The organism is Streptomyces sp. ISL-43 (assembly GCF_018614195.1).
Taxonomy (GTDB): domain Bacteria; phylum Actinomycetota; class Actinomycetes; order Streptomycetales; family Streptomycetaceae; genus Streptomyces.
The window spans coordinates 1-51,753 of sequence record NZ_JAGGOT010000054.1; the positions used below are offsets into that span (position 1 = coordinate 1).

Sequence of the window (51,753 nt, forward strand, 5' to 3'; positions counted from 1 at the left end):
GGGTGGGGTGTCGGCCGGGACTGCATGATTTTTGGCGCCCCGGGTCATGCTTCGACGGGTGCGGGCCTGTCCGCGCCACAAATCACGTTTTACGTCCCGGCCGACACCCCACCCCACCCCCGTCCCCGGCACGGGTTCCCGTCCGCACCCGTTCTCGGTACAGGTTCCCGTCCGCACCCCGTTCTCGGTACGGGTTCCCGTCCGCACCCGCTTCTCGGTTCGGTTCCGGCGTTAGTAGGACTTGGGGAGGCCCAGGGTTTGGTGGGAGATGAAGTTGAGGATCATCTCGCGGCTGACCGGGGCGATGCGGGCCACGCGGGAGGCCGTGATGAGGGCGGCCAGGCCGTATTCGCGGGTGAGGCCGTTGCCGCCCAGGGTGTGGACGGACTGGTCCACCGCGCGGACGCAGGCCTCTGCGGCGGCGTACTTGGCCATGTTCGCGGCTTCGCCGGCGCCCATGTCGTCGCCGGCGTCGTAGAGGTGGGCGGCCTTCTGCATCATCAGGCGGGCCAGTTCCAGCTCGATGTGGGCGGCCGCGAGCGGGTGGGCGATGGCCTGGTGGGCGCCGATGGGGTTCTTCCAGACCTGGCGGGTCTTGGCGTAGTCGACGGCCTTGGCGAGTGCGTAGCGGCCCATGCCGATGGCGAAGGCCGCGGTCATGATCCGTTCCGGGTTGAGGCCCGCGAAGAGTTGGAGGAGGCCCGCGTCCTCGTCTCCGACCAGGGCGGAGGAAGGGAGTCGTACGTCGTCCAGGGTGAGCTCGAACTGCTTTTCCGCCGCTTGGAGTTCCATGTCGATCACGGTGTGGGCGAAGCCCGGGGTGTCGCGGGGGACGATGAACAGGCAGGGCTTGAGGCTGCCGGTCCGGGCGTCTTCCGTGCGGCCGACGATGAGGGTGGCGTCCGCGATGTCGACGCCGGAGATGAAGACCTTGCGGCCGGTCAGGATCCAGTCGTCGCCGTCGCGGCGGGCGGTGGTGGTGATGCGGTGGGAGTTGGAGCCGGCGTCGGGCTCGGTGATGCCGAAGGCCATGGTGCGGGTGCCGTCGGCGAGGCCGGGGAGCCAGGCCTGCTTCTGGGCGTCGGTGCCGAAGCGGGAGATGACCGTGCCGCAGATGGCGGGTGAGACGACCATCATGAGGAGGGGGCAGCCCGCGGCGCCGAGTTCTTCGAGGACGATGGAGAGTTCGGCGATGCCGCCGCCTCCGCCACCGTACTCCTCGGGGAGGTTGACCCCGAGGTAGCCGAGCTTGGCGGCGTCCGCCCACAGTTCGTCGGGGTGGCCGCCCTCGCGGGCGAGGCGCGCGAGGTATTCGCGGCCGTACTTCTGGCCGAGGGCGGCGACCGCCTTGCGCAGGGCCGTGTGTTCTTCCGTTTCGATGGAGCTCATGCTTCCTCCTGGACTACGGCGAGCAGGGCGCCGAATTCGACCTGCTGGCCGGTGACGGCGTGGAGCGCGGTGAGCGTGCCGGAGGCGGGCGCGAGGATGCGGTGTTCCATCTTCATGGCCTCCAGCCAGAGCAGGGGCTGGCCGGCGGTGACGGGGGTGCCGGGGGCGAGGCCCTCGGCGACGCGGACGACGGTGCCGGGCATGGGGGCGAGCAGGGAGCCTGGTTCGGTGCGGTCCTGGGGGTCCGCGAACCGGGGTACCGGGGTCAGGGTGTGGGCGCCCCCGCCGTACGTGGAGTCCACATGGACGTCGGGGGTGTTCGAATTTTGTTTCACGTGGAACGTCCGTCGGACGCCCTCGATTTCCAGGGTGACCAGCTCCGGTGTGGCCGACAGGACCCGGATACCGGGGTGGTCCACCAGCTCCGGGGAGCCGCTGCGGGCCGGGCGGTAGCGGACCTCGTATGCGGTTCCGGCTGCCGTGTAGTGGCGGGTCTGCGGCTGGGAGCGGAGGTTGCGCCAGCCCCCGATCCGGGCGGCGAGCGGGGCGTGGGGGGCGGGGGCCGTCTCGGCGAGGGCCGCGGCGACGGCGGCGGCGAGGGCGGCCGGCCCGGCGTCCGGGGCGGCTTCGGTGAGGGCCGGCAGGTGGCGGTCGTAGAAGCCGGTGTCGAGGTGCCCGGCCTCGAACTCCGGGTGCCGCAGGGACCGTACGAGGAGCTCGCGGTTGGTGGCCAGTCCGTGGATCCGGGCTCCGGCGAGGGCGTGGGCGAGGGCGCGGACGGCCTCGGCACGCGTCGGGGCGTGCGCGACGACCTTGGCGAGCATGGGGTCGTAGTGGATGGAGACGGTGTCGCCGTCGGTGAAGCCGGTGTCCACGCGGACCTCGCCGGGGACGGCGAGGGTCTGCAGGATCCCGGTCTGCGGGCGCCAGTCCTTCGCCGGGTCCTCGGCGTAGAGGCGGGCCTCGACAGCGTGCCCGGAGGGCTGCGGAGGGTTCAGCGGCAGGGGCGCGCCCTCGGCGATCCGCAGCTGAAGTGCGACGAGGTCGAGCCCGAAGACGGCTTCGGTGACCGGGTGTTCCACCTGGAGGCGGGTGTTCATCTCCAGGAAGTACGGGCGGCCGTCGGCGGTGACGAGGAACTCGACGGTGCCCGCGCCCTGGTACGAGACCGCCCGCGCGGCGGCGACGGCCGCCTCGTGCAGGCTCGCGCGCAGCGTCTCGGGCAGGCCGGGCGCGGGGGCCTCCTCGATGACCTTCTGGTGGCGCCGCTGGAGGGAGCAGTCGCGGGTGCCGAGCGCCCAGACGGTGCCGTGGGCGTCGGCGAGGACCTGTACCTCGACGTGGCGGCCCCGCTCGACGTAGGGCTCCGCGAAGACCTCGTCGTCGCCGAAGGCGGAGCGGGCCTCGGCGCGGGCCGCCTCCAGCTCCTCCTTGAGCGCGTGGAGGTCCCGTACGACCCGCATCCCGCGGCCTCCGCCGCCCGCCGCCGCCTTGAGGAGCAGGGGGAGGTCGGCGGCTGCGGCCGTGTGCGGATCGACGGGCTCCAGGAGCGGGACCCCGGCGGCGCGCATCAGCTCCTTGGCCCGGGTCTTGGACGCCATGGCCTCGATGGCCCGGGGCGGCGGCCCGATCCAGGTGAGTCCGGCGGCCTGGACCTCGCGGGCGAAGGCGGCGTTCTCGGAGAGGAAGCCGTAGCCGGGGTGGACGGCGTCGGCGCCCGCCGCGAGGGCGGCCCTGATGACCAGGTCGCCGCGCAGGTAGGTGTCCGCGGGGGCTGCCCCGGGCAGCCGTACGGCGGCGTCGGCCGTGCGCACGTGCAGGGCGTCGGCGTCGGGGTCGGAGTGGACGGCGACGGTGGCCAGGCCCAGGGCGCGGGCGGTGCGGAAGACGCGGACGGCGATCTCGCCGCGGTTGGCGACCAGTACGGAGCGGAGGGTCTTCTGTGTCATCTGGGGGCTCACATCCGGAAGACGCCGAAGCCGCCACGGGCGCCCTCGACGGGGGCGTTGTGGACGGCCGACAGGCACAGGCCGAGGACGGTTCGGGTGTCGCGCGGGTCGATGACCCCGTCGTCGTACAGCCGCCCGGAGAGGAACATCGGCAGGGATTCGGACTCGATCTGCGCCTCGACGAAGGCGCGCATGCCGGCGTCCGCCTCCTCGTCGTAAGGCTGCCCCTTCGCGGCCGCCGACTGGCGGGAGACGATGGAGAGCACGCCGGCGAGCTGGGCGGGGCCCATGACGGCGGACTTGGCGCTGGGCCAGGCGAAGAGGAAGCGGGGCTCGAAGGCGCGGCCGCACATGCCGTAGTGGCCGGCGCCGTAGCTGGCTCCGATGAGGACGGAGAGGTGGGGGACGCGGGAGTTGGAGACCGCGTTGATCATCATCGAGCCGTGTTTGATGATGCCGCCCTGCTCGTACTCCTTGCCGACCATGTAGCCGGTGGTGTTGTGGAGGAAGAGGAGCGGGATGTCGCGCTGGTTGGCGAGCTGGATGAACTGGGCGGCCTTCTGCGACTCCGCGCTGAACAGCACCCCTTGGGCGTTGGCGAGGATGCCGACCGGATAGCCGTGCAGGGTGGCCCAGCCGGTGACCAGGCTGGTGCCGTAGAGGGGCTTGAACTCGTCGAAGTCAGAGGCGTCGACGATCCGGGCGATGACCTCGCGGGGGTCGAAGGGGGTCTTGAGGTCGGCGGGGACGATGCCGAGGAGTTCCTCGGGGTCGTGGAGGGGTTCCTCGGCCTTCGGCGGGTCTGCCTGTGGCTTGCGGTGGTTGAGCCGTGCGACGACGCGGCGGGCCTGGCGGATGGCGTCGTGCTCGTCGAGGGCGTAGTAGTCGGCGAGGCCGGAGGTCCGGGCGTGCATGTCGGCTCCGCCGAGGGACTCGTCGTCGCTCTCCTCGCCGGTGGCCATCTTGACCAGCGGCGGACCGCCGAGGAACACCTTCGAGCGGTCCTTGATCATGATGGTGTGGTCGGACATGCCGGGGATGTACGCGCCGCCGGCGGTGGAATTGCCGAAGACGACGGCGATGGTCGGGATGCCGTCCGCCGAGAGCCGGGTGATGTCGCGGAAGATCGCGCCGCCCGGGATGAAGATCTCCTTCTGCGAGGGGAGGTCGGCGCCGCCGGACTCGACGAGGCTGATGCAGGGGATTCGGTTCTGGCGGGCGATCTCGTTGGCCCGCAGGGCCTTCTTGAGGGTCCAGGGATTGCTGGCGCCGCCCCGGACGGTGGGGTCGTTGGCGGTCACCAGGCATTCGACGCCCTCGACCGTGCCGATACCGGTGACCATCGAGGCGCCGACCGGGTAGTCGCTGCCCCAGGCGGCGAGCGGGGACAGCTCCAGGAACGGGGTGTCGGGGTCGAGGAGCAGCTCGACGCGTTCGCGGGCCAGGAGCTTGCCGCGGCCGCGGTGGCGGGCGGTGTACTTCTCACCACCGCCGAGCAGGGCCCCCGCGTGTGCGGAGTCGAGCTCGGCGAGGCGCTCCAGGGCGGCGGTACGGGCCTGCGCGTGCTCGGGGGCGAGCGGGTCGACGGCGGTCTTGAGGCGGGTCACGGGGTCCCCTCCGGGGTGGTGGGCGCGGGGAGTTCCGAGGACGCGGGTTCCGAGGACGCGGGTTCCGAGGACGCGGGTTCCGAGGGCGCGGCGGTTTCGGGCGGCGAGGTCTCGGGCGCGGCGGGCGGTTCCCCTCCGGGGTGGTGGCCGAGCAAGGCGACGGGGATGTCGGTGTGGCGGGAGCGCAGCCACTCGCCCAGCGCCTTGGCCTGGGGGTCGAAGCGGTGGCCGGAGGCGACGCCGTCACCGAGGATGCGGGTGATGGTGAAGTTGAGGGAGCGGAGGTTCGCCAGCACGTGCCGGGTCACTTCCAGTGGGGCCGTTTCGGGAAGCAGGGCCTTGAAGGCGTCGACGGTGAGGGTGTCGCGGAGCCACTCCCAGGCGGGGGCGCTCTCTGCCCACACCCCGACGTTGGCGTCGCCGCCCTTGTCCCCGCTGCGGGCACCCACCAGCCGCCCGAGCGGCACCCGTTGCGTGGGGCCGGCGGGCCCTTGCGCTCCGGAGCCGGCCGGAGCGTGCGGCTCGGGGGAACGGGGGAAGGGCGGGGAGGGGACACGCCCCGAAGGGCTCGCGTCCGCAGGTACCGGCAGGCGGGTGCCGTCCGGGAGGGTGGCCGTGTGGGGGACCGAGGCGGCCGGGACCGTGGTCGCGGCGAAGACTCCGTACGGCTGGGCCGGGGCCGGAGGGGCCGTTACGTGGAAGCCCGGGTAGCTGGCGAGCGCGAGCTCGATCGCCGCCGAGGTCAGCGCCCGGCCGACCCGGTCCGGGGACGGGTCGCGGACGACCAGGCGGAGCAGCGCGCTCGCCGTCTCCTCCGTCCCCGCGTCCTCGTGGTCCGTACGGGACAGCGTCCAGGCGACCGAGGACACCGGAGCGAGCAGTTCGGACAGCTGCTCCCTGACCAGCGCCGACTTCTCCTCGATGTCCAGGCCCGTCAGGACGAAGACCACCTCGTTGCGCCAGCCCCCGATCCGGGTCACGCCCACCTTGAGCGTGTCCGGCGGGGCCTCCCCGAGGACGCCCGAGATCCGTACGCGGTCCGGACCGGCGTCCGACAGCCGGACCGCGTCCAGGCGGGCCGTCACGTCCGGGCCCAGGTAGCGGATGCCCTGGGTCTCGTAGAGGAGTTGCGCGGTGACCGTGCCGACGGACACCACCCCGCCCGTGCCCGGGTGTTTCGTGACGACCGAGGAACCGTCCTCGGAGATCTCCGCCAGCGGGAAGCCGGGCCGGGAGACGTCGTGACGGGTGAAGAAGGCGTAGTTGCCGCCGGTCGCCTGCGTTCCGCACTCCAGGACGTGGCCCGCCACCACCGCCCCCGCCAGCCGGTCGTGTTCGTCCGGCGCCCAGCCGAACCACCACGCCGCGGGCCCGCTCACCAGCGCCGCGTCCGTGACCCGGCCGGTCACCACCACGTCCGCGCCCGCCCGCAGGCAGGCGGTGATGCCGGCGCCGCCGAGGTAGGCGTTCGCGGTGAGCGCGCCCTCCCCGTACGGCATCAGGTCGTCGCCCTCGACGTGCGCGACCGAGACGGGGACGGACAGTTTCGCCGCCAGCGCCCGTACCGCGCCGGCGAGCCCCGCCGGGTTCAGACCGCCCGCGTTCACGACGATCCGTACGCCCCGCTCGTGGGCGAGGCCGAGGCACTCCTCCAGCTGGCGCAGGAAGGTTTTGGCGTAGCCGAGTTCCGGGTTCTTCAGGCGGTCGCGGCCGAGGATCAGCATGGTCAGCTCGGCCAGGTAGTCCCCGGTCAGCACGTCGAGGGGGCCGTCCGTCAGCATCTCGCGCAGGGCGTCGAAGCGGTCTCCGTAGAAACCCGACGCGTTGCCGATCAGCAGGGGGCGCCGGGTCACCGGGAGGTCCCCGGCGCGCGGCCCGGGCCGGCCGGGCCGGCAAAAGCCTGGGCGATGTCGAGCCAGCGGTCGGCGTCGGGGCCCGCCGCCGTCAGGGCCAGGTCGGCGCGGTGGGCCCGCTGGGTCACCAGCAGGCAGAAGTCGAGGGCCGGGCCGGTGACCCGCTGCGGCGCGTCCTCGGGCCCGTACGTCCACACCTCGGCGGAGCCGGGAGCGGTCAGCTCGATCCGGAACTCCCCCGCCGGCGCCGCGAGGCCCCGTACCGCGTACGCGTAGTCGCGCGCCCGTACGCCGATCCGCGCGACGTGCCGCAGCCGGGCCGTCGGGACGCGGCGTACGCCGAGCGCGTCGGCGATGTCCTGGCCGTGCGCCCAGGTCTCCATCAGGCGGGCGCTCGCCATCGACGCGGCCTTCATCGGCGGCCCGTACCAGGGGAACTTGGCCTCGGGCGAAGCGGCGGCGAGCGCCTCGTCGAGGGCGTCGCGGCCGGCCCGCCAGCGGGCCAGCAGGTCGGCGGGGGCCAGCGCGGCCCCCTCCTCGGCTCCCGCGTCGACGAAGGTGTCGGGGGCCTTGAGGGCCTCCTCGACCAGTACCGCGAAGCCGGTGGCATCGGTGAGGGCGAGCAGCGAGGCCCGGTCGGTCCAGTGCAGGTGGGCGATCTGGTGGGCGACGCTCCAGCCGGGCGCGGGCGTGGGCCGCGCCCAGTCGGGTGCGGACAACTCCCCTACCAGGGAGTCGAGTTCCCTGCCCTCCTCGCGAAGATCGACGAAGACGGCGACAGCGGACGGATCGGGCACGGGTGCGCTCCCCTTCTCGGCGTGAGGGGAAGCCTGGCACCCGTCAGGAAAACAATCAAGCGTGCTTGCATTATTTTTCGAAGCGCTGCCGATCCGGCGGAGTTCGGGTCAACTGGGGGCGGGAAGGGGTGATTTGGGAGGAGCGGACCGCCATCGGCCGCTGCGGGGCTTGCGCGTGCCGCGCGGCCGCGGCGAGGATCGGCGCCATGATCGAGGAGACGGACAAGGACACGTTCAAGGACACGGACACGGTCGCGGGCTCGGGCACGGGCACGGGCACGGACACGGTCGCGGGCTCGGGCACGGGCACGGACACGGACACGGACGGGGTCACGGTCGCGGACGCGGGCAAGCGCACGGCCGACGGCACGGTCAAGGGCGTGATGTTCGACTTCTCCGGCACCCTCTTCCGGGTCGAGCCCACCGCGGACTGGCTCCGCGCGGTGGTGGCGGAAGCCGGACTCGACCTGCCCGAGGCCGAACTCGCCGACTGCGCCCGCCGCCTGGAGCAAGCCGGCGCCCTCCCCGGAGGGGCGAACCCGCGTCGGCTGCCGCCCCGGCTGGAGACGCTGTGGCGGGAGCGCGACCTGAGCTCCGCGAAGCACCGGGCGGCCTACACCGCTCTTGCCCGGGAGGCGTCACTGCCCTCGCCGGAGCTGGCCGACGCCCTGTACGACCGGCACCGCACCCCCGCGGCCTGGCGGCCCTACCCCGATACCGCCTCCACGCTCGGCGCCCTGCGCGAGCGGGGCGTCCCGGTCGCCGTCGTCAGCAACATCGGCTGGGACCTGCGGCCCGTCTTCCGGGCCCACGGCCTCCACCACCTCGTCGACGCCTACCTGCTCTCCTTCGAGCACGGGGTGCAGAAGCCCGACCCCGGGCTCTTCCGGGCCGCCTGCGAAGCGCTCGGGCAGGCGCCCGCCGACGTGCTCATGGTCGGCGACGACCCCGTCGCGGACGCGGGGGCCGCCGCCCTGGGGTGCCGGGTCGAACTGGTCCGCCACCTGCCGGTCGAGCAGCGGCCGGACGGGCTGGGCGCGGTGCTCGAACTGCTCTGAGGCGGCCGGCTCACGCCCCGACGAGGGACGCTCGGGCGGGTACGGACGCGGACGCCGAGACGGGTACGGACGCGGATCCCGGTGCGCCGCGGCGGGTCAGGTCCATCGTCCAGTTGAGGACCCAGCTCTCGCCCTGGTCGGCGGAGAAGAACTGCTCCCAGCGCGGGGTGTCCGTCCGCGTCCCCGACCACACGAAACGCACCAGGACCGGCACGCCCTCGCAGGTGTCCTCGCCGTGGAAGACGCCCCTGCCGGTACCCGGCTCGAAGCTGCCGGCGACGGGCGGGAAGAGCGTCCCGGTCCCGGCGCTCGCCCAGTTCAGGGTCCACCGGCCTCGCTCGTGGTCGTAGAGCCGCAGGGTCAGTCCGGCGGCGCCCTTCGTCGGGAACTCGATCTCGTCGAAGTTCGCGGCGCCGCCGAAGTGGCGGGTGGCCCGGGAGATCCCCGGGAACACCTGCCATCCGCAGTCGGCGTCCAGGGCGTCGACGAGCCGGTGGTTGGCTACGTCCCAGGTGCCGACGAGGAAGTCGAAGTCGTTCATACGCGTTCTCCCCTGAGTGTTCCGGTGGGCGGCGCGAGCTTCCCGCGAGCCTTTCGGTACCGATGGGGATGACCGTAGGAGCACTCCACTGACATCCTGTGTCAGTGGAGTGCACATGAAATCCAGCCGACTGCTCTCGATCCTGCTCCTGCTCCAGACCAGGGGCCGGATGACCGCCGCCGAGCTCGCCGAGGAGCTGGAGGTGTCCGTCCGTACGGTCTACCGCGACGCGGAGGCGCTGGCCGCCTCCGGCGTCCCGCTGTACGGCGACGCCGGCCACAGCGGCGGCTACCAGCTCCTCGACGGCTACCGCACCCGTCTCACCGGCCTGGCCCCGGGCGAGGCGGAGGCCCTCTTCCTCACCTCGATGCCCGGCCCGGCCGCCGAACTGGGCCTCGGCCGGGCCCTGTCCGCCGCCCAGCTGAAACTGCGCGCCGCCCTGCCTGCGGAGCTGCGCGCGCAGGCCGACCGGATGCGGCTGCGGTTCCACCTGGACGCACCCGGCTGGTACGCGGAACACGAGGAGACCCCGCACCTGGGGCGGATCGCCGACGCGGTGTGGCGGGGCCGGGTGATCGAGGTCCGGTACCGGCGCTGGAAGGCGCCCCACGAGGTGGACCGGCGCCTGGCCCCGTACGGGCTGGTCCTGAAGGCGGGGCGCTGGTACTTGGTCGCGGGTGCGGCGGCGGGGGCGGGCGCGGCGGGGGCTCCGGGCGGGCCCGGGGAGCCGGCGGCCGTGGAGCCGGTGGCCGTGGAGCCGGCCGGGCCGTACACCTACCGGGTGGACCAGGTCCTGGCGGTGCGGGAGACGGGCGAGGAGTGCGTGCTCCCGGACGGCTTCGAGCTGGCCGCCCACTGGCGGCGGACCCAGGCGGAGTTCCACGAGCGGCTGCACCCGGAGAAAGCGGAGGTACGGCTTTCCGCGCGGGGAGCGGCCCGGCTGACCGGCGCCCAGGCCAAGGCCCTGGCGGCCGTCGGGGCCCCGGACCCGGAACTGCCCGGGTGGACGCGGGCGGTGCTGCCGATCGAGTCGCAGGCGCACGCGGAGGCGCAGTTCCTGGAGCTGGGGGCGGAGGCGGAGGTCCTCGCCCCGCCGGCGCTGCGGGAGCGGATCGGAGCGGTGGCCGCGGCGATGGCGGCCCGGTACGGGTCCGGGGCCGCCGAGCCCAGGGCCGGGGCCGCCGAGCCCAGGGCCGGGGCCGCCGAGCCCGGGGCCGGGGCCGGGGCCGCCGCGACAGGCGCCGGACACGCGGCAGGGGCTGCAGGGGCTGCGGTTGCCGCTGGGACGGGGGCCGCCGGGCCCGGAGCGAAGGCCCCGGCCAGTGCCGGAAAGCACACCCCGGAGAATGCCGGCTGAGGCCTTCCCTCCGCCCCCGCGGAGCTGGGATGCTCCGCGCATGACGACTCCCCGGATGTACTTCGCGGCTGCCGCGCTGAGCACCCTCGCGCTGGGCGTGACCATGGCGAGCGGCTGGGGTCAGGACTATCCGGACGGGGAGAGCACCGGCGCCGGCACCTCGCTCTCCGCCTGGTCCGCGGACTGGCCGACGGGCTCGGTCCACGTAGAGGCGAACGTCCAGCACGCGGACGTGGCGCCGCCGCGGACCGACAGCGACATCGTCTGGAACTGACCCCGACCGCCCCGGCCACCTGCCCGGACCCGACCCGACGTGGCTTGAACTCCCCCTGGAACTAGGGGTGTCGGTATACCGTCGTTGCCGACGAGGGTGGGCAAGGGGCTGGAGTGGCATGAGTGGCGGCGACATTCGCTATCGCGTGGAGCGGATAGCACTGGCCTTGATGGCCACATCGGGCGTCGTCGTGCTGCTCGCGGACCTCCTCGGGTGGCTCGACGCGCTGGCTCCCGGGGGCGCGCTCCCCAAGGTCACGCTGCTCATCCTGAGCACGGTCACCGTCTTCCTCCTTCTGGAGATCGACCGCCTGCGCAAGCTCGATGTGGTCCAGGCGCAGGTCACCTCGCTCGACGAGACCGTCCAGACGCGGATCACCCGGCTGGACACCACCGTCGAGGAGCAAGTGGCCCGGCTGGACGGCAGCCTCCAGGAACAGGTCGCCCGGCTGGACGACACCGTCCAGGAACAAGTCGCCCGGCTGGACGACACCGTCCAGGCGCAGGTCGCCCGGCTGGACAGGAGCTTCCAGGCGCAGCTCGCCAAGCTGGACATCGACACCGTGGCGCAGCAGCTCAAACAGGAGAACTACCTCGGCGTGGTCCGGGTGCACGCGCACTTTCCCGACACGGTGTTCAACGGGTTCGTGGAGGAAGCCGCCCAGGAGGTGGTCATCCTGCAGACCTGGATGCCCAACCTGGAGCAGCTCCAGACGTCGCTGGAGAAGGCGCTCGTCAACCAGCGGGTCCCGGTGCGCATCTTGCTGCTGCACCCGGCCTCGCCCGTGGCGGGACTGCGCGACGAGGCCCTGCGGACCGTACGGGATCCCGCCTTCGCGGTGGACGTGCAGGCGAGCGTGCGCAGGTGCCTGGCCGGCCTCGCGGAGCTCCACCGGGCCGTCCGGGAGGAGGACCGGGGACTGCTCCAGGTGCGGGTGTACAACTCCCTGCCGTCCATCGCCGTCCACAAGGTCGACGAACACTTTCTGGTCAGCTCGTTCCTGCACGCCCAACTCGCCATCGATTCCGCCCAGCTCGAGATCGACGGCAGTGACAGCACGATGGGCCGGCAGGTCCTGAAGGAGCTGGACACGCTGTGGGGAATCGGCCACGACGTGGTCTTCCCCGACTGGCGCGAGTCGATCAGAGCCAGAAGCCTGTGATCCACGGAAGGGTACGGCCATGCACGATCTGCACGATCTGGACGAGTTCGAGGACACGCTGATCGGACGGTTCGAGGAGCATCCGGTCCTGGCGAACATCACCCGGCTGCCGGACGAGGACTTCGCCGCGCTCCTGCTCCAGCGGCGCTTCGTATCGCTCGCGTTCACCCCGTCCTACGACCTGGCGATCGATCTGCTGGGCGACGAGGAGGGTCTGCGCATCGCCCGGATCATCCTGCGCGAGGAGTATCCGGACGCCTACGGGCACTCGCCCTCGCACCGCGAGGACATGACGTGGGACCTGCGCCGGCTCGGGGTGTCCAGGGAGGCTCTGGTGGCTTCGAGGCCGACGGCCGCGACGAAGCGCGCGATCGGCGACACCCTCGACCTGATCGCCGACGCGGGCGGCCACGAGGACGCGGACCTGCGGCTGCTGACCGTCCTGCGGTTCTGGGGCGAAGTCCTGGTCGCGGTCGAGTACGGACGGCTGTGGGAGCGGATGGAGCCGCTGCTCGCGCCCGGGGGCCGGATCCAGTCGCGCTTCTACCACCCGCACCACCTCCACGATGCGAAGACGCACTCCCTCGCGACGGTGTCCCTGCTGTCCGGCACCCACTCCGACCGCCTGGCCACGCGGGTGACCGAGCTCCTCGCCCGCGAGGAGACGACGGGCCGCTTCAAGGAGATGGAGGAGCGCACGCTCCAGCTCAAGGTGGACTTCTACGACCAGTTCCTGCCCGCGCTGGACCGCGTCGCGACCTGAAGCGCCAGGCGGCGGGGCCGGCGGGAAGCAGCGCGGCCGGGCAGCGGGGCCGGCGGGGAGCGGGGCCGGCGGGTCAGGCCGGCGGGGCCGGCGGCCGCGGGCGCGTCTGCGCGCGGACCGCGCCCATGCTCGCCGCGATGACCAGCGCGATCGCCGCCGCGTCCAGCGCCGACAGCGCCTGGTTCAGTACGAGGAAGCCCGCCGTGGCGGCGATCGCGGGTTCCAGGCTCATCAGGATCGCGAAGGTCGGCGCCGGCAGCCTGCGCAGGGCCAGCAGTTCCAGCGTGTAGGGCAGCACCGAGGACAGGACCGCCACGCCGAGGCCGAGGGCCAGGGTGCTGGGGAGGAGGAGGGCCGAGCCCGCCTCGATCACGCCGAGGGGGAGCGAGAGGACGGCCGCCACGGCCATCGCCAGCGCCAGCCCGTCCGCCTGCGGGAACCGCCGGCCGGTCCGCGCGCTGAAGACGATGTACGCGGCCCACATGCCGCCCGCGCCGAGCGCGTACGCCGCGCCCAGCGGGTCGAGTCCCCCGAAGCCGCCTCCGCCGTGGGTGGACAGCAGTACGACGCCGGCCAGCGCCAGCCCGGCCCACAGCAGGTTCATCAGGCGGCGGGAGACCACGACGGACAGCACCAGCGGGCCCAGCACCTCCAGGGTGACGGCGGGGCCGAGGGGGATGCGGTCTATGGACTGGTAGAAGAGGCCGTTCATGCCGGCCATGGTCACGCCGAACCACACCACGGTGGTCCAGTCGGCGCGGGAGTACCCGCGCACCTTGGGCCGGCAGACGAGCAGCAGCACCAGCGCGGCCGCCGCGAGCCGCAGCGTGACCACGCCGGCCGCACCCGCCCTCGGCATGATCATGACCGCGAGGGCGGCGCCGAACTGCACCGAGACTCCCGCCGTGACCACCAGCGCGACGGGTCCGAAGCGCGCCCGGAAGGAGCCGTCCGGGGCCGTCGTCGCGGGCACGGACGCGGGGGCGGGTGCGGGGGCGGAAGCGGGGGCGGGTGCGGGGTTGGTGGCGGGTGCGGTCGTGGGGGAGGGAAGTGCGGCCATTTATCCAGATTAAGGGGTCGGTAAGGACCGTGCTTGCGTGTTCTGCCTTACATCCGGTTCACGGGGCTTCCGCCAGGGCTTCCGCCAGGACCTCCGCCAGGTGGCGGGCCCGGCCTCCGGACAGCTGCGCGATCTGGGTCCGGCAGGAGAAACCGTCCGCCAGGACCTCGGTGCCGGGGGCGGCCGCGCGCAGCGACGGCAGGAGCTGTTCCTCGGCGCAGGCCACGGAGACCTCATGGTGGCCCGGCTCGAAGCCGAAGTTTCCCGCGAGGCCGCAGCAGCCGCCGCTCAGGTCACCCGTGAGGCCCGCCCGCTCGCGGAGCCGGCGGTCGGCGGCGTCCCCCAGGACGGCGTGCTGGTGGCAGTGGGTCTGGCCGGCGACCGGCCGGTCGAGGCGGGGCGGCTGCCAGTGCGGGGCGTACTCCTCCAGGGTCTCGGCGAAGGTCCGCACGGCGGCGGCGAGGCGGTGCGCGCGGGGGTCCTCCGGGAGCAGGGCGGGGAGATCGGTGCGGAGCGCTGCCGCGCAGCTCGGTTCGAGGACGGTCACGGGGCCGTGGGGCTCGCCCACGGCGTCCAGGGTGCGGAGCAGGACCTTGCGGGCACGGTCGAGGCGGCCGGTGGAGACGTAGGTCAGCCCGCAGCAGACGGGGACGGCGCCGCCGCCCGCGAGGACGGGCGCCAGCCCGGCGTCCCGCAACACCCGGACCGCGGCCCGGCCCGCCTCGGGAGCCAGGTACTCCGTGAACGTGTCCGGCCACACCGTCACGGTGGCCCCGGCGCCGGGCCCTGCGACGGGGAGGGGCTCCGCGGAGCGGGACACGCGGCGCCACCAGCGGGTGAAGGGTTCGGGCGCCAGTGGGGGAAGGGGGCGGGAGGGGTCCAGGCCCGGGATCCGGAGGAGGCGGGCCGCCCGGTTCGCCGGCCGGGCGAGCCGCAGCGCCGCGATCACCCGCAGCCACGCCGGTAGCGCGCCCAGGGTGTAGTGGGAGAGCGGGCGCAGCCGGCCGGCCCAGTGGCGGTGGAGGAACTCCGCCTTGTACGAGGCCATGTCCACGCCCACCGGGCAGTCGCTGCGGCAGCCCTTGCAGCCCAGGCACAGGTCCAGCGCCTCGGCGACCTCCGCCGAGCGCCAGCCGTCCGTCACGATCTCCCCGGCGAGCATCTCGTGCAGCAGCCGGGCCCGGCCGCGCGTGGAGTGCCGTTCCTCACCCGTGGCCCGGTACGACGGGCACATCACCCCCGGCCCGCCGACCTCCGTGGTGCGGCATTTGGCGACGCCGACGCAGCGGGCGACCTCCCCCGCGAAGGCCGAGGGCGGGAGCACCGCGAAGCGGAGGTTCTCGTCGAGGCGCGCCGGGTGGACCAGCATGCCCGGGTTCATGCCGCCCGCCGGGTCCCAGACCCGCTTGTAGGCCTCGAAGAGGGTGATCACCGAAGGTTCGTACATGCGCGGCAGCAGCTCCGCCCGTGCCTGCCCGTCCCCGTGCTCCCCCGACAGGGAGCCTCCGTGCGCGACCACCAGGTCGGCCAGGGCGGAGGAGAAGGCGCGGAAGCGTGCCACACCCGGGGCCGTCACAAGGTCGAAGTCGATGCGGACATGGACGCAGCCCTCGCCGAAGTGGCCGTACGGGGATCCGCGCAGCCCGTGCTCAGTCAGCAGCGCGCGGAAGTCCCGCAGGTAGGCGCCGAGTCGGGCCGGCGGGACCGCGCAGTCCTCCCACCCCGGCCAGGCCATCCCTCCGTCGGGCATGCGCGTCGCCGTGCCCGCCGCGTCCTCGCGGATCCGCCACAGCGCCCGCTGCCCCGCCGGGTCGGTGATCAGCAGGCTGTCCACCGCGTCCGCGTCCCGGAGCAGGGCGCGGCCCGCGCCCTCGTCCCTCATCTCGACGAACAGCCAGGCGCCGCCCCGGGGCAGCCGGCCGGAGGCCGGGCCCACCAGGTCGGCGGCCATGCCCTCCACGGTCAGCGGGCCGTACCCCAGCAGGCCCGCCGCCGCGTCGGCGGCCGCGCTCTCGTCGGCGTACCCGAGCACCGCGAGGACCGGTGCACTCGGTGCCTCCACCAGGCGGACCACCGCCTCCGTGACCACTCCGAGGGTGCCTTCGCTGCCACAGAAGGCGCGGGCGAGCCCGGCGCCCCGTTCGGGCAGCAGCGCGTCCAGCCCTCCGTAGCCGGAGATCCGCCGGGAGAAGCCCCCGGCCATGCCGGTGCGCAGGACCGCCAGGTTGGCCGACACGAGCTCCCGCAGGCCCGCCGGGGCGCCCGCCCAGCCGGCGGCGAGCCGGTAGGTGGAGCCCCCGTACGCCGTCACCGCGAGCTCCGCCACGTTGTCGGCGGTGGTTCCCCAGGCGACCGAGTGGGCCCCGCACGCGTTGTTGCCGATCATCCCGCCGAGCGTGCAGCGGGAGTGCGTGGAGGGGTCCGGTCCGAAGGTCAGCCCGTGCGGGCGCGCCGCGTCCCGCAGCCGGTCGAGGACCAGGCCGGGCTGGACGACGGCGGTGCGGGCGGCGGGGTCCAGGAAGACGAGGGCGTTCATGTGCCGGGTCAGGTCGAGGACCACCCCGATGCCCGTGGCCTGGCCGGCGATGGAGGTGCCGCCGCCGCGCGGGACGACGGGGACGCCGGCCTCGGCGCACACCGCGAGCGCGGCGGCCACGTCGGCGGCGTCGCGCGGGGCGACCACGCCGACCGGGACGCGGCGGTAGTTCGAGGCGTCCATGGTGTTCAGGGCCCGTGCGGCGGCGCCGAAGTCGACCTCTCCGCGCAGGTTCTTCCGCAATGTCCGTTCGAGTTCACCGGGTGACGTCACCCGGACACCCTCCCACCGGCCCGGTTCATCTCATCGGGTGGACGCGCCTCCGAAGCGTGGACCTGGACCCGATACGCTCCGCTTGTGGCTGAGATCCAGATTCCCGCTGACATCAAGCCCGCCGACGGACGCTTCGGCGCGGGCCCCTCCAAGGTGCGGATCGAGGCGCTGGACGCCCTCGCCGCCACCGGTACCTCCCTGCTCGGAACCTCGCACCGCCAGGCCCCGGTCAAGAACCTGGTCGGTTCGGTGCGCCAGGGCCTCCGGGACCTCTTCTCCCTCCCCGAGGGCTACGAGGTGATCCTGGGCAACGGCGGCTCCACCGCCTTCTGGGACATCGCGACCGCCGGTCTCATCGAGCGGAAGTCGCAGCACCTCACCTTCGGCGAGTTCTCCTCCAAGTTCGCCTCGGCCGCGAAGCTCGCGCCGTGGCTGGACGCACCGTCCGTGATCTCCTCCGAGCCGGGTACGCACCCGGACCCGGTGGCGGAGGCCGGCGTGGACGTGTACGCGTACACCCACAACGAGACCTCGACGGGTGTCGCGACGCCGATCAAGCGCGTCGCGGGCGCCGACGCCGGTTCCCTCGTCCTGGTGGACGCGACCTCGGGCGCCGGCGGTCTGCCGGTGGACATCACCGAGACCGACGTCTACTACTTCGCCCCGCAGAAGTCCTTCGCCTCCGACGGCGGCCTGTGGCTGGCGGCGTTCTCCCCGGCGGCCCTGGAGCGCGCGGCCCGCGTGCACGCCTCCGGCAGCCGGCACATCCCGGAGTTCTTCTCGCTGCCGACGGCGATCGACAACTCGCTGAAGAACCAGACGTACAACACCCCGGCGCTCTCCACCCTCTTCCTGCTGAACGAGCAGCTGGAGTGGATGAACAGCCAGGGCGGCCTGGAGTTCACGACCGGCCGTACGTCGGCCAGCGCGGCCCACCTGTACGGCTGGGCGGAGGCGTCGAAGTACGCCAGCCCGTTCGTCGCGGACGCCGCCAAGCGATCCGCCGTCATCGGCACGATCGACTTCTCGGACGACGTCGACGCGGCCGCGGTCGCCAAGGTGCTGCGCGCCAACGGCATCGTGGACACCGAGCCCTACCGCAAGCTCGGCCGCAACCAGCTCCGTATCGCGATGTTCCCGGCGATCGACCCGGCGGACGTCCAGGCGCTGACGGCGTGCGTCGACCACGTCATCGAGAACCTCTGACCGGCAGGCACCAGGCGGCCTTCAGACGGCCGTCCGACACGCTCCGGAGCCCCCGGTGACATCCCGTCACCGGGGGCTCCGCGTTGCCCGCCGCACCCCTGAGGAGGTCCTGAGCCGAGCCTGAAGCGGTCCTGAAGGAGGCCTGAAGAACAGGGCCCGGCGGGTCGGCCGGATCCCGGGACCTTGGTCCCAAAAATCGGGGCAAAGAGCCCGCAAACGGAGGCACCCGACCGCCCCCGCGGCCTGCGGTTTCCTCCATCGGGACCTTCGGCACGGGCGCCCCGCGGCCCCTGCGGGGGGTGCAACCGGGCACCCCGGGATGTCCCTCATGTCTGGTGTGCCGGGAACGAACCCCGGCCCGTTCAGGAGGAATCCCATGCGCAAGGCACTCACCCTCTCGGCGATCGCCCTCACCTCGTCGATCGCCCTGGCGGTCCCCACCGTCGCGTTCGCCGCCGACGGCCGGGGCGGCACCGCCAAGGTCGAGAAGGTCGCGGACGGCAACTACGGCGTCGACGCCTTCGCGGGCGGCAAGAAGTTCGACACCGTCAAGTTCTCCACCGACGCGACGGACAACCCGAAGCCGAAGCCGGCCCCGGTCGACCCGAAGAACCACAAGACCCCCAAGGGTTCCGTGAACACCGGCCAGGCCCCCCTCGGCTGGGTCCCCTCGGACGCCGCAGCCCATGGCTGAGCAGTCGGCCCCCGCCCGCGCCCCCCGCCGGAGCGGCCGCGTACTGCGCGCGGCCGCCCTGGCGGGGGCATCGGCCCTCACCGTCGTCCTGGTCACCTCCTGCTCCTCCGGCGGCGGTGACACCGTCAAGAACGGCACGGCGGACGCCAAGGCCGCATCGGTCCTGAATCCGTCCGTCCCGGACCGCGTCGTGATCCCGGACATCAAGGTCGACGCACCGCTCGACACCGTGGGACTCGACCCGCGGGGCGTCATGCAGGAGCCCGACTTCGCCAAGCCGAAGGACGCGGCCTGGTACAAGGACGGCCCGACCCCCGGGGAGAAGGGCGCGGCCGCCATCGTCGGGCACATGGACACCCCCCAGGTGCGCGAGGCCGTCTTCTTCAACCTCAAGAAGCTGAAGAAGGACGAGAAGATCGAGGTCCACCGCGACGACGGCAGCACCGCCGTCTTCGAGGTCGACTCGGTCGACACCTTCAAGAAGGACGGCTTTCCCACCGAGAAGGTCTACGGGGACACGCACGGCAAGGCCGAGCTGCGCCTCATCACCTGTGGCGGCAACCTCACCCCGGATCGCCACTGGGACGCCAACGTCGTGGTGTTCGCCCGCCTCGTCGGGCAGCAATAGCCGGCGCGTCCCGCGCGCCCCTGCCCGCTGCCTCCCACGGCCCCGACCGGCGTGTTCCACGCGCCCGCCTGGTGGGACGCGGGCCCGGCCCGTGGCGGCGGGCGGGCCCGCACGCGATACCTTCAGGGCCTCGGCATTCGGCGTTCGGTGAATGCCGTACAGGGCGGTACAGCTTGGAGGCAGCGGCGTGAGCGTGCGAGTGACGGCGGCCCAGGGTGGCGTGGACCCCTTCGGCACGACCCGGCTGCGGCGCGGGGTGCTCGACGCCTGGGGCGCGGGCCCGGCCCGCTTCCGCGAGGACGCCAACGCCGAGGAGGACCTGGCGCTCGGCGGCTACCGCGACCGGCTCGTCGTCGAGCTCGCGCAGAACGCCGCCGACGCGGCGGCCCGCGCCAAGGTCCCCGGCCTGCTGCGGCTCACCCTGCACTCCGGTGAGGGCGGGCACGCGGTGCTCGCCGTCGCCAACACCGGCGCCCCGCTGGACGCCACCGGCGTGGAGTCGCTGTCCACGCTGCGCGCCTCCGCCAAGCGCGACGACTCCTCCGGCAGCGTCGGCCGCTTCGGCGTCGGCTTCGCCGCCGTCCTCGCCGTCTCGGACGAGCCCGCGCTCCTCGGCCGCCACGGCGGAGTCCGCTGGTCCCTGGCCGAGGCCCGCGAGCTGGCCCGCGGGGCTGCCGTCGGCAGCCCCGGACTCGGCGACGAGCTGCGCCGCCGCGACGGCCACGTCCCGCTGCTGCGCCTCCCGTTGCCCGCCGAGGGCACCGCGCCCGACGGGTACGACACCATCGTGGTCCTCCCGCTGCGCGACGCCGCCGCCGAGGGCCTGGTCGAGCGGCTGCTCGGCGCCGTCGACGACGCCCTGCTGCTGACCCTGCCGGGGCTGGCCGAGGTCGTCGTGGACACGCCGGCCGGGGGCGTACGGACGCTGCGCCGCCGCGCCGAAGGCCCGTACACCGTCATCGAGGACTCCGCGTCCGGCACCAACCGCTGGCGCACCGTCCGCCAGGGCGGCCCCATCGAGAAGGCGCTGCTCGCCGACCGGCCCGTCGAGGAACGGCTGCGGCCCGCCTGGGCGGTGTCCTGGGCCGTGCCCGTCGACGCCGAGGGTGCGCCGGTCCGCCCGGCCACCGCCCCCGTGGTGCACGCGCCGACCCCGACCGACGAGCCCTTGGGGATCCCGGCACTGCTCATCGCGACCCTGCCGCTGGACACCGCGCGCCGGCATCCCGCGCCGGGGCCGCTTACCGACTTCCTGGTGGAGCGCGCGGCCGACGCCTACGCCGAACTGCTCGCCTCCTGGGACCCGGTGAGCACCGCGCTCGTGGACCTCGTGCCCGGGCCGCTGGGCAAGGGCGAGCTCGACGGGGCACTGCGCGCGGCCGTCCTGAAGCGGCTGCCCCGCACCGCCTTCCTCGCTCCGGCCGCCGAGCCCGAGGAGCCGCAGGAGGGCGAGCCGCTGGAGCGCTTCGCGCTGCGCCCCTTCGAGGCCGAGGTGGTGGAGGGCGCGGGCGCCGACACCGTACGGGTCCTCGCCGAGGTGCTGCCGACCCTGCTCCCGGCCGGGCTGGAGCGCCGCTCCGAACTGCGCGCCCTCGGGGTGGGCAGGCTGCCGCTGGGCGAGGCCATCGAGCGGATCGCGGGCATCGAGCGGACCCCCGACTGGTGGCACCGGCTCTACGACAGCCTCGCGGGCGTCGACCCGGACCGGCTATCCGGGCTCCCGGTGCCGCTGGCCGACGGGCGCACCGCGATCGGTCCCCGGCACATCCTGCTGCCCGGCGCGGCCGCCGCGGAGACGGACGGCGCCGCTCCGGAGAAGCTGGCCCGGCTCGGCCTGAAGGTGGCCCACCCGGACGCGGCGCACCCGCTGCTGGAGAAGCTCGGCGCGCTCCCGGCCTCCCCGCGCGCCGTCTTGACGACCCCGCAAGTGCGGGCGGCCGTCGCGGCCTCCCTGGACGCCGGGGACGTGTGGGACGAGGACGGCCTCGACGCCGAGGAGCTGGCCGACATCGTCCTGGGGCTGGTGCGGGCCGCCGAGCTGGCGCCCGGGGACGAGCCGTGGCTGGGCGCGCTCGCGCTGCCCGACGAGGACGGCGAGCCGACCCCGGCCGGCGAGCTGCTGCTGCCCGGCTCCCCGCTCGCCTCCGTCATCCGCGAGGACGAAGTCCCGTACGTGGACGCCGACCTGGTGGCCCGCTGGGACGCGCAGACCCTGACCGCGGTCGGGGTCCTGGCCGAGTTCCAGCTGGTCCGCGCGACCGACGTGGTCCTGGACCCGGACGAACTGGAGCCCCGCGACGGGGACTTCGCCGAGCCCGACGACGCCGGGCTGCTCGACGCGGTCGACGTGTGGTGCGAGGACGTACTCGACCAACTCCCCGACACCCCCGTCCCGCCGGTCGCCACCGAACTGGTCGCCGTACGGGACCTCGACCTGGTCGACGACGACTGCTGGCCCCAGGCCCTGGCCATGCTGGCGCAGCCCCCGCTGCGCGACGCCCTGACCCAGCCCGTGCGGGTCCTGCTCCCTGACGGCACCACCCGGTCCGTGCGCCCGTACACCGCCTGGTGGCTGCGCGACCACCCGGTCCTGGACGGCCGCCGCCCGGCGGGCCTGCGCTCGGCGGGCGGCGACCCGCTGCTGGCGGGCCTCTACACCCCGGCGGACGCCACCGGCTTCGAGGACGAGCAGGTCCTGCGGGCGCTCGGCGTACGCACCAGCGTGCCCGCACTGCTGGACGAGCCCGGCGGCGCGGCCGAGCTGCTGGGCCGGCTCGCCGACCCCGAGCGGGAGGTCGGCGGCCGCCAGCTGCACGCCCTGTACGGGGCGCTGGCCGAACTGGATCCCGAACAGGTGACCCTGCCGGACGAGTTGCGCGTCGTCGTAGACGGCGAGGTCGTGGTGGTGGACGCGGCCGACGCGGTGATCGCGGACGCGCCCGACCTGCTGCCGCTGACGGCCGGGCTCCCGCTGCTGCCGGTGGCCCCGGCGCGCGCCGCCGACCTGGCCGACCTGCTCCAGGTCCGCCGGCTCTCGGAGACGGTCCCGGCGGAGGTCACCACCGAGGGCGAGGAGCACGAGGTCCCCGAGTCCGTCCTGCAGCTGCTGGGCCCTGCCACCCCGGACCGCTACCTGGAACACGAGGAGCTGCGCGCGGGCGGCGTCGAACTCGACTGGCGCCAGACCCCGGACGGCACCCTGCACGCGTCCACGCTGGAGGGCGTGGCGGCGGCCCTCGCCTGGGCGGCGGGCCAGTGGCCCCGGCGCTTCGAGGTCGCGGCCCTGCTGGAGGACCCGTCACGGACGGCGGAACTGGCCCGCGACCGCTGGTTCGACTGAGTGGCCCCCCGGGTGGGCGGGCCGCGAGGTCAGCCCACCGGGGTGAGCAGTGCGTCCGCGACGGCCGTGCGGGCGTACAGCACCGAGCGGCCCGTGCGGTGGCCGGTGACCAGGCCCGCGTTGCGCAGTGCCGTGAGGTGCTGGGACACCGCGGCGGCGGACAGGCCGCTGTGCCGGGCCAGTTGCGTGGTGGAGGCGGGGGTGTCGAGCTCGGCGAGGAGCAGTGCCCGGGAGCGGCCCAGTACGGCGGCGACCGCGTCGGAGGACTCGGTGGTCCGGGGCTCCCACAGGGTGCCGATGCCCCGGGCGGGATAGGCCAGTTGGGGCGGCTCGGGCGCCACCGAGCGGGTCAGCACGCGGGGCCAGGCGAAGGCCGAGGGCACCAGCAGCAGGCCGGAGCCGGTCTGGTCGCGGGTCAGCTCGCAGTGCCGGCGGACCAGGCGCAGGGTTCCGGCGTCCCAGCTGACGGATTCGTGGAGCTCGTTCAGGACATGGGCGGAGCCGTGCTCGGCGACCTGCCGGGCGCGGTGGAAGACGTCCGATTCGAGGAGCTGGCGGATGCGGGGCCAGTAGGGCGCGAGGGCGAGTTCCCAGTAGGTCTCGATCTCGGCGGCGACCTTCTCCAGCGCGGCCTCCGGCTCCTCGTGGAGCAGCCGGAGGCGAGGCGCCGGGCGGGACTTGGCCGCCAGCACGGCGAGGTCGGACCGTACCTGCTCCGGGGTGCTGCGGCGGATGGCCGCCAACTCGGCGGGCAGCTCGGGGAAGGGACCGGCGGGGGTCGGGTTGAGGAAGTCCGCGAGATAGCCGGCGCCGGGGATCAGGGCGGCGAGCCAGCCCCGGTCCAGGCCCGCGCGCTCCAGCCGGGGCCGCACCTGCGCGGCCCACCGGCGGTGCAGGGGCGGTTCGGTCGCCTCGCGCAGCAGCCGGAAGCTGGTGACGACCTCCCACATCGGGGACACCGCGAAGCGGGTCTGTGCCAGGTCCGCCGCGGAGAAAGCCAGTCGTGATTCCATGTCCCTGCCCCCATAGGCCCGTTGGATTCGGCCCCAGCTTAATCAATAGGATGCCGGAGCGCCCGGACGCAGGCTCCTCACATGTTCTCCTCCTTCCGCGGACTCCCGCCCACCGTGTGGACCCTCTTCGCCGGCACGATCGTCAACCGGCTCGGCCACCTCGTCACCCCGTTCCTGGTCTTCCTCCTCGCCGACCGGGGCATCACCGGCTCCGGCATCTCCTACGTCCTCGGTGCGCTGGGGGCGGGCAACCTCCTCGGCCCGGCGGTCGGCGGGCTGCTCGCCGACCGGATCGGCCGCCGCCCCACCATGCTGATCGGGCTCGTCGGCTCCGCCGTCGCGCAGGGCGCGCTGTTCCTGGCCCCGGGAATCTGGACGATGGCCGCCGCGGCGCTGCTGCTCAGCGCCGCCGGGGCGACCGTCCCGCCCGCCGCCTACGCGCTGATGGCCGACGCGGTCGACACCGGCTGGCGCCAGCGGGCGTACGCGCTGTTCGGCTGGGGCGTCAACATCGGCACGGCCGTCGCCGGAGTGCTCGGCGGCTTCCTGGCCGCGCACGGCTACTGGCTGCTCTTCGCCGTCGACGCCGGCACGGCGCTCGTCTACGCCGTCGTGGTCGCGACCCGGCTGCGCGAGCCCGCCCGGACCCCGGCGGCGGCCTCGGACAAGGGCGGCCTGGGCTACGGGGTCGTCCTGCGGGACCGGCTGCTGCTCGCCCTGCTCCCGCTGCTCGGGATCCAGCTGTTCGTGTACTCGCTGACCGAGGTGGCGCTGCCGCTGGCCGTGCGCGACAGCGGGCTCTCGCCGGCCGTGTACGGGGCGCTGGCGGCGGTCAACGCCGTGCTGGTGGTGGGTCTCCAGCCGTTCGTCACGGCCCGGCTCGCTGACCTGCCGCAGCTGCCGGTGCAGGCGGCGGGCAGCGTACTGATCGCCGCCGGCGTCGCGCTGACCGGGCTCGCGGACTCCATCGCCGGGTACGTCGTCTCCGTGGCCGTCTGGTCCCTCGGCGAGGTGGTCGTGGCCGGCATCGCCGCCGCCGTGGTGGCGAACCTGGCCCCGGCCGCGGCCCGCGGCCGCTACCAGGGCGCCTTCAGCTGGACCTGGGGCGTCGCCCGCTTCTCCGCCCTCACCCTGGGCGTGGCCCTCTACACCGGCGCCGGCGCCACCGCCCTGTGGTGGGGCGCCCTCGCCGCCGGCCTCCTCGCCGCGGCGGCCACGCTGGGCCTGCGCACCCGCATCACGGCCCGTACGGAGCACGCGCTGGCGGCCTGACGGGCGGGACGGCTCGATGCCCGGCGGCACCGTCGGCTAGGCCGGGAACTTGCGGTCCACCCAGCGGAAGGTGAACTCGATCAGGGTGGCCGCTCCGGCGGCGATGGCGACGGCGGTCCACGGCATCACCGCTCCCTCCAGCTTCAGCTGGAAGAAGTCCTGGAGCCACGGCACGACGAGGACGATCAGGAACGCGCCGCCCATCGCGCCCACCAGGCCCACGCGCCACCACGTGTACGGGCGGGCGATGATCGCCAGGACCCACATCGAGGTCAGGAACAGCGCGAGCGTGGCGGCGCTGGTCTCGGCCTTGAGGGCGTCGGGGCCGGTGTAGTGGTGGCGGGCGACGAGGTACGTGACGAGGGTGGCGACGGCGGCGATGATGCCGCCGGGGATGGCGTAGCGCATCACGCGTTTCACGAAGTGCGGCCTGGCCCGCTCCTTGTTCGGCGCGAGGGCCAGGAAGAAGGCCGGGATGCCGATGGTCAGCGTGGACAGCAGCGTCAGGTGGCGCGGCAGGAACGGGTACTCGACCTGGGTGCAGACCACCAGGACGGCCAGCACCACCGAGTAGACCGTCTTCGTGAGGAAGAGGGTGGCGACCCGGGTGATGTTGCCGATGACGCGGCGTCCCTCGGCGACCACCGAGGGCAGGGTGGAGAAGCTGTTGTTGAGGAGGACGATCTGCGCGACGGCCCGGGTGGCCTCCGAGCCGGAGCCCATGGAGACGCCGATGTCGGCGTCCTTGAGCGCGAGGACGTCATTGACCCCGTCGCCGGTCATCGCGACCGTGTGGCCCCTGGACTGCAGCGCGGCGACCATGTCGCGCTTCTGCTGCGGGGTGACCCGGCCGAAGACGGCGTTCTCGTCGAGGACGTCGGCCATCTCCGTCTGGCCGGTGGGAAGTTCGCGGGCGTCTACGGTGCTCTCCGCGCCCGGCAGGCCCAGCTTGCCGGCGACCGCACTGACCGAGACCGCGTTGTCGCCGGAGATGACCTTGGCCTTGACGTCCTGGTCCTCGAAGTAGCGCAGGGTGTCGGCGGCGTCGGGGCGCAGCCGCTGCTCCAGGACGATCAGGGCGGTCGGCTTGACCCCGGTGGCGACGGCCGGGTCGTCGAGTTCGAGGGGGGCCCGGGCCAGCAGGAGGACCCGTAGGCCCTGCTCGTTGAGAGCGTTGATCTCCTCCAGGGCCGGGTCGCCGGGCGGGAGCAGCACGTCGGGGGCGCCGAGCAGCCAGGTGTTGTTCTCCCCGTCGCCCTCGCTGAAGCTGGCGCCGCTGTACTTGCGGGCGGAGGAGAAGGGCAGTGACTCGGTGCAGCGCCACTCGGCGCTGTCCGGGTAGGCGTCGATGATCGCCTGGAGGCTGGCGTTGGGGCGCGGGTCGCTCTCGCCGAGCGCGCCGAGCACCTTCTTGACGTACACGGGGTCCGCGCCGCCGAGCGGGCGGCACTCGGTGACGTCCATGCCGCCTTCGGTGAGGGTGCCGGTCTTGTCGAGGCAGACCACGTCGACGCGGGCGAGTCCCTCGATGGCGGGCAGCTCCTGGACCAGGCACTGCTTGCGGCCGAGCCGGATGACGCCGATGGCGAAGGCGACGGAGGTGAGGAGGACCAGGCCCTCGGGGATCATCGGGACGATGCCGCCCACGGTCCGGGCGATGGCGTCCTTGAGGTTGTTGTCCTTGACGATCAGCTGGCTGATGATCAGGCCGATGGAGGTCGGGATCATCATCCAGGTGACGTACTTGAGGATGGTGGAGATGCCGGAGCGCAGCTCGGAGTGGACGAGCGTGAAGCGCGAGGCCTCTTCGGCCAGCTGGGCTGCGTAGGCCTCGCGGCCGACCTTCGTGGCGGTGAAGGCGCCGCCGCCGGCGACGACGAACGAGCCGGACATGACCTGGTCGCCGGGCTCCTTCAGGACGGGGTCGGCCTCGCCGGTGAGGAGGGACTCGTCGATCTCCAGCCCGTCGGCCTCGCCCACGAGTCCGTCGACGACGACCTTGTCGCCGGGGCCGAGCTCGATGACGTCGTCGAGGACGATCTCGGAGGTGGAGATCTCGGCGGTCCGGCCGTCGCGGCGGACGCTGGGTTTCGCCTCGCCGATGACGGCGAGGCCGTCGAGGGTCTTCTTGGCGCGCATCTCCTGGATGATGCCGATGCCGGTGTTCGCGATGATCACGAAGCCGAAGAGGCTGTCCTGGATCGGCGCGACGATGAGCATGACCACCCACAGGACGCCGATGATGGCGTTGAACCGGGTGAAGACGTTGGCGCGGACGATGTCGGGGGTGGAGCGGCTGCTGCGGACGGGGACGTCGTTGACCGCTCCGCGCGCGACGCGTTCGGCGACTTCGGCCGTGCCGAGCCCGCCGGGCTTGAACCTGGGCGCGGGCGGCTTGACCGGGTGTACGGGGTCGAGCTCCGCCCCCGCGTCGATGGTTGTCCCGGCGGCCGCGCCACCGCCACCGCCCGGCTCCGGCCCATCCGATTCGATCCGCGCCCGCTGCGTCATGCTTTCGACGGTAAAGGGCGATCCGGTGCTTCACCCGCCGAGCAACCCGAAGATCCGACTTCGGGATGAGTCGAATCCTCCGCTGGTAGCCCCTTCCCGCCCGCGGGTGCGGCCCGAAAGGGCTAGGCCTCCCGGGGCGTCGCGCCCGGCGTGCCGCCCTCGTCCCGCGCGGCGGGGGCACCGGCGGCCAGCTCGGCCGCGTGGCGCTTGAGGGCCGCGTCGCGGCCGCGGACGTACCAGAGGCCGATCAGGCCGAGGACCCCGCCGGCCGCGCAGCTCCAGACCCACCACAGCAGGTCCCGGTCCGCGAACCACCCGTAGAAGGGGAGCTGGACGACAAAGAGGGCGAACCACAGGATCGTGCCGCCGGTGACGGTGCCGACGATCGGACCCTCGAGGGGCTCGGGGGCCTCGTGCTGCGCAGTCCATTTCGCCATGGGGCCAAGTCTAGGCCGGTCGACCGAGGGTCTACGCGCGGAGATAGACGCCCCTTCGTTCATGTGTTCATACTGAAACGGTTTGCGCTTGGCCCATTTTCGTCGTATGAATCACCAATGAGGACCAGGACCGTATGAGCACGTCGGCCCCCGTGGACCGCTACTTCAAGATCTCCGAGCGCGGCTCGACCATTGCCCGCGAGGTCCGCGGCGGCTTCGCCACCTTCTTCGCGATGGCCTACATCATCGTGCTGAACCCGATCATCCTGGGCAGCGCGAAGGACATGTACGGGCACCAGCTCGACGGCGGCCAGCTCGTCACCGCCACCGTCCTGACGGCGGCCTTCACCACCCTCCTCATGGGCGTCATCGGCAACGTCCCGATCGCGCTGGCGGCCGGCCTCGGCGTCAACACCGTCGTCGCCCTGCAGCTCGCCCCGCGCATGAGCTGGCCCGACGCCATGGGCATGGTGGTCCTGGCCGGCTTCGTGGTGATGCTGCTGGTCGCCACCGGCCTGCGCGAGCGCGTCATGAACGCCGTCCCGCTCGGCCTGCGCAAGGGCATCGCGATCGGCATCGGCCTGTTCATCATGCTGATCGGCCTGGTCGACTCGGGCTTCGTCTCCCGCATCCCCGACGTCGCGCACACCACGGTCCCACTCCAGCTCGGCAGCGACGGCCACCTGCAGGGCTGGCCCGTACTGATCTTCGTGATCGGCGTGCTGCTCACGCTGACCCTGCTCATCCGCAAGACGCCCGGCGCGATCCTGATCTCCATCGTGGCCATGACGCTCGCCGCCCTCGGCGTCCAGCTGATCGCCAAGCTCCCCGACCCGGCCTGGGGCCTGACCGTCCCGGAGTGGCCGGGCAACCCGGTGGCCGCGCCCGACTTCGGGCTCGTCGGCCAGGTCAGCCTGTTCGGCGGCTTCGGCAAGGTCGGCGTGCTGACCGGCGTCCTCTTCGTCTTCACCGTCCTGCTGTCCTGCTTCTTCGACGCCATGGGGACCATCCTGGGCGTCGGCGACGAGGCGAAGCTGACGAAGCCGGACGGCTCCTTCCCCGGCATCAACCGGGTCCTGTTCGTGGACGGCATGGCCGTCGCCGCGGGCGGCGCGACCTCCTCCTCGGCCACCACCTGCTTCGTGGAGTCCACGGCGGGCGTCGGCGAGGGTGCCCGTACGGGCCTGGCCAACGTCGTGACGGGCGGCCTCTTCACCGTCGCGCTGTTCCTCACCCCGCTGGCCACCATGGTGCCGTCGCAGGCGGCCACCCCCGCCCTGGTGGCGGTCGGCTTCCTGATCCTGGCCGGATCGGTGAGGGACATCGACTGGAGCGACTTCACCATCGCCGTCCCGGCCTTCCTGGCCATGGTGATGATGCCGTTCACCTACTCGATCACCAACGGCATCGGCATCGGCTTCGTGTCCTTCTCCGTCCTGCGGCTGGCGACCGGCCTGGGCCGTGAGGTCCCGGTGGCCATGTACGTGGTCTCGGCGGTGTTCGTCTTCTACTACGCGATGCCGGCGCTGGGCCTCACGTAGCTCCAGCCGCCACCACCGGGAAGAGCCGGGCTCAGGTGAGCCCGTAGAACTTCTCCGTCTCATCGACGGCCGCCTTGAAGCGTTCGTCGAAATCGTCGCGAATGAGCGTCCGGACCACATAGTCCTGGACGCTCATTCCGCGTTTGGCGGCATGAGTCCGGAGCCTGTCGAGGAGCTCCCCGTCTATGCGCATGCTCAGCACATGTGTCCCCATGCCGAAAGAGTCGGGGCACAAGGCAGGGACGCGTGTCACTTTCCGGAGCGGACTCACCCGTACGAGTGACGCCAGATAAGTGGTGTTCCTTAGGTAGGGTAATGAGTTACTCTAAAGAACATGCATGACCTTTCCCATGGCGACGACGCCGCCGCCGTGAACGACCTCCGCTCGGCCGTCATGCGGCTGGGCCGGCGCCTCAAGCACCAGCGCGTCGACGAATCACTGAGCCCGACCGAGATGTCGGTGCTCGGCACCCTCGCCCGTTGCGGCCAGGCCACCCCAGGTGAGCTGGCCCGACGCGAGCACGTACAGCCGCCGTCGATGACCCGCATCGTCGCGCTGCTGGAGGCCAAGGGACTGGTCACGCTGGAACCGCACCCCGACGACCGCCGACAGAAGGTGGTCCGCCAGACGGAGGAGGCCGAGGCGATGCTCGAAGAGAGCCGTCGCAAGCGCAACGCCTTCCTGGCCGGGCTCGCGGCCGAGCTGACCGAGGACGAATGGGCCAAGCTGCGCGAAGCGGCGCCCGTCCTGGACAAGCTCGCGCACCTATAGGAACGACGCCAGGAGGCGAACCCTTTTTGAGTACGGGACCCGGAGCAGACTCCGCCCCCGGCCACATACCCACCACGACGCGCGCCGCCGAGCGCGCCCCGGGCAAGAACTCGATGTTCAGCTCGCTGAAGATCCGGAACTACCGGCTCTTCGCCACGGGACAGGTCGTCTCGAACACCGGCACCTGGATGCAGCGCATCGCCCAGGACTGGCTCGTCCTCTCCCTGACCGGCTCCGCCTCTGCCGTCGGCATCACCATCGCGCTGCAGTTCCTGCCGATGCTGCTGTTCGGCCTCTACGGAGGCGTACTCGCCGACCGGCTCCCCAAGCGGCCGCTGCTGCTGTGCACCCAGACCGCGATGGGCCTCACCGGCATCGCACTCGCCGTCCTCACCCTCGCCGGCCACGTCCAGGTCTGGCACGTCTACCTCGCGGCCTTCCTGCTCGGCCTGGTCACCGTCGTGGACAACCCGGCCCGCCAGACCTTCGTCTCCGAGATGGTCGGCAAGGACCAGGTGGCCAACGCCGTCAGCCTGAACTCGGCCAACTTCCAGTCCGCGCGGCTGGTCGGCCCGGCGCTCGCCGGCGTCCTCATCACCGCCGTCGGCTCCGGCTGGGCCTTCCTGCTGAACGGCCTCTCGTTCGCGGCCCCCATCGCCGGCCTGCTGATGATGCGGGCGCACGAGCTGCACCGGGTCGAGGTCCAGCCGCGCGCCAAGGGACAGCTGCGCGAAGGCCTGCGCTACGTCGCCGGCCGCCCCGAGCTGATCTGGCCGATCGTGCTGGTCGGATTCATCGGCACCTTCGGCTTCAACTTCCCGATCTGGCTGTCCGCCTTCGTCAGCCACGTCTTCCACGGGGACGCGGGCACCTACGGCCTGTTCAACACCCTCATCGCGGCGGGTTCGCTCGCGGGCGCGCTGCTCGCGGCCCGCCGGGGCCACTCCCGCCTGCGGCTGCTGGTCGCGGCGGCGGTGCTCTTCTCCGTACTCGTGCTGGTGACGGCCTTCGCACCCGGCTTCTGGCTGTTCGCGGCACTGCTCGTCCCGATCGGCGTGTTCGGGCTGACGGTCAACGTCACCGCCAACTCCAGCGTGCAGATGGCGACGGACCCGGAGATGCGCGGGCGGGTGATGGCCCTGTTCATGATGGTCTTCACCGGCGGCACCCCGATCGGCGCACCGCTGGTCGGCTGGATCACGGACACCTACGGCGCGCGGATCGGCATGGCCGCCGGCGGCGCCGTGTCCCTGGTCGCGGCCGTGACGATCGGCATCGTCCTCTCCCGCGTGGGCAACCTCCGCCTCAGCGTGAACCGCCACGGCGTGACCTTCGTCCCGACGGGCCGCAGCCAACTGGTCGCGGCGGCCTGACCCCTGGGCGGGGCTGCGATTGCCCTCCGGGCAATCCAGCCCCGCCCGGGGCCCCCCGGACTCCGCCCTGGGGGAGTTTGAGGCGCGGGGGCCCGGGGGGGCCGGCCCCCGGCAACGGCGCCGCACCCGGGCAGCCCCGCTAGTCTCGGTCCATGAGACTGTTCGCAGCCGTCATCCCGCCCGAGGCGGCCATCGCGGAACTGGCCGAGGCCGTGCACGGACTGCGCGACGACCGCATGCGCTGGACCGCGGAAGCGGGCTGGCACTTCACCCTCGCCTTCATGGGCGAGGTCGGCGACGAACTCCTCCCCGAACTGCACGCCCGCCTCGCCCGCGCAGCGACCCGCTCGGCGCCCTTCACGCTGCGGATCCACAGCTCCGGCCACTTCGGCCACCGCTCGCTGTGGGCGGGCGCCGCCGGGGACCTCGACGCCCTGCGGATGCTCGCCGAGCGGGCCGACGCCGCCGCGCGCCGTTCCGGGGTGCCGATGGACCAGCACCACCGGTACACGCCCCACCTCACCCTCGGCCGGCTCCGCGACGAGGCGGACGACGTGCGGCCCTACTGCGAGCGGCTGGCCTCCTTCGAGGGCACCGCCTGGCGGGTCGGCGAGCTGAGCCTGGTCCGCAGCTACCTGCCGGCCGGCGGCGTCCCGGGCGAGCAGCCCCGCTACGAGGTCGTCGGCGCCTGGGAACTGGGAGAGCCCGCCCCTCCGTACGAGGGGCGGGCCCGGTCGCGTTAGGCTCGACGGGTGGATCCCAAGACCAGAAACCGCGTCATGGCCGGCGTTCTCGTGCTGATGTTCGTCGTCGTCGCCGTGGCCGCCGCCGTCGGGCAGTAGCACCCGGCCGTCCCCGCCCCTACCAGGCGAACGCCTCCGGAGCCGGTCCCGGCCCCGGGAAGACCTCCTCCAGCACCTCCTGCGACAGTTCCAGCTCCACCGCGCGCAGCGCGGACGCGAGCTGCTCCGGCGTACGCGGTCCGACGATCGGGCCGGTGACCCCGGGACGGGTCAGCAGCCAGGCCAGGGCGACCTCGCCGGGCTCCAGGCCGTGCTTGTCCAGCAGGTCCTCGTACGCCTGCACCTGCGCCCGTACGGAGCTGTTGGCCAGCGCGTCCGCCGAGCGGCCGGTGGCGGTGCGCCCCGACTCGGCAGCCTTGCGGATGGCACCGCCGAGCAGTCCGCCGTGCAGCGGGGACCACGGGATGACGCCGAGCCCGTACGCCTCGGCGGCCGGGATGATCTCCATCTCCGCGCGCCGCTCGGCGAGGTTGTAGAGGCACTGCTCGCTGACGAGGCCGAGCCGCCCGGAACGCGCCGCGGCCTCGTTGGCCTGGGCGATCTTCCAGCCGGGGAAGTTCGAGGAGCCCGCGTAGAGGATCTTGCCCTGCTGGATCAGGACCTCGACGGCCTGCCAGATCTCCTCGAAGGGGGTGTTCCGGTCGACGTGGTGGAACTGGTAGAGGTCGATGTAGTCGGTCTGGAGCCGCTTGAGGCTGGCGTCGACGGCCCGCCGGATGTTCAGCGCCGACAGGCGGTCGTAGTTGGGCCACGGGTCGCCCTCGGCGGCCATGCTGCCGTAGACCTTGTGGTCCGCCTGTCGAAGATCTCGGACGAGACCACATCGCCGGAGCGCCAGCGCCGATCGATTCAACGATGGGCCGACCAGGGAGGGCACGTCGTCGTCGGGTGGGTCGAGGACATCGACGTATCCGGCGGTGTCGAGCCGTGGAAGCGCCCTGACTTCAGCAAGTGGCTGCCGTCCACCATTGGCAAAGAGGTCAGCTCGATCGAGCACCGGATCGCACTGGAGGAGTCCCGGGCCGACGAGTACGACATCATCTGCGCGCTGAAGCTCGACCGCCTCTCACGGCGCGTGCTCCACGTGCACACGCTCGTTGAGTGGTGCGAAATGCACGGCAAGGAGGTCGCCACCGTCGAGGACGGGATCAACCTGAACACGCAAATGGGCAAGCTGCTGTTCAGCCTGATCGCGTCCTTCGCGGAAGGGGAACTCGAAGCCATCAAGGCCCGGGCAAAGTCCTCGTACAACCACCTGGTGAAGGAGGGCCGCTGGCGCGGGGGCCGGATTCCGTACGGCTACCGAGCGGAGAAGCAGGACACCGGCGACGGCTGGCGACTGGTCCCGGACGACTACGGAACGGACACCGCCGGGACGCTGCGCGAGATCATCCGCCGGCTGATCGACGGCGAGTCCGCGAACAGCATCGCCCAGTGGCTCAACGAAGACCCGACCAAGACCCCGGTATCGCTCGACGCCCAGCTGATGAGGAACGGCAAGCCCCCGAAGGGCGGCCGGTGGACCGCCGCGAACACAGCCAAGGTGGTGCGCTCCCTGAACGTTCTCGGCCAGATGGAGGTGACAGAGGAAGTTGTCATCGACGGCCGGAAGACGAAGCGAACCCGCGTCATCCGTGACGCAGAGGGTCGCCCTCTCCAGCGGGCGGAACCGCTGATCAGCCAGGAGGAGTGGGAGCTGGCGAACAAGAAGCTGGACGAGAACACCAGCAAGCGCAACGGCAACCGGAAGGGCGGCTCCCCGATGCTCAGGGTCGCGTTCTGTACCTGCGGAGAACCGGCGTACCTCGGCCCGGGGCGAAACTGGCCGTACTACCGGTGCGCGTCCCGGACCACGCACAAGCCCTGCCCTACGGGCAGCAAGGGCATCGCGGCTCACGTGCTGGAGGGAGCCGTCGAGGAGGTCTTCCTGCGCGCAGCCGGCAATGTCGAGATCGTGCGCAAGGTCTTCCGTCCAGGCGTCGACTTCACGCGGGACATCGAAGAGGTCAACCGCGCGCTGGCTGAACTTCGTGAGGACCGGGAAGCCGGTCTCTACTCCAGCGAGCTGGGCAAGCAGGAGTACCGCGAGACGTACAAGCGGCTGGACGCACGGCGGGAACAGCTCATGGCCCAGCCCACCCGGCCGGATACCTGGGAGGAGATCCCGACGAATGAGACCTACAGGGAACGCTGGGCGAAACTGACGACCCAACACGAGAAGGCAAGGAACTCCGGGCCGCCGGAGTCAGGGCAGTCATCCACGCCGAGAAGCTGCCGCCGATGACCCCTGCGCAGGCGATGTCCCCAGAGGGCCACGAGGGCATGTGGCAGGAGGGGAAGGGACGGGTGCAGGTCCTGATTCCCATGGACTTCAAGCGCCGAAAGTCGCGGAACTTGGCCTGCCACTCGTCACCATCCAAGAGCACGTACAGCCTCCTTTAGAACGCTCTCGGGAATTTCCACGAGCCCCTCGCCGGAGGGTGGAGTGAAGGCGTCGGACAGGTCGCCCTGCACGACGAACGAGCCTGACGCGGTGCGGTACACGTTCGGGCAGTCGCCCTGTCCGCACTCGCCGTTTCCGTTGCCGGTGAGTCGGGTCAGTTCCTCACGAGCCATGTGAACCCCCTGGTTCGTGGCCCTGATCAGGGCCAGACAGGAAGACCGTACGGAGCAGCGGATTCGGACGTCTATGCAGAGACGCGACTATGCGCGTTGTCGCATAAATCGGTGGGTTCGCGGGGCGCCCTTGCCTGGAGTGGACTCGAAGCAGTTGGCTTGGGGCTCATGAAGTACACGCAGCTCGGACGCACCGGACTCAAGGTCAGCCGACTCGTTCTCGGCACGATGAACTTCGGTCCGCAGACAGACGAACCGACCAGCCACGGAATCCTGGATGCCGCCCTCGACGCCGGTCTGAATTTCGTCGACACGGCCAATGTGTATGGGTGGGGTGACAACAAGGGCCGCACCGAGGAGATCATCGGCACCTGGTTCGCCCAGGGTGGTGGCCGGCGGGAGAAGACAGTCCTGGCCACCAAGGTCTACGGGAACATGGCCGCCGAGGGCGACTCGTGGCCCAACTACGACCGGCTGTCGGCGCTGAACATCCGGCGGGCCGTCGACGCCAGCCTCAAGCGGCTCCAGACCGACTACATCGACCTCTACCAGTTCCACCACGTCGACCGCCGGACCCCCTTCGAGGAGATCTGGCAGGCCGTCGACGTCCTCATCCAGCAGGGGAAGATCCTCTATGCGGGGTCGTCGAACTTCCCCGGGTACAAGATTGCACAGGCCAACGAGACCGCCGCCCGGCGTGGCTCGATCGGGCTGGTCAGCGAGCAGTGCCTGTACAACCTCGCCGAGCGTCGCGCCGAGATGGAGGTCATCCCGGCCGCCCAGGAGTACGGCCTCGGGGTCATCCCCTGGTCCCCGCTCCACGGCGGGCTGCTGGGCGGTGTCATCAGGAAGGAGGTCGAGGGCGGGCGCCGTGCCTCTGGGCGGTCGGCGGACGCGCTGGCCAACAGCTCCGTACGGACGCAGGTGCAGGCGTACGAGGACCTGCTGGACAAGCACGGCCTGGAGCCCGGCGAAGCCGCCCTGGCCTGGCTGCTGACCCGTCCCGGGGTCACCGGCCCGATCGTCGGGCCGCGTACGGCCGAGCAACTGGAGAGCGCGCTGCGCGCCCTGGAGCTGGAGCTCAGTGAGGAGGTTCTCGCCGGCCTGGACGAGATCTTCCCCGGGCCGGGGCCGTCCCCCGAAGCGTTCGCATGGTGATCAGGTAGGCGTGCGCAGGGCCGTCGCCGCTTCGTTCGGGCGGCGGCCACCGCATCACCAAGTGAGCATCAAAGTACCTACTTGGCGGTTTTCGAAGAAGTTGATGCCGGCGTCGAGGGCCGTGTCCATGAGGGCGTGGCTCTCGGTCTCCCCGGTCTGGGGGCCGAAGTTCATGGTGCCGAGGACAAGTCGGCTGACCTTGAGGCCGGTGCGTCCGAGCTGCGTGTACTTCATGGGGCACTAGCCAACTGCTTGGAGTGCGCTCGAAGCAAGACCCGTCGGTGAAGGGCGTGTTACGAGTCGCGGCGGTCCGAGCGGTCCGGTCGGTACGGTCCGCCGATGCCCCACGCCTGGTGCAGGACCGCCGCGAACTCCCCCGCCAGCCGGTGCTCGCCCGAGGCGTTGGGGTGCGTGCCGTCGTAGGTGTCGAGGTGGAGCTCGTACGAGTCCGGGCGCGCGGCCAGCAGGATCGGCGAGGCGGGCGTCGACAGGTCGGCGACGGCCTTCGCGAGCAGCTCGTTGAAGAGCGCGACCTGCGCCGCGAAGGGCGCGTCGTCCTGGGCCCGGACGTTGGGGATGACCGGCATCAGGACCATCCGGATCCCGGGGCGGGCGGCGCGGGCCTCGGCGATGAAGCTGCGGGCGTTGGCGGCGGTGCCCTCGGCGGCGGTGTAGAAGCCCAGGTCTATGAGCCCGAGGGAGACGAGCAGCACGTCGGCCTTGCCGTCCCGGGCGGCGGGCCCGATGAGCGGGGCCATGTGCTGCCAGCCCTCGCCCCAGCCGGCCAGGTGGCGGCGGGCGTGCTCGGGGAAGCCGGGATCGGCGTACTCGTGGCTGACCGGCGCGTCCGCGAAGGTGTCGTAGAGCTCGCTGCGCGGGCCGACGATCCGGTACGGGCCGCCGAAGGCCGTGTTGAGGTGCTGCCACATCCGGTAGCGCCAGGTGTAGTCGCCGGCGCGTCCGATGGTCATGGAGTCGCCGACGAACATGAAACGCATCCGGTCATCATCGCGGATCACGCGACCGGAACCCCTGTGATGCCGGACACTCCGTGCGGGCTGGCAGGCTTGGGGCATGCGCCTGCGCCTGCTTCCGTCGACCGCCGCCGTTGCCGTTGTCGTCGCCTCCGGCTTTGCCCTCGCCCCGGCGGCCCTCGCGGCCGCGAGTCCTGGCACGTCCGGGTTCACCATCAGCGACCCCCGGATCAAGGAATCGAGCGGGCTCGCGGCCAGCCGGATCCATCCGGGCGTGTACTGGACGCACAACGACAGCGACGACGGCCCGTACGTGTACGCCGTGGACTCGGCGACCGGGAAGACGGTCGCGCGGATCACGCTGACCGGCATCGGCAAGCCCCGGGACGTCGAGGCGATCTCCCTGGGACCGGACGGACAGCTGTACGTCGGCGACATCGGGGACAACCTCGGCGGCTCCTGGAACCACGTGTGGATCTACCGCTTCCCCGAGCCTAAGACCCTCGGGGACCTCACGCTCAAGGCCGAGCAGTTCACGGTGAAGTACGCGGACGGCCCCCGCAACGCGGAGGCCCTGATGGTCCATCCCGTGACCGGGCGGGTGTACATCGCCAGCAAGGACGAGCGGGCGGGCGGGCTCTACGAGGGCCCCGCGACGCTGTCCGCGTCCGGTACGAACACCTTCCGGCGGATCGGGGACGTGCCGTGGGTCACCGACGGGGCGTTCTCCCCGGACGGGGGGCGGCTCGCGCTGCGCGGGTACCTGTGGGCGAAGACCTACCCCTGGAAGGACGGGAAACCGGCCGGGGACGGGGAGCAGGTCGCCGCGCCGTGGCAGGGGCAGGCGGAGTCCGTGACGTACACGGCGGACGGGTCGACGCTGATGTTCGGGGCGGAGGGGGTGGGGAGCCGGGTGGTGGCGATCCCGGTGGCCCCGGGTCCGTCCTCGTCCCCGGCCCCGGCGGCCTCGGCCGCGCCCGGCGGCCCGGGAGCGGCCTCGCCCGCGGCGCCCGAGGGCGGGAGCTTCGGCAAGGCCGCGATGGTTCTGGTGGTGGCCACGGGGCTGACCCTGACCGCGAAGCGGATCCTGCGGCGGCGGCCCCCGAGGCGCTGACCCTGGCGGGGTCCGGGTGCCGGGACCCCGCCAGACGCATCCCCGACCCGCCCTTCCACCCTTCCACCGTTCCCGGACTCCGCCCGGACCCCCTGGGACCGCGCCCCGGACCCCGCGCCTCAAACGCCGGCGGGGCCGGGTTCGCCGCTACGCCTCCTGGATCGGGATCTGGTGGGACGACGAGGCCGAGGCCCCGTTGACCGGGGTGACCGGGGTGACAGGGGTGACCGGGGGCTGGGACATCGACGACAGGAGCTGGCGGGCCAGGCCCAGGCCCGTGCCGCCCATCGTCAGGGCCTTCGCGAACATCTCCGACATCCCCTCCGCCCCGTTCAGCAGGATCATGTGCTCCACGTTCCCGAAGGCCCCCGCGCCCGCCTCCACGATCGCCGGCCAGTTCTCGGCCAGCTGCTGCGCGACCACCGCCTCCTGGTTCTCCGCCAGCGCGGCGGCCCGCGCCTTGATCGACTCCGCCTCCGCGAGGCCCTTCGCCTTCGCCGCCTCCGCCTGCGCCAGGCCGTTCGCCTTGGCCGAGGCCGCCTCCGCGAGGCCCTTGGCCTGGGTCGCGGCCGCCTCCGCCTCGCCGCTCGCGCGCGTCGCCGTCGCCGCCGCCAGGCCCCGCGCCTCCGTGGCCTGCGCGTCGGCCGCCGCGGCCGTCGTCACCCGGGTCGCCTCGGCGGCGGCCGCGAGCTCCGTCTCCTTCGCCTTGGCCTGCGCCGCCGAGATCCGCGCGTCGCGCTCCGCCTCCGCGCGGGTGCGGGTCTCGTACGCCGCCGCGTCCGCGGGCTTGCGCACGTCCGCCTGGAGCTGCTGCTCGCGGCGGTGCGCCTCCAGCTCCGCGACCCGCGTCTCCTGGACCACGACCTCCTGGCGTGCCGCCGCCTCCGACAGCGGGCCCGCCTGCCGGGCGGTGGCGGCCGCCTTGTCGCGTTCGGCCTGGTAGCCGGCCTGGAGGATCTCGCTGTCCCGGGTGGCCTCCGACATCCGCGCGAAAGCGGCCTGTTCGGCCTCGGTGGCCCGCAGGTTGGCATCGGCCTGGGCGATCCGCGCGTCCCGCTGGACGGCGGCCGCGTGCGGCATCGCCAGGTTCTTGATGTAGCCCGTCGGGTCCTCGATCTCGTGGATCTGGAGCGAGTCCACGATGAGCCCGAGCTTCTCCATCTCGGTGCCGCACGCCGCCCGGGTCTGCCCGGTCAGCTTCTCGCGGTCGCGGATCATGTCCTCGACCGTCAGCCCGCCCACGATGGAGCGCAGATGGCCGGCGAAGACGATGTGCACGCGCTCGGGCATCATCTTCTGCTGGTCCAGGAAGCGGCGGGCCGCGTTGGCGATGGACACGAAGTCGTCGCCGATCTTGAAGATGACCACGCCCTTGACCCGCAGCGGGATGCCCTGGTGGGTCACGCAGTCCACGTTCAGCTGGGTCTCGTTGAGGTCCAGCGACAGCTTCCGTACGGCTTGCACACCGGGCACCACGAGCGTTCCGCGCCCGGTGACGATGCGGAAGCCCATGCCCTCCGCGATGCCCTCGGTCTTGTGCGCGGAGCCGGAGATGACCAGCGCCTCATTGGGTTCGGCCACCCGCCACATGAGCTTGAACAGGCCGATCACCACCACGATCGCGCCGAGGACAACGCCCGCCAATACGCCGATAGGCATCGGCAACTCCCCCTTTTCCACGGCGGCGTACGCCGCCGAGAAGGCGAGTCTGCGCCCGCGTCACAGCGGCGTGAAGACGGCGGAGGGTCCTTGTCGCCATCTTGATACGCGGAGGCCGCGGCGGTGATCCGAGGGCTGGTCACAGGGCCGCTCGGAGCCCGGCTCGCAGCGCTGCTCGCAGCCCGGCTCGCAGCGCGCGTCAGTCGCCGTACGCCGCCATCACGTACACCGTGCGCGGCGGCAGGTATTCGACCACCGTCACCACGGTCCCCACCGTGAGGCGCCCGGTCCCCGGGGCCGGGTGCGCGAGGAAGTGCTCGGCCCCGCCCCTGATCCGCACGATGACCTCGCCGACCAGCCCCGGCCCGACCGTCCCGGTGACCCGGCCGTCCAGTCCCACCATGTCCGATTCCCCCATGGGCCGAGCGTACGCCGCTGTGCCCGGCCGGTGTCCTCGTCGAGCCGGTATTCCTCGGGCGTCCGCGTACCCGTACAACTCCCCGTAGCGCCCCCGGTCCGTCGCCGTCTCCAGCTGCCGTTCCAGCTGCCGTTCCAGCTGCTCGCTCGTGCAGTCGGCGCGCGCCTCGCGGTCCACGCCTTCGGCCTCCAGGCCCAGTTCGACGTTCTGCCGGACCGTCAGCCAGGGCAGCAGCGCGAAGGGGAAGGCGGCGGCCACCGCGAGGTCCACCCACGACAGCCGGCCCTTGGCAGGCCTGGGCTGACCGGTGTGCCGGGGTGGCGGCGGCGGGCGGGTGGCCGTGGTCATCCCGACCAGCGGATCACGGGGCCCCGCCCCGCGCACCTCGGGTCACCCGACCGGGCGAACCCGGCGGAGCCCCCGGCAGCGGCGGAGCGGGCGAAGAGCTAGGAGTGGCCGAGGTCCGGGGCCAGGACGTCGGTGGTCGGAACCGAGCCCGAGTCGGTGGCCGGGCGGAGGAGGAACTCGTCCGAGGCCATCGAGTCCAGCACCGGCGGCGCGGGCCGCGGCGGCTTCGGCATCACGGCGGCCTCCGAGTGGCCGCCGCATCCGTAGGACAGGGAGACCAGCCGGCCGTCCGCCGGTGCGAACTCGTTCGCGCAGACGCCGAACGCCTGGCCCAGCGAGCCGCCGATCGCGACGAGGAAGCCACAGGAGACGCACGAGGCGGGCGCCGCCTGCGCCATCGGGGTCTTCGCGCCGAAGGACTCGTCCCAGCGGTCGGCCGCGCTGTGCAGCCCGTAGCGGGACAGCACGCGCGCCCGGCGCATGCCCAGTTCCTCGGCCACCGAGGTGATGGAGCCGCGTACGGGGACGATCGCCCGGTCGGTGACGTCGGCGTCCTCCGCCTCGACCAGTTCGGCCATCTCGGCGGACACCACCGAGTTCGGCGGCGGGGCGTCCTCGCCCGACCAGCCCGCCTCCAGCCGCAGGTCCTCGGCGTCCGTGGGGAGCAGGTCCCCGGGGCCCATGTCGCCCGGCCGCAGCCGTTCGCTCCACGGCACCCACTCGGGGGCCAGCATGGCGTCGTCGCCCGGCAGCAGCACCGTTTCGTCGAGGGTGACGTTCTTCGCCCGGGACGCACGCGTCACGGTCACGGCCCAGCGCCAGCCCCGGTAGCCGGGGTTCTTGCACTCGAAGAAGTGGGTGACGACCCTGTCGCCCTCCGCGACCGCGGATACGTGCTCTCCCACCACTCCGGGTGCGGCGGCTTCCTCAGCCGCCGCGCGGGCGAGGTCTACCGCCTCGGCGCACAGGCGGTCGGGGGTACGGCTTCGCGTCGTCGCAGCACTCACAGGTCTCGTTCTCTCCTACGCCGTCTCACGAGTGCGCCGTCCGTACTTGTCGTCCACAACGACCCGTCGGCTGTCCCTACGTAGCGCGGGCGGAGCGGACCAGAGGGCCGCGTCGACGTCCGCGCCCGATCGGGTTCCAGGGCGCACCTACCTGCGATCCATTCTGCGGGATCGCGAAGAGGCGCGCGGCCAAGAGCAGCCGCCGGTGGCGCGCTACGCACGCTACCTCCTCCGGCGCCTTCGGCCCACATGCAAGGTCCGATTCGCGGACAACCCCACTACCGGCCATCTCCCCGCAACGCGCCGGGACGGGTCCCGGGGGGCCGAGTGGGGCACTATGGCCACGTGGCACCCGTACGGTCGTCCGATGACGGCTCGGGACCGGCCAGGCGGGCCGGCCGGGCCGTCGGGCGTGCCCTGCACCTGCCGTTCACCGGTACGGCGCGCGGGATCCGGCGGGCCACCCACGCGCACGGGGCGGGCGAATCGGGCCTCGGCAAGCTGATCGAGCTGCACGCGATCAACGGCGCCGGTGATGTGATGATCACAGTCGCGCTCGCCTCCACCGTCTTCTTCTCCGTCCCCACGGACGAGGCACGCGGCCGAGTGGCCCTGTACCTCGCCATCACCATGGCCCCCTTCACCCTCCTGGCCCCGGTGATCGGCCCCCTGCTGGACCGGCTGCCGCACGGGAGGCGGGCCGCGATGGCCGGCGCGATGCTCACCCGGGCGCTGCTCGCGGTGATGATGTCGGGCGCGGTGGCCACGGGCGGGCTGGAGCTCTACCCGGCCGCGCTCGGGGTGCTGGTCGCCTCCAAGGCCTACGGGGTGGTCCGCAGCGCCGTGGTGCCAAGGCTCCTCCCGCCGAAGTTCTCGCTCGTCAAGGCGAACTCCCGGGTCACCCTGGCCGGCCTGCTGGCCACGGGCGCGGCCGCGCCCGTGGGCGTCGCGCTGCACGCGATCGGGGCGCCGTGGCCGCTGTACGGGGCGTGCGCGATCTTCATCTGGGGCACCTTCGCGGCGTTCACGCTGCCCCACAAGGTCGACGAGGCGAAGGGCGAGCGGCGGGCCCGGCTGTCCACCCACGAGGCCCACTCGAAGCGGCCGGGGCTGCGGACGGTCAGCCGGCCGGTGCTGTGCGGGCTGCTGGCGAACGCCTCGATGCGCGGGCTGTCCGGGTTCCTGATCTTCTTCCTGGCGTTCCTGCTGCGCGAGCACCCGCTCGCCGGGCAGAGCGCGGCGGTGTCGCTGGGCATCGTCGGCGTCTCGGCGGGCGTGGGCAACGCGTGCGGGACGGCCGTCGGGGCCTGGCTCCGGGCGCGCGCGCCCGAGGTGATCATCGCCTCCGTCCTGTGCCTGACCCTCGCGGTCGCCGTCCTCGCGGCGGTCTTCTTCAGCGGGCTCTTCATGGCCGTCCTGGGCGCGACGGCCGGCTTCTGCCAGGCCCTGGCCAAGCTCTCGCTGGACGCGATGATCCAGCGCGACGTGCCCGAGGCCGTGCGCACCTCGGCCTTCGCCCGTTCGGAGACCCTGCTCCAGGTGGCGTGGGTCATCGGCGGCGCGATCGGCATCGCCCTGCCCCTGAACGGCGCCCTGGGCATGTCCGTCGCCGCGGCGGTGGTGGCCCTGGGCACGACCATGGCCCTGCGCGGCCTCATGGCCACCCCCCGCCACCACCGCACCCCGTCCCGCCCCCGCGTGGCGTAGCCCGTCCCGCCCCCGCGTGGCGTAGCCCGTCCGCCGGCGGAAGCCACACCGTAGGACCCCGTGCAGCAGCGCAGCGCACCGGCCCGATAGCCTTCGGCTCATGACCGCACCGCTTTTCTCGGGTAGGGGCCGCCGCAGCGTCGCGGCCCTCGGAGCCGTATCCGCCGGCCTCCTCCTCCTCTCCGCCTGTGACAAGCCGACGCCGCTGGCGACCGTGACGGTCGGCACCTCGTCGGTGTCCGCCGAAGCCGCCTGCCGCGACGGCAAGGAGCTCACGGCCGACAAGGTCCAGGAGTGCTTCGCCGATGCGAAGAACACCAAGACCATCGAGTACGGCCGCGGCGACACCCTTCGCCTGGGCATCGAGCCCGAGGTCGTCGAGGACGGCAACAAGTGGCAGGCCGTCCTGGACGGGCAGCAGATCACCGAGCCGTCCAGCAACACCTACGACAGCTTCCCGGGCGCCGACCTCTTCCTCACCGGCGGCCAGGGCGAGGCCCCGGCCTCGAAGAAGCTCAACATCGTCCAGGTCTCCGCGGACGGCAAGCCCCTCGCCGTCTGGGCCTTCACCATCAAGCTCAAGTAAGCACGTACCCCCGGTGCGCGCGCTCATCGTGACCGCGGTGGCGGCGGAGGCGGACTCCGTCGTCGGCGGCCTGCCCGGTCCGGCCCCTCATCCGGACCACACCCCCGGCTCCGAGCCGCGCACCCTCCCCGGTGGTTACCTCATCCACCACCGGGGAGCCTTCGACATCCTCGTCGCCGGAGTCGGCCCGGCCGCCGCGGCCGCCGGGACCGCGACCGCCCTGGCGCTCGCGCCCGACGGCGGCTACGGCCTGGTCGTCTCCGCCGGCATCGGCGGCGGGTTCGCGCCCGCCGCCCCGCTCGGCTCCCTCGTGGTCGCCGACGCCATCGTCGCCGCCGATCTGGGGGCCGAGACCCCGCAGGGCTTCCTTCCCGTCGCGGAACTCGGCTTCGGCCGCAGCGTGCACCTGCCTCCCGCGGAGCTCGCCGTCCGGGCCGCCGAGGCGACCGGGGCCCTGCTCGCACCCGTCCTGACCGTCTCCACCGTCACCGGCACCGCCGACCGCGCCGCGGCTCTCGTAGCCCGGCATCCGCTCGCCGGGGCCGAGGCCATGGAGGGCTTCGGGGTCGCGGAGGCCGCCGCTGCGCACGGGCTGCCCGTCCTGGAGGTCCGTGCCGTCTCCAACGCCGTGGGCCCCCGCGACCGCGCCGCCTGGCGGATCGGCGACGCCCTGGCGGCGCTGGCCGACGGCTTCCGCGCACTGGGACCCGTACTCGCCTCCTGGGGAGGACCCTCATGAACGCCGTGAAGCCCGTGGAGCCCGAGCTCCGGTCGCCCGTGCGGATCGCCTACTCGCCCTGCCCGAACGACACCTTCGTCTTCGACGCCTGGGCCCACGGCCGCGTCCCCGGCGCGCCCGCACTCGACGTCACCTTCGCGGACATCGACATCACCAACGGCATGGCCGAGCGCGGTGAGCTGGACGTCCTGAAGGTGTCCTACGCCGTCCTGCCGTGGGTGCTGGAGGAGTACGCGCTGCTGCCCTGCGGCGGCGCCCTGGGCCGCGGCTGCGGACCGCTGGTCCTGACGCGCGAGCCGGGGCTGGAGCTGGCGGGCAAGACGGTCGCGGTCCCGAGCGAACGCTCCACCGCCTACCTGCTGTTCCGGCTGTGGGCCGCCGACGTGCTGCCGCCCGAGGGCGTCGGCAAGGTGGTCGTGCTGCCGTTCCACGAGATCATGCCGGCCGTGCGCGACGGCCGCGTGGACGCCGGACTGGTCATCCACGAGGCCCGGTTCACCTATCAGGACTACGGGCTGCACTGCCTGGCCGACATGGGCGAGCACTGGGAGTCCACGACCGGCCTGCCGATCCCGCTCGGCGCGATCATCGCCAAGCGCTCACTGGGCTCGGACACACTGCGCGCGCTCGCCGAGTCCGCCCGCACCTCGGTCCGGATGGCCTGGGAGGACCCGGAGGCGTCGCGCCCCTACGTACGTGCGCACGCGCAGGAGCTGGACCCGGCCGTCGCGGACCAGCACATCGGGCTGTACGTCAACGAGTTCACGTCCGGCCTCGGCGACGCCGGTTACGCGGCGGTGCGCGGCCTGCTGACGCGGGCGGCGGCGGAGGGTCTGGTTCCGGCCATTGCCCCCGGCGCGCTGGACTTCCCCTAGGACATGACCGTGCCCCGGCTCCTTCCCGGGAGCCGGGGCACGGTCGTACCGCCTGGTCAGACGTCCATCTGGTCGGCCACCGCGCGCAGCATGCCGGCGATCTTCGAGCCGTGCGCCCTGTCGGGGTAACGGCCCCGCTCCAGCTGCTGCGTGACGTTCTCCAGCAGGGTCGTGAGGTCCTGCACGATCGAGGCGAGCTCGTCCGGCTTGCGCCGCTGCGCGGCCGCGACGGAGGGTGCCGGATCCAGGACGATCACCGAAAGTGCCTGGTCGCCGCGTTGCCCGGCGACGACGCCGAACTCGACGCGCTGGCCGGGCTTGAGCGCGTCCACCCCGGCGGGAAGCACCGAAGAGTGAACGAAGACGTCGCCGCCGTCGTCGCGGGAGAGAAAGCCGAAGCCCTTCTCACTGTTGAACCACTTGACCTTGCCGGTAGGCACGTCCGTCCTCTGTCCTTGCGCTCGTCGGGTGTGAAGCGGGTCACCGACCCGCACCTCTCAGGCTAATCGTCAGGATCCGGGGGACAAGACGTTCCCCGGTCCTTCGCGGATGACCGCTCCGGCCAGGGAACTACCCTGGCCGGGTGACTGTTACTCCTCAGCCCGAGCACGCGGACACCGCCCGCGCCTCCACCGCCGCCACAGCGGGCGCCCCCGCGGGCGACCCCGACGCGGCCCGCCCCGGCGACGCGCTCGTCAAGGCCGGCGGCATCGTCTTCATCCTCGGCGCCGTCGCCACGCTCGCCACGATGGCACCGCTGTTCCTGGACACCGACCCGTTCCCGTCGTACGCGTGGGCCGTGTGCATGCTCATGGGCGTCGGCTTCGCCATCTCGGCGGCGGGCGTGGTGCGCTCGGCGGCCGCGCAGCGCACGGCCGCCCGCGCGTCGCAGGCGTAGTACGCACGTTCCCGGCTACGCGGCCGGGCGGCTACGCGACCGGCGTGGTCGCGCTGCCGCGCGGCCGCGGGCTCACGCGGACCGCGTGCGGGCGTACTCCGCGAGCCAGGCCGGCAGCTCGGTGAGGTCCGCCAGCACCACGTCGGCGCCCGCCTCCCGCAGCTCCGGCTCCGGGCACGGGCCGGTCGGGACCGTCACCGACAGGGCGCCGGCCGCGCGTGCGCCCCGTACGTCTCCCACGTGGTCGCCGACGTAGACCTGGGCGCCGTACTCGCGCAGGGCGCCCGCCTTGGCCTCCGCCCACAGCCAGCCGACGACCGCGTCCGGCTCGATGCCCAGGTGGGCCAGGTGCAGGCGGGCGTTGGGCTCGTGCTTGGCGGTGACGACGATCGCGCGGCCGCCGAGCGCCTGGACCGCCTCGATCGCCTCGCGGGCACCGGGCATCGCCGGGGTCGGCTCGATGGCGTGTGTGGGATAGATCTCCCGGTAGCGGTCGGCCATGGCGGGGATCTCCGCCTCCGCGAACCAGTACGCGAGCTCCTCGTCCAGCGGCGGACCGAGGCGCGTGACGGCCGCGTCCGCGTCGATGAACGTGCCCGTCTCGGCCGAAAGCGCCTGGTAGGCGGCCCTGATGCCCGGCCGCGAGTCGATGAGGGTCATGTCGAGGTCGAATCCGACGGTCAGCAGCGTTTCGGAGCTCATACGGCCATTGTGCCGAGCCGGGCGCGCGGAACGGGAACGTGTCCGGGGGAAGGCAGGGGACACGCCCCGCAGGGCAGACCACCCGCACCCGCCCACCGGCCCCCGCGCCGGACGGTGGCGGCGACACCCCCGCCCAGACCCCGACGGACGGAGTCCGGCGCAGCGGCCCGGGGCCGGGGAGGCACGCCAGGGCCGAGCCGCGCGAGGGGCGCGTCAGGAAGGCAGGGCCCGCCAGGGCCGAGCCGCGCGAGGGGCGCGTCAGGAAGGAGGAAGGCCGCGGCGGCGCGAGCGCCAGAAGAGGTACAGCGCGGAGGCCAGCGCAGCCGCCCGCGCGAGCCACGGGAGCATGTCGTGGAAGACCCCGCCCACCCCCTCGTCCGTCAGCGGGGAACCCCACCGCCCGTTCAGCCGCCCCCACAGCCACACCACCGCCGAGGCGAACACCGCCCCCGGCAGCCCGAAGACGACCCACTTGCGCTCCGCAGGACCCAGTACGCGGGAGGCGTACGCGAGCAGCCAGCCCGCGGCCAGCAGCAGCCAGTACCCGGAGACCGCGCCCGCGACCAGCGCGACCGCCGCGAGCAGCAGGAACGCGTGCGGCTTCGGCCTCGGGGCCGCCGGGGCGTCCCCTACGGCCGCCGCCCCGGCCTTCGCCGCCGCCTTCGCCCGCCGCCGCTCCCGCAGGAACCCCAGGAGCGTCCGCCGCTCCGCCGGTTCCTCCGCGGCCGCACCGGCGTCGGCCTTCGCGACCTCGGCACGCTCCGGGTCCTTGAACAGCTCCGGGATCTCGATCCCACCCGCGAAGCCCTCCACCGAGGAGTCCGGCGCGACCCGCCACCAGTCGGGCTCCATCACCTCGCCCTTGCCCAGTTCGTCGATCCCGGCCAGATGCGGCGGCGCGGCCCCCCGCTGCGCCGGCACGGCGGGCGTCTGCTCGGCGGGCGGCGGCGCGCCCGCCGCCGACAGCGTGCCGACGACCTCCTCCGGCGTGCCGATCCGCTCCAGGATGCGCCGTACCGCCGCCGGTGTCTCGGGCTCGTACTTCGCCCGCCGCCGGTCGATTTCGTCCCGCAGCCCCGACACCAGCCGCATCCGGTCCCCGGACGGCAGCTGCCGGCGCTGCGCCAAGTCCCCGACCCGGCTCAGATATTCGTAGACCAGATGGTCGCTCTCGATGCCCACGCCCCGGCTCCTCCCGTACCGCCTGATGCGAAGGTAGCGCGTGCGCCCGTGGAGCTGCCGAGGGCGCAGCGGATACCGTTGACCGGATGGGGACCGGCCGACTGACCGGCCGACGCGACCAGGAGGCGACGACCGTGCCTGACCCGAGCACCGCGGGAAGCGCTCCGCGCTCCCTCGCCGAAGCGCTGCGCGCCCGTGACGACGCGGGACTGGCCGCCCTGCTGCACGCCCGTCCGGATCTGCTGAGCCCGGTGCCCGGGGACGTGACGCAGCTGGCGACGCGGGCCGGGACCCGGGCCTCGGTGGTGCGTGCGCTGGACCGCCTCGACCGGTTCGCCCTGCAGTGCGCCGAAGCCCTCGCGGTGGCCCCGGAACCGTGCCCGTATCCGGTGCTGGAGTCGCTGCTCGCGGGCGACACCGGTACGACGTCCGGCGCGGACAACGGGGCCCGCGCCGAGCTGCCCCGGGCGCTGGCGACCCTGCGCGAACAGGCCCTCGTATGGGGCGACGAGCAGCGGCTGCGCCTGGTGCGCACGGCCCGCGAGCTGCTCGCGCCCTCCGCGTCCCGGCCCTCCGCCACCGGGCTCGGCCCGACCGTCGCCGAGGCCACCGCCGGCATGTCCCCGACCCGGATCCAGGAGATCGTGTCGGCCGTAGGACTGTCCGCGACGCACGACCCGGTGTCGGCGGTGACCGCGCTGACGGGCCTGTTCACGGACCCGGCCCGGATGTCGGCGCTGCTCGACGAGGCTCCGGCGGAGGCCCACCAGGTACTCGGGCGGCTCGTGTGGGGTCCGCCGTACGGGGAGGTGACCCCGAATCCGACGCCTCCGGTGCGCTGGCTGCGCGACCGGGGTCTGCTGCTGCCGGCGTCGGCGCGGACGGTACTGCTGCCGCGCGAGGTGGCGCTGCACCTGCGCGGCGGGCTCGCGCACCGGGTGACGGAGCCGCTGCCCCCGGCCGTTGCCGCGCACCGCGAGCACCGTCCACAGCTTGTGGACGCGAACGCGGCCGGTCAGGCGCTGGCCGCGCTGTCGACCGTGGAGGAGCTGGTGAAGTCCTGGGAGTACGCCGGTCCTGCCGTGCTCCGGGCGGGCGGGCTCTCCGTACGGGACCTGAAGCGGGCCGCGGCCCAGTTGGACACCACCGAGCCGTCGGCGGCGTTCTGGGTCGAACTCGCCTACGCGGCGGGGCTGCTGGCCAGTGACAGCGAGGCGGACGAGCGGTACGCGCCGACCCCCGCCTTCGACGACTGGTGCGAACTCCCGCCCGCCGAGCGCTGGTCGGTACTGGCGGCCGCCTGGCTGGCTGCCACCCGGACCGCCGGCCTGGTCGGCGAACAGGACGCGAAGGGCCGCACCCTGTCGGCGCTCGGCCCGGAACTGGACCGATCGGCCGCCCCCGAGGTGCGCCGCCGCGTCCTGCACCTGATCGGCGCCCTGCCCGAGGGCGGCTCCCCGGACCCGGCCGCGCTCTTCACCCGGCTGACGTGGGAGCGCCCGGTGCGCGGGACGAGCGAGCTGCGCGCCCGCCTCGCGCACTGGACGCTGACCGAGGCCGAGGTCCTCGGCGTCACCGGCCGGGGCGCGCTCGCCGCGCACGGCCGCGCCCTGCTGGAGGGCCGGGACCCGGCACCGCTGCTCGCGCCGCTGCTGCCCGAGCCCGTGGACCACGTACTGCTCCAGGCCGACCTGACGGCGGTGGCCCCGGGGCCGCTGCGCCGGGCGCTCGCCGACGTCCTGGCGGTCCTGGCCGACGTGGAGTCCAAGGGCGGGGCGACGGTGTACCGCTTCACGCCCGGGTCGGTGCGCCGCGCCCTGGACGCCGGCCACACGGCCGTCGACCTGCAGGCCTTCCTCACCGAGCACAGCCGCACCCCGGTGCCGCAGCCGCTGTCCTACCTGATCGACGACGTGGCCCGGCGCCACGGCCACCTGCGGGTCGGCGCGGCCTCCTCCTACGTGCGCTGCGACGACGACGGCATGCTCAACGAGATCCTGGCCGACAAGCGCTCGGCGGGCATGGGCCTGCGCCGCCTGGCGCCCACCGTGCTGGCCGCGCAGGCCGACCCGACCGCGCTGCTCGACACGTTGCGGGCCATGGGGTACGCACCGGCCGCGGAGTCCCGTACCGGAGACGTCGTCGTCGGCCGCGCCGACGCGCACCGCACCCCCGCCCGCTCGGCTCCCGCCCCGGTCCCGGACGGGCCTCCGGTGCCGGACGCGACGCTGCTGGGGGCCGCCGTACGGGCGATCCGCGCGGGCGACATGGCGGCGACGGCGGTCCGCAAGGAGCCCTCCGGGGCGTCCTCCGGGGCGTCCTCCGGGGCGTCCTCCGGCGGACCGGGCGCGCTCCCGCGCACCAGCGCGGCGGAGACCCTGGCGACGGTGCAGGCGGCCGCGCTGACCGGGTCGGCGGTATGGATCGGCTACGTCAACGCCGACGGGGCCGCGAGCCAGCGGGTCATCGCGCCGGTGCGGGTGGAGGGCGGCTTCGTCACCGGGTACGACCACACGGCGGACGAGGTACGGACGTACGCGCTGCACCGGATCACCGGGGTCGCGGAACTGGCGGAGGACCAGGTCTGAGGGCGGTCCCGTAATCCCCGCGCCCGCCGGGGACTACGGGACGGCCCTCGGTCGGGGAGGCCGCGAGGAAAACCGCTCGCCGGGCGGGTGTCCGGCCCCGCACCCTGGGGCCATGTCCGACATCCCGACCGCAGTCCGGGCCGAGACCCCGACCGAGGTCCCCCGGCACCGGATCCGCGCGTCCCACACCACCGACACCCTCACGGTGTACCAGGCGTACAGCCCCCGGCTGGGACTCCCCGCCGCCCGGGACGGGCGCTTCCCGCCCGCCTGGAAGCGGGAGCGGATGACGTGGGTCAAGCCGTCGTTCCTGTGGATGATGTACCGCTGCGGCTGGGCCACCAAGGCCGACCAGGAGACCGTGCTGGCCGTCGAGATCACCCGCGCCGGCTTCGACCGCGCGCTGCGCGACGCCTGCCTGTCCCACTACTCCCCCGCCGTGCACCCCGACCGGGCGGCCTGGAGGCAGGCGCTGCGGACCGCCCCCGCCCGCGTCCAATGGGACCCGGAGCGCGACCTGCACCTGAACCCGCTGCCCCACCGCTCGCTCCAACTCGGCCTGGCCGGACCGGCCTCGCGGGCGTACGCCGACGAGTGGACGGTCTCCATCCGCGATGTGACGCCGCTGGTCCGGGAGATCCACGGCCTGCTCCGCTCCGGGGAACCGGAGGCGGCGAGCGCCCTCCTCCCGGCGGAGACCCCCTATCCGGCGGGGCCGCTGGAGCACCTGGGCGCGTAGCCGGTTCCTGTGACGGCCCCCGGCACCGGAGCACTGGGCGAAACAGGTGGAGACGATTCCGTTATCGCAGGTCAGCGATCCAGCGCACCTTCGGTGCGCGCCGGGGGCGTGGTAAATCCCGTGGCGCGCGCTGGGGGTGCTTCTGTCCGCTCTGACGGGGCCTGTTGCTGGTCCAGGATGCTGGTGGGGTTCGTTCCGGCCGAAACCGATCCGTCTGTGATGCCTGTGAGCTCG

43 protein-coding genes and 3 pseudogenes are annotated in these 51,753 nt (G+C 73.1%); 24 read left to right on the forward strand and 22 right to left on the reverse strand.

Annotated elements, in window-relative coordinates:
• Positions 1 to 231: 231 nt before the first annotated feature.
• The 5 genes from J7F03_RS29125 to J7F03_RS29145 form a co-directional block, all read right to left on the reverse strand.
• Entirely contained in the window at positions 232 to 1,389 is a 1,158-nt protein-coding gene (locus tag J7F03_RS29125) for an acyl-CoA dehydrogenase family protein (RefSeq protein ID WP_214954698.1), read from the reverse strand.
• Positions 1,386 to 3,338, reverse strand: a complete 1,953-nt coding sequence (locus J7F03_RS29130; RefSeq protein ID WP_214954700.1) for a biotin carboxylase N-terminal domain-containing protein — start codon at positions 3,336 to 3,338, stop codon at positions 1,386 to 1,388. Before J7F03_RS29130 ends, J7F03_RS29125 begins: the two co-directional genes overlap by 4 nt.
• Before the next feature lie 8 nt (positions 3,339 to 3,346).
• The gene (locus tag J7F03_RS29135) at positions 3,347 to 4,945 is read right to left on the reverse strand and encodes an acyl-CoA carboxylase subunit beta (RefSeq protein ID WP_214954702.1); all 1,599 of its coding nucleotides are present in this window, start codon (positions 4,943 to 4,945) and stop codon (positions 3,347 to 3,349) included.
• Positions 4,942 to 6,726 (reverse strand): acyclic terpene utilization AtuA family protein, encoded by a 1,785-nt coding sequence (locus J7F03_RS29140; protein WP_251072665.1) that lies wholly within the window; start codon positions 6,724 to 6,726, stop codon positions 4,942 to 4,944. Before J7F03_RS29140 ends, J7F03_RS29135 begins: the two co-directional genes overlap by 4 nt.
• Positions 6,727 to 6,794: 68 nt before the next feature.
• Positions 6,795 to 7,595 (reverse strand): TIGR03084 family metal-binding protein, encoded by an 801-nt coding sequence (locus J7F03_RS29145; protein WP_214954704.1) that lies wholly within the window; start codon positions 7,593 to 7,595, stop codon positions 6,795 to 6,797.
• Positions 7,596 to 7,978: 383 nt separating this feature from the next.
• Here J7F03_RS29145 and J7F03_RS29150 point away from each other — a divergent pair, with 383 nt between their 5' ends.
• Positions 7,979 to 8,653 carry an HAD family hydrolase gene (locus tag J7F03_RS29150; protein ID WP_214954758.1) on the forward strand — a complete coding sequence of 225 codons (675 nt, stop codon included), beginning with the start codon at positions 7,979 to 7,981 and terminating at the stop codon, positions 8,651 to 8,653.
• Between the two features lie 10 nt (positions 8,654 to 8,663).
• On the opposite strand, the gene J7F03_RS29155 is transcribed toward J7F03_RS29150, so the two are convergent.
• On the reverse strand, positions 8,664 to 9,194 hold the full coding sequence (locus J7F03_RS29155; RefSeq protein ID WP_251072662.1) for a hypothetical protein: 531 nt from the start codon (positions 9,192 to 9,194) through the stop codon (positions 8,664 to 8,666).
• Positions 9,195 to 9,309: 115 nt separating this feature from the next.
• On the opposite strand from J7F03_RS29155, the pseudogene J7F03_RS29160 reads away from it, so the two are divergent.
• The 4 genes and pseudogenes from J7F03_RS29160 to J7F03_RS29175 all read left to right on the forward strand — a co-directional run.
• Positions 9,310 to 10,347: pseudogene (locus J7F03_RS29160) on the forward strand (helix-turn-helix transcriptional regulator); the annotation flags it as partial.
• Between the two features lie 244 nt (positions 10,348 to 10,591).
• Positions 10,592 to 10,825 (forward strand): hypothetical protein, encoded by a 234-nt coding sequence (locus J7F03_RS29165; RefSeq protein ID WP_214954708.1) that lies wholly within the window; start codon positions 10,592 to 10,594, stop codon positions 10,823 to 10,825.
• A gap of 118 nt (positions 10,826 to 10,943) precedes the next feature.
• Positions 10,944 to 11,987 (forward strand): hypothetical protein, encoded by a 1,044-nt coding sequence (locus J7F03_RS29170; RefSeq protein ID WP_214954709.1) that lies wholly within the window; start codon positions 10,944 to 10,946, stop codon positions 11,985 to 11,987.
• 19 nt (positions 11,988 to 12,006) lie between these two features.
• Entirely contained in the window at positions 12,007 to 12,750 is a 744-nt protein-coding gene (locus J7F03_RS29175) for a hypothetical protein (RefSeq protein ID WP_214954710.1), read from the forward strand.
• Between the two features lie 73 nt (positions 12,751 to 12,823).
• On the opposite strand, the gene J7F03_RS29180 is transcribed toward J7F03_RS29175, so the two are convergent.
• Together J7F03_RS29180 and J7F03_RS29185 are read right to left on the reverse strand one after the other, a co-directional pair.
• Positions 12,824 to 13,810, reverse strand: coding sequence for a DMT family transporter (locus J7F03_RS29180; protein ID WP_214954711.1), 987 nt, complete (start codon positions 13,808 to 13,810; stop codon positions 12,824 to 12,826).
• A gap of 58 nt (positions 13,811 to 13,868) precedes the next feature.
• Positions 13,869 to 16,619, reverse strand: coding sequence for an FAD-binding and (Fe-S)-binding domain-containing protein (locus J7F03_RS29185; RefSeq protein WP_374104406.1), 2,751 nt, complete (start codon positions 16,617 to 16,619; stop codon positions 13,869 to 13,871).
• An 84-nt stretch (positions 16,620 to 16,703) separates the two neighbouring features.
• On the opposite strand from J7F03_RS29185, the gene serC reads away from it, so the two are divergent.
• The 4 genes from serC to J7F03_RS29205 all read left to right on the forward strand — a co-directional run bounded on the left by serC (position 16,704) and on the right by J7F03_RS29205 (position 22,487).
• A complete protein-coding gene (serC, locus tag J7F03_RS29190) occupies positions 16,704 to 17,825 on the forward strand; it encodes a phosphoserine transaminase (RefSeq protein WP_214954712.1) in 1,122 nt (373 codons plus the stop codon).
• A gap of 376 nt (positions 17,826 to 18,201) precedes the next feature.
• Complete coding sequence (locus J7F03_RS29195) at positions 18,202 to 18,519, forward strand: hypothetical protein (protein WP_214954714.1); 318 nt, start codon at positions 18,202 to 18,204, stop codon at positions 18,517 to 18,519.
• Entirely contained in the window at positions 18,512 to 19,147 is a 636-nt protein-coding gene (locus J7F03_RS29200) for a class F sortase (RefSeq protein WP_214954715.1), read from the forward strand. Before J7F03_RS29195 ends, J7F03_RS29200 begins: the two co-directional genes overlap by 8 nt.
• Positions 19,148 to 19,298: 151 nt before the next feature.
• Complete coding sequence (locus J7F03_RS29205; protein ID WP_251072663.1) at positions 19,299 to 22,487, forward strand: sacsin N-terminal ATP-binding-like domain-containing protein; 3,189 nt, start codon at positions 19,299 to 19,301, stop codon at positions 22,485 to 22,487.
• Positions 22,488 to 22,516: 29 nt separating this feature from the next.
• Here J7F03_RS29205 and J7F03_RS29210 read toward each other — a convergent pair whose 3' ends face one another.
• Positions 22,517 to 23,500: a DUF5937 family protein gene (locus J7F03_RS29210; protein ID WP_214954717.1), complete on the reverse strand. Its 984-nt coding sequence runs from the start codon at positions 23,498 to 23,500 to the stop codon at positions 22,517 to 22,519.
• Between the two features lie 81 nt (positions 23,501 to 23,581).
• On the opposite strand from J7F03_RS29210, the gene J7F03_RS29215 reads away from it, so the two are divergent.
• The gene (locus tag J7F03_RS29215) at positions 23,582 to 24,772 is read left to right on the forward strand and encodes an MFS transporter (protein WP_214954718.1); all 1,191 of its coding nucleotides are present in this window, start codon (positions 23,582 to 23,584) and stop codon (positions 24,770 to 24,772) included.
• Between the two features lie 36 nt (positions 24,773 to 24,808).
• On the opposite strand, the gene J7F03_RS29220 is transcribed toward J7F03_RS29215, so the two are convergent.
• Positions 24,809 to 27,283, reverse strand: coding sequence for a cation-translocating P-type ATPase (locus J7F03_RS29220; RefSeq protein WP_214954719.1), 2,475 nt, complete (start codon positions 27,281 to 27,283; stop codon positions 24,809 to 24,811).
• A 122-nt stretch (positions 27,284 to 27,405) separates the two neighbouring features.
• Positions 27,406 to 27,720 carry a DUF2530 domain-containing protein gene (locus tag J7F03_RS29225; RefSeq protein WP_214954720.1) on the reverse strand — a complete coding sequence of 105 codons (315 nt, stop codon included), beginning with the start codon at positions 27,718 to 27,720 and terminating at the stop codon, positions 27,406 to 27,408.
• Positions 27,721 to 27,854: 134 nt separating this feature from the next.
• On the opposite strand from J7F03_RS29225, the gene J7F03_RS29230 reads away from it, so the two are divergent.
• Positions 27,855 to 29,261 (forward strand): NCS2 family permease, encoded by a 1,407-nt coding sequence (locus J7F03_RS29230; RefSeq protein ID WP_214954721.1) that lies wholly within the window; start codon positions 27,855 to 27,857, stop codon positions 29,259 to 29,261.
• A gap of 31 nt (positions 29,262 to 29,292) precedes the next feature.
• Here the strand turns inward: J7F03_RS29230 and J7F03_RS29235 are convergent, their stop codons facing one another.
• A complete protein-coding gene (locus J7F03_RS29235) occupies positions 29,293 to 29,475 on the reverse strand; it encodes a hypothetical protein (RefSeq protein WP_030156886.1) in 183 nt (60 codons plus the stop codon).
• A gap of 120 nt (positions 29,476 to 29,595) precedes the next feature.
• Between J7F03_RS29235 and J7F03_RS29240 the strand changes: the two genes are divergently transcribed.
• The 3 genes from J7F03_RS29240 (at position 29,596) to thpR (ending at position 32,149) form a co-directional block, all read left to right on the forward strand.
• Positions 29,596 to 30,033, forward strand: a complete 438-nt coding sequence (locus J7F03_RS29240) for a MarR family winged helix-turn-helix transcriptional regulator (protein ID WP_214954723.1) — start codon at positions 29,596 to 29,598, stop codon at positions 30,031 to 30,033.
• A gap of 26 nt (positions 30,034 to 30,059) precedes the next feature.
• Positions 30,060 to 31,406: an MFS transporter gene (locus J7F03_RS29245; protein WP_214954725.1), complete on the forward strand. Its 1,347-nt coding sequence runs from the start codon at positions 30,060 to 30,062 to the stop codon at positions 31,404 to 31,406.
• A gap of 152 nt (positions 31,407 to 31,558) precedes the next feature.
• A complete protein-coding gene (thpR, locus tag J7F03_RS29250) occupies positions 31,559 to 32,149 on the forward strand; it encodes an RNA 2',3'-cyclic phosphodiesterase (protein WP_214954727.1) in 591 nt (196 codons plus the stop codon).
• Between the two features lie 118 nt (positions 32,150 to 32,267).
• Here thpR and J7F03_RS29255 read toward each other — a convergent pair.
• Positions 32,268 to 32,996: pseudogene (locus tag J7F03_RS29255) on the reverse strand (aldo/keto reductase); the annotation flags it as partial.
• On the opposite strand from J7F03_RS29255, the gene J7F03_RS29260 reads away from it, so the two are divergent.
• Positions 32,997 to 34,493: a recombinase family protein gene (locus J7F03_RS29260; RefSeq protein WP_308380009.1), complete on the forward strand. Its 1,497-nt coding sequence runs from the start codon at positions 32,997 to 32,999 to the stop codon at positions 34,491 to 34,493. It begins immediately after the preceding pseudogene.
• Positions 34,494 to 34,618: 125 nt separating this feature from the next.
• Here the strand turns inward: J7F03_RS29260 and J7F03_RS29265 are convergent, their stop codons facing one another.
• Positions 34,619 to 34,825 (reverse strand): hypothetical protein, encoded by a 207-nt coding sequence (locus J7F03_RS29265; RefSeq protein WP_214954729.1) that lies wholly within the window; start codon positions 34,823 to 34,825, stop codon positions 34,619 to 34,621.
• A 168-nt stretch (positions 34,826 to 34,993) separates the two neighbouring features.
• Here J7F03_RS29265 and J7F03_RS29270 point away from each other — a divergent pair, with 168 nt between their 5' ends.
• Positions 34,994 to 35,983 carry an aldo/keto reductase gene (locus J7F03_RS29270; RefSeq protein WP_214954731.1) on the forward strand — a complete coding sequence of 330 codons (990 nt, stop codon included), beginning with the start codon at positions 34,994 to 34,996 and terminating at the stop codon, positions 35,981 to 35,983.
• A 78-nt stretch (positions 35,984 to 36,061) separates the two neighbouring features.
• Here the strand turns inward: J7F03_RS29270 and J7F03_RS29275 are convergent.
• Together J7F03_RS29275 and J7F03_RS29280 are read right to left on the reverse strand one after the other, a co-directional pair.
• A pseudogene (locus J7F03_RS29275) lies at positions 36,062 to 36,217 on the reverse strand (aldo/keto reductase); the annotation flags it as partial.
• A gap of 59 nt (positions 36,218 to 36,276) precedes the next feature.
• Positions 36,277 to 36,981 (reverse strand): GDSL-type esterase/lipase family protein, encoded by a 705-nt coding sequence (locus J7F03_RS29280; protein ID WP_214954733.1) that lies wholly within the window; start codon positions 36,979 to 36,981, stop codon positions 36,277 to 36,279.
• Positions 36,982 to 37,057: 76 nt separating this feature from the next.
• On the opposite strand from J7F03_RS29280, the gene J7F03_RS29285 reads away from it, so the two are divergent.
• Complete coding sequence (locus J7F03_RS29285; RefSeq protein WP_214954735.1) at positions 37,058 to 38,071, forward strand: WD40 repeat domain-containing protein; 1,014 nt, start codon at positions 37,058 to 37,060, stop codon at positions 38,069 to 38,071.
• 147 nt (positions 38,072 to 38,218) lie between these two features.
• Here J7F03_RS29285 and J7F03_RS29290 read toward each other — a convergent pair whose 3' ends face one another.
• The 3 genes from J7F03_RS29290 to J7F03_RS29305 form a co-directional block, all read right to left on the reverse strand.
• Complete coding sequence (locus J7F03_RS29290; protein WP_214954737.1) at positions 38,219 to 39,730, reverse strand: flotillin family protein; 1,512 nt, start codon at positions 39,728 to 39,730, stop codon at positions 38,219 to 38,221.
• A 199-nt stretch (positions 39,731 to 39,929) separates the two neighbouring features.
• Positions 39,930 to 40,148 carry a hypothetical protein gene (locus J7F03_RS29295; protein ID WP_214954762.1) on the reverse strand — a complete coding sequence of 73 codons (219 nt, stop codon included), beginning with the start codon at positions 40,146 to 40,148 and terminating at the stop codon, positions 39,930 to 39,932.
• A gap of 446 nt (positions 40,149 to 40,594) precedes the next feature.
• A complete protein-coding gene (locus J7F03_RS29305) occupies positions 40,595 to 41,503 on the reverse strand; it encodes a DUF3027 domain-containing protein (protein WP_214954739.1) in 909 nt (302 codons plus the stop codon).
• A 327-nt stretch (positions 41,504 to 41,830) separates the two neighbouring features.
• Here J7F03_RS29305 and J7F03_RS29310 point away from each other — a divergent pair, with 327 nt between their 5' ends.
• The 4 genes from J7F03_RS29310 to J7F03_RS29320 all read left to right on the forward strand — a co-directional run bounded on the left by J7F03_RS29310 (position 41,831) and on the right by J7F03_RS29320 (position 45,410).
• Positions 41,831 to 43,210: an MFS transporter gene (locus tag J7F03_RS29310; RefSeq protein ID WP_214954741.1), complete on the forward strand. Its 1,380-nt coding sequence runs from the start codon at positions 41,831 to 41,833 to the stop codon at positions 43,208 to 43,210.
• 100 nt (positions 43,211 to 43,310) lie between these two features.
• On the forward strand, positions 43,311 to 43,796 hold the full coding sequence (locus J7F03_RS41425) for a DUF2771 domain-containing protein (RefSeq protein ID WP_251072664.1): 486 nt from the start codon (positions 43,311 to 43,313) through the stop codon (positions 43,794 to 43,796).
• Positions 43,797 to 43,809: 13 nt separating this feature from the next.
• On the forward strand, positions 43,810 to 44,535 hold the full coding sequence (locus J7F03_RS29315) for a futalosine hydrolase (protein ID WP_308380011.1): 726 nt from the start codon (positions 43,810 to 43,812) through the stop codon (positions 44,533 to 44,535).
• The gene (locus tag J7F03_RS29320; RefSeq protein ID WP_214954744.1) at positions 44,532 to 45,410 is read left to right on the forward strand and encodes a 1,4-dihydroxy-6-naphthoate synthase; all 879 of its coding nucleotides are present in this window, start codon (positions 44,532 to 44,534) and stop codon (positions 45,408 to 45,410) included. The genes J7F03_RS29315 and J7F03_RS29320 overlap by 4 nt, the downstream gene beginning before the upstream one ends.
• A 56-nt stretch (positions 45,411 to 45,466) precedes the next feature.
• Here J7F03_RS29320 and J7F03_RS42110 read toward each other — a convergent pair whose 3' ends face one another.
• Positions 45,467 to 45,850: a cold-shock protein gene (locus J7F03_RS42110; protein ID WP_214954746.1), complete on the reverse strand. Its 384-nt coding sequence runs from the start codon at positions 45,848 to 45,850 to the stop codon at positions 45,467 to 45,469.
• 269 nt (positions 45,851 to 46,119) lie between these two features.
• Between J7F03_RS42110 and J7F03_RS29330 the strand changes: the two genes are divergently transcribed.
• The gene (locus tag J7F03_RS29330; RefSeq protein WP_214954764.1) at positions 46,120 to 46,308 is read left to right on the forward strand and encodes a hypothetical protein; all 189 of its coding nucleotides are present in this window, start codon (positions 46,120 to 46,122) and stop codon (positions 46,306 to 46,308) included.
• 72 nt (positions 46,309 to 46,380) lie between these two features.
• Here the strand turns inward: J7F03_RS29330 and J7F03_RS29335 are convergent, their stop codons facing one another.
• Complete coding sequence (locus J7F03_RS29335) at positions 46,381 to 47,010, reverse strand: HAD family hydrolase (protein ID WP_214954748.1); 630 nt, start codon at positions 47,008 to 47,010, stop codon at positions 46,381 to 46,383.
• Between the two features lie 258 nt (positions 47,011 to 47,268).
• Positions 47,269 to 48,192, reverse strand: a complete 924-nt coding sequence (locus J7F03_RS29340; RefSeq protein ID WP_214954750.1) for a hypothetical protein — start codon at positions 48,190 to 48,192, stop codon at positions 47,269 to 47,271.
• Positions 48,193 to 48,278: 86 nt separating this feature from the next.
• Between J7F03_RS29340 and J7F03_RS29345 the strand changes: the two genes are divergently transcribed.
• Positions 48,279 to 50,780 carry a helicase C-terminal domain-containing protein gene (locus J7F03_RS29345; RefSeq protein WP_214954752.1) on the forward strand — a complete coding sequence of 834 codons (2,502 nt, stop codon included), beginning with the start codon at positions 48,279 to 48,281 and terminating at the stop codon, positions 50,778 to 50,780.
• 112 nt (positions 50,781 to 50,892) lie between these two features.
• A complete protein-coding gene (locus J7F03_RS29350; RefSeq protein ID WP_214954754.1) occupies positions 50,893 to 51,519 on the forward strand; it encodes a DUF4291 domain-containing protein in 627 nt (208 codons plus the stop codon).
• The last annotated feature ends 234 nt before the right edge of the window (positions 51,520 to 51,753 follow it).

Excerpts from the sequence above, each read along its gene's own strand:
- J7F03_RS29125 (WP_214954698.1), bottom strand. The coding sequence starts at position 1,389 with ATGAGCTCCATCGAAACGGAAGAACACACGGCCCTGCGCAAGGCGGTC.
- J7F03_RS29130 (WP_214954700.1), bottom strand. The coding sequence starts at position 3,338 with ATGACACAGAAGACCCTCCGCTCCGTACTGGTCGCCAACCGCGGCGAG.
- J7F03_RS29140 (WP_251072665.1), bottom strand. The coding sequence starts at position 6,726 with ATGCTGACGGACGGCCCCCTCGACGTGCTGACCGGGGACTACCTGGCC.
- J7F03_RS29150 (WP_214954758.1), top strand. The coding sequence starts at position 7,979 with ATGTTCGACTTCTCCGGCACCCTCTTCCGGGTCGAGCCCACCGCGGAC.
- J7F03_RS29155 (WP_251072662.1), bottom strand. The coding sequence starts at position 9,194 with ATGAACGACTTCGACTTCCTCGTCGGCACCTGGGACGTAGCCAACCAC.
- J7F03_RS29165 (WP_214954708.1), top strand. The coding sequence starts at position 10,592 with ATGACGACTCCCCGGATGTACTTCGCGGCTGCCGCGCTGAGCACCCTC.
- J7F03_RS29170 (WP_214954709.1), top strand. The coding sequence starts at position 10,944 with ATGAGTGGCGGCGACATTCGCTATCGCGTGGAGCGGATAGCACTGGCC.
- J7F03_RS29175 (WP_214954710.1), top strand. The coding sequence starts at position 12,007 with ATGCACGATCTGCACGATCTGGACGAGTTCGAGGACACGCTGATCGGA.
- J7F03_RS29180 (WP_214954711.1), bottom strand. The coding sequence starts at position 13,810 with ATGGCCGCACTTCCCTCCCCCACGACCGCACCCGCCACCAACCCCGCA.
- J7F03_RS29195 (WP_214954714.1), top strand. The coding sequence starts at position 18,202 with ATGCGCAAGGCACTCACCCTCTCGGCGATCGCCCTCACCTCGTCGATC.
- J7F03_RS29200 (WP_214954715.1), top strand. The coding sequence starts at position 18,512 with ATGGCTGAGCAGTCGGCCCCCGCCCGCGCCCCCCGCCGGAGCGGCCGC.
- J7F03_RS29205 (WP_251072663.1), top strand. The coding sequence starts at position 19,299 with ATGCCGTACAGGGCGGTACAGCTTGGAGGCAGCGGCGTGAGCGTGCGA.
- J7F03_RS29210 (WP_214954717.1), bottom strand. The coding sequence starts at position 23,500 with ATGGAATCACGACTGGCTTTCTCCGCGGCGGACCTGGCACAGACCCGC.
- J7F03_RS29215 (WP_214954718.1), top strand. The coding sequence starts at position 23,582 with ATGTTCTCCTCCTTCCGCGGACTCCCGCCCACCGTGTGGACCCTCTTC.
- J7F03_RS29220 (WP_214954719.1), bottom strand. The coding sequence starts at position 27,283 with ATGACGCAGCGGGCGCGGATCGAATCGGATGGGCCGGAGCCGGGCGGT.
- J7F03_RS29225 (WP_214954720.1), bottom strand. The coding sequence starts at position 27,720 with ATGGCGAAATGGACTGCGCAGCACGAGGCCCCCGAGCCCCTCGAGGGT.
- J7F03_RS29230 (WP_214954721.1), top strand. The coding sequence starts at position 27,855 with ATGAGCACGTCGGCCCCCGTGGACCGCTACTTCAAGATCTCCGAGCGC.
- J7F03_RS29235 (WP_030156886.1), bottom strand. The coding sequence starts at position 29,475 with ATGGGGACACATGTGCTGAGCATGCGCATAGACGGGGAGCTCCTCGAC.
- J7F03_RS29240 (WP_214954723.1), top strand. The coding sequence starts at position 29,596 with ATGCATGACCTTTCCCATGGCGACGACGCCGCCGCCGTGAACGACCTC.
- thpR (WP_214954727.1), top strand. The coding sequence starts at position 31,559 with ATGAGACTGTTCGCAGCCGTCATCCCGCCCGAGGCGGCCATCGCGGAA.
- J7F03_RS29265 (WP_214954729.1), bottom strand. The coding sequence starts at position 34,825 with ATGGCTCGTGAGGAACTGACCCGACTCACCGGCAACGGAAACGGCGAG.
- J7F03_RS29270 (WP_214954731.1), top strand. The coding sequence starts at position 34,994 with ATGAAGTACACGCAGCTCGGACGCACCGGACTCAAGGTCAGCCGACTC.
- J7F03_RS29280 (WP_214954733.1), bottom strand. The coding sequence starts at position 36,981 with ATGCGTTTCATGTTCGTCGGCGACTCCATGACCATCGGACGCGCCGGC.
- J7F03_RS29285 (WP_214954735.1), top strand. The coding sequence starts at position 37,058 with ATGCGCCTGCGCCTGCTTCCGTCGACCGCCGCCGTTGCCGTTGTCGTC.
- J7F03_RS29290 (WP_214954737.1), bottom strand. The coding sequence starts at position 39,730 with ATGCCTATCGGCGTATTGGCGGGCGTTGTCCTCGGCGCGATCGTGGTG.
- J7F03_RS29295 (WP_214954762.1), bottom strand. The coding sequence starts at position 40,148 with ATGGGGGAATCGGACATGGTGGGACTGGACGGCCGGGTCACCGGGACG.
- J7F03_RS41425 (WP_251072664.1), top strand. The coding sequence starts at position 43,311 with ATGACCGCACCGCTTTTCTCGGGTAGGGGCCGCCGCAGCGTCGCGGCC.
- J7F03_RS29320 (WP_214954744.1), top strand. The coding sequence starts at position 44,532 with ATGAACGCCGTGAAGCCCGTGGAGCCCGAGCTCCGGTCGCCCGTGCGG.
- J7F03_RS29335 (WP_214954748.1), bottom strand. The coding sequence starts at position 47,010 with ATGAGCTCCGAAACGCTGCTGACCGTCGGATTCGACCTCGACATGACC.
- J7F03_RS29345 (WP_214954752.1), top strand. The coding sequence starts at position 48,279 with ATGGGGACCGGCCGACTGACCGGCCGACGCGACCAGGAGGCGACGACC.
- J7F03_RS29350 (WP_214954754.1), top strand. The coding sequence starts at position 50,893 with ATGTCCGACATCCCGACCGCAGTCCGGGCCGAGACCCCGACCGAGGTC.